The following is a 57,671-nucleotide window of genomic DNA, read 5'->3' on the forward strand; positions in this document are numbered from 1 at the left end:
AGCAGCGGCAGCGGCTCGCTGCTGGTCACCAGGTCCCGCAAGGGGTACCGGGACAGGACCGCGTCCACCTCCGGCGTCAACGCCGCCGCCAGCCGCGACGCCGCGGGACGGTTCTCGTCCCGCAGCGCGTCGACAGCGGCCAGGATCACGTCCCGCGGTCCCTCCTCCTCGGGCACACCGGCTGCGGCCCGCTCGTACAGACGCGCGCCCTCCTCCAGGACGACGTCCGTGTCCATGCCCGCCGGGATCTTGATCTGTGCGTGGTGGCGCCAGGTGCTGACCGGGTCTCCCCATGCCTCCACCGTGAACATCCACAGACCGGGTTCCCCTGCGGTGACCGTGGCACCCCACCGGTCCGTCCCGGGTTCCAGCTCCCGCATCGGCGTCCACGGGCCGGGGCGGCCCTCGGGGTCCTTCAGGACCACATTGGCGGCGACCGCGTCGTGCCCCTCCCGGAACACGGTCGCCGAGATCTCGAAGCTCTCCCCGGTGACGGCCTTGGCCGGCCGGCGTCCGTGCTGGACGACCGGGCGGACATCGAGAACGGGTATGCGCCCGACGGCGGTCGCGTCGCCCGCGGGGGGCCGTGGCGAGGCCGGCGGACCGGGGTCGGTCGAGCGCGCGGGGCGTGCTTCGCCGCCGGGCGCGCGCGCCCCGGTGGTGCGGCGGTTGGGGGGTGCTGGCGAATGGTGCTTGGCGGGCATGACCGCTCCTGTCCGCGTCAACGTGGGTGGGCGGATGACTGTGGGGAGGTGGGTCCTGCATGGTGCTCCTGAGAGGGGTACCCGCAGGAGCCTTCCCACCCTATTCGGGTGGGCAATCCGGCACTTTGTTAACTACTCACGCGTATGTCGACACACAAGACCGGCCTCGTCCGCGACGGACGAGGCCGGCCCCTCGACGTTGCTGCGCCTTCGCCCTACCCGCGCGGCACCCGCAGTAACTTGTCCGGCGAACCGGGCCCCCGGCCGGACACCTTCCCGCTCCCCGCTCCCGCGTTCAGTGCCCTGCCGACCTGCGCGGGAACAGCTTTCGGATGATCGGCCAGATAGAGCGCGGCCGCCCCGGCGGCATGCGGGGCCGCCATCGAGGTACCCGAGAAGACGGCCTTCGCGGTGTCGCTCGCCGCGGACGCGGAGGTGACGCCGACGCCCGGGGCGAACAGATCGAGCGACGGACCGTGGTTGGAGAAGGCCGGTTTCGCATCCTTGCGGTCGGTCGCGCCGACCGTGATCGCCTCCTTGATGCCCGCGGGGGAGTACAGACCGGCCGGCCTGCCGGCGTTGCCCGCGGCGACCGTGTACGTCACGCCGGAGGCGATGGAGGCGCGGACGGCGGCGTCCAGCCGGTCGTTGCGAGGACCACCCAGGCTGAGGTTGGCGACCGCGGGCTTCCTCGCGTGCCGGGTCACCCAGTCGATCCCGGCGATCACCCGGGCCGTGGTACCCCCGCCCGCGGCGTCGAGGACGCGCACGGAGACGACCCGGGCCTTCTTGGCGACGCCGTACACCCTCCCCGCGACCGTGCCGGCGACGTGTGTGCCGTGACCGTTGGCGTCCGCGGCCACCTTGTCCCCGCCGACGAAGTCCCAGCCGTGGCCGGCCCGGCCGCCGAAGTCCCGGTGGGTGGTCCGGACGCCGGTGTCGATCACGTACACCGTCACCCCCGCACCCGCCGACCCGGGCCAGGAGTAGCCGCCGTCCAGCGGCAGCTTCGGCTGGTCGACGCGGTCCAGCCCCCAGGACGGCGGGTTCCGCTGCGTACCGTCCAGCCGCACACGGGTGTCCTGGACGACCGAGGCGACCCGGGGGTCGGCGGCGAGCCGCCGTGCCTGTCCCCGGTCCGCCCGGACCGCGTAACCGTTGAGGACCGTGCCGTAGGTGTGGCTGATCTCCACCCCGTACCTCTCGGCGAGGTCCTTTCCGGCCGCCGACGGCGCCCGTGTGCCCTCCCGCAGCGTCACCAGATAACTGCCGTGCACGGAGCCGGGTTCTCCGGCGCCGAGTATCCGCCCCTCCGGTACGGCGTGCGCGGGTGGGGTGATGGCCGAAAACGCCGCGGCGCAGACCGCCGCCGCCAGGCCCCCCGCCCAGCGCAGACGCCGCTCACGCGTCCGTGCCATGGTCCGAATCCCCTCCTCGACTCGGCGTACCGCTCCCGCGCGGCGCCGCCTGCGGCGGGCACGGGCCGGTACGCCAGGGGCAGCGTCTCGTGACCTGTGAAGCACCACAAGAACGCCTGTGGGGGCGGAATCGGCCATATCCGCCGATGGTGCTGTTCAGGCCGATCGGGGGTCCGATCGCGGAGCCTCGGCGAAGGCGGCACCGGCGCCGGTACTGTCGTAGAAGACGTCGATGAAGCCCTGCGTCAAAGCCCTGCGTGACGAGGTGGAAAGTGAAGGCGATCCGTCGATTCACCGTCCGGCCCGTGCTCCCCGAACCCCTCAGGCCGCTCAGCGATCTGGCCCGCAATCTGCGCTGGTCGTGGCACGCGGAGACACGTGACCTGTTCCAGTCCGTCGACCCCGGGCGCTGGGCCGCCTCGGGCGGCGACCCGGTCCGGCTGCTGGGCAGCGTGCCGCCCGCACGCCTCGCCGAGCTCTCCGGCGACCGCCGGTTCCTGCGCCGCCTCGCCGCGGTCGCGGGCGATCTGCACGACTACACGACCGGGGACCGCTGGTACCAGGCCCAGTCCGAGGACCTGCCGGCCGCCATCGCCTACTTCTCACCCGAGTTCGGCATCACGGCCGCCCTGCCGCAGTACTCCGGCGGCCTCGGCATCCTGGCCGGCGACCATCTGAAAGCGGCCAGCGACCTCGGCGTCCCGCTGATCGGCGTCGGCCTGCTCTACCGGCACGGCTATTTCCGCCAGACCCTGTCCCGGGACGGCTGGCAGCAGGAGCACTACCCGGTCCTCGACCCGAACGAGCTGCCCGTCGCCCAGCTCGAGGAACCCGACGGCACCCCCGCCCAGGTCGCCCTCGCCCTGCCCGGCGGCAAACAGCTGCGCGCCCGGATCTGGCTGGCCCAGGTCGGCCGGGTCCCGCTGCTGATGCTGGACTCCGACGTCGAGGAGAACGACCTCGGTGAGCGCGGCGTGACCGACCGGCTCTACGGCGGCGGCAGCGAGCACCGGCTGCTCCAGGAGATGCTCCTGGGCATAGGAGGGGTCCGGGCGGTGCGGACGTACTGCCGGCTGACCGGTCACCCCGAGCCGGAGGTGTTCCACACCAACGAGGGGCACGCCGGGTTCCTCGGCCTGGAACGCATCGCCGAACTCTGCGCCGGGGGCCTGGACTTCGGCTCGGCGCTGGAGGCGGTCCGCGCCGGGACCGTCTTCACCACCCACACCCCCGTCCCGGCCGGCATCGACCGCTTCGACCGCCAACTGGTCGCCCGCCACTTCGGCCCCGACGCCGAGCTGCCCCGCATCGACGTCGAGCGAATCCTCCGGCTCGGCATGGAGAGCTACCCCGGCGGGGAGCCCAACCTGTTCAACATGGCCGTGATGGGCCTGCGCCTGGCCCAGCGCGCCAACGGCGTCTCCCTGCTGCACGGCAGCGTCAGCCGCGAGATGTTCTCCGGCCTGTGGCCCGGCTTCGACGCCGACGAGGTGCCGATCACGTCCGTGACCAACGGGGTGCACGCCCCCACCTGGGTCGCCCCCGAGGTGTTCCGGCTCGGCGCCCGGCAGATCGGCGTCCAGCGCGCCGAGGACGCGATGACCGTCGGCGGCTCGGAGCGCTGGGACTCGGTGGCCGACATCCCCGACCAGGACATCTGGGACCTGCGGCGGGTGCTGCGCGAGCAGCTCGTCGAGGAGGTCCGGGAGCGGCTGCGGGCCTCCTGGCGGCAGCGCGGCGCCGGTGCGGCCGAGCTGGGCTGGATCGACGGCGTGCTCGACCCGGGCGTCCTCACCATCGGCTTCGCCCGGCGCGTCCCGTCGTACAAGCGTCTGACGCTGATGCTGCGCGACCGCGACCGGCTGACGGACCTGCTGCTGCACCCGGAGCGGCCGATCCAGATCGTCGTCGCGGGCAAGGCGCACCCGGCGGACGACGGCGGCAAGCGGCTGGTGCAGGAACTGGTGCGGTTCACCGACGACCCGCGGGTGCGGCACCGGATCGTGTTCCTGCCGGACTACGGCATGGGCATGGCACAGAAGCTGTACCCCGGATGCGACATCTGGCTGAACAACCCGCTGCGTCCGCTGGAGGCCTGCGGCACCTCCGGCATGAAGGCGGCGCTCAACGGCTGTCTCAACCTCTCGGTGCTGGACGGCTGGTGGGACGAGTGGTTCCAGCCCGACTTCGGCTGGGCGATCCCCACGGCGGACGGGGTGGGAATGGACCCGGACCGCCGCGACGACATAGAGGCCGCCGCCCTCTACGACCTGCTGGAGCAGCGGGTGACGCCCCGCTTCTACGAGCGCGGCCGGAGCGGGCTGCCCGACCGCTGGATCGAGATGGTCCGCCGGACGCTGAGTCTGCTCGGGCCGAAGGTGCTGGCCGGACGGATGGTCCGCGAGTACGTCGAGCGGCTCTACGCGCCCGCGGCCCTCGCCCACCGCTCGATGGACCCGGACGCGGCGCGGGATCTCGCCGAGTGGAAGGCGCGGGTGCGGGCGGCGTGGCCGGGGGTCACCGTCGACCATGTGGAGACGTCCGCGTCCGCGGCGCTGGCGGAGCTCGGTACGACGCTCGGGCTGCGGGTGCGGGTCGGGCTGGGGGATCTCGGCCCTGATGACGTCGAGGTTCAGGTGGTGTCGGGGCGGGTGGACGAGGAGGACCGGATCGGTGACGCGGCGGTAGTGCCGTTGAAGCCGGTGGGGCCCCCCGACCAGGACGGACGCTGGGGGTACGAAGGGCCGTTGTCCCTGGATCGCACCGGGCCGTTCGGGTATACGGTGCGGATCCTTCCCGCGCATCGGCTGCTGGCCTCCAGCGCGGAGCTGGGGCTGGTGGCCGGGCCGTCCGAGGAGTTGGTGGAGGCCGCGGGGCTGCTGATGCGGTGAGTGCCGCCCGCGGGTGCGTGGGGCCGGTCGCGCCCGCGTGCCGAAAGCGGCACAGCGCGGCAGCTCCCGCGCACTTCAGGGGGACTTGAGACCCTGTGTCGCCAAGTTCCGCAGGACGTGGCCGCACCTGCGCGCGTACGCGTGCTGGAGGCCCCGGGTCGCCGGGCCTCCGGCGCGGGCGTACCACTTGGCTCCCCGGCTGAACGCGTTCACCGTCAGCCAGACCGTGCCGTCGCCCGTGCGGTCCACGAGGAAGGACTCCTCGCCGCACTCGGGGTGGCCGGTGAGCGTGCCGTACGCCCAGCCGGCGCGGCGGGGCTCCTCCACCGTCCACACCACACGGCAGGGAGCCTTGATCATGCCGGCCAGGGTGACGGTGACGTCGACGCCGGGGGCGGCCCGGTCCGCGCCGGCGTCGATGCCGACGCCCAGGGCCCGGTGCATCTCCCAGGTGAGGACGGCCTCCGAGGCCCGGCGGAAGACCTCCTCGCCCTCCCCGAGGCGGCTGCGCACGTTCATGGGGTGGAAGCCCGGCGGGCAGAAGCCCACGTCGCGGGTGGCGCCGACATCGGCGTAGGTGAAGTCCTGGGAAGACATGGTCACCAAGAGTAGGGCGGCACCCGGACCTGCCTTCGGTCCGGGTGCCGCCCGTGGGCCGTTCTTGGGTCAGCCGACGTTGACGGCGGACCAGGCGGCCGCGACCGCCTTGTACTCGGTGCTGGACGCGCCGTACAGCGCCGAGGCCGCGTTCAGGGTCGCCGTGCGGGCCTGCGCGTACTTGGTCGTCGACGTCATGTACGTCGTCAGCGCCTTGTACCAGATCTGGAGCGCCTTGGTGCGGCCGATGCCGGTGACCGTGGAGCCGTTGGACGTCGGCGAGTTGTACGTCACGCCGTTGATCGTCTTCGTGCCGCTGCCCTCGGACAGCAGGTAGAAGAAGTGGTTGGCGGGGCCCGAGGAGTAGTGGACGTCCAGGTTGGCGAGGCCGGTGGACCAGGCGTCGGCGGAGTCGCCGTCCTTGCTGGGCTTGTCCATGTAGCGCAGCGGCGTGCCGTCGCCGTTGATGTCGATCTTCTCGCCGATGAGGTAGTCACCGACGTCGGAGGGGTTGTTCGCGTAGAACTCCGCGCCCGCGGCGAAGATGTCGCTGGTCGCCTCGTTCAGGCCGCCGGACTCGCCGCTGTAGTTGAGGCGCGCCGTGGCCGACGTCAGGCCGTGGCTCATCTCGTGGGCGGCCACGTCGAGCGAGGTCAGCGGGCGGGTGTTGCCCGAGCCGTCGCCGTAGGTCATGCAGAAGCAGCTGTCCGACCAGAAGGCGTTGTTGAAGTTGTTGCCGTAGTGGACGCGCGAGTAGGCGGCCTTGCCGTCGTTGCGGATGCCGTTGCGGCCGAAGGTGTTCTTGTAGAAGTCCCAGGTCACCTGGGCGCCGTAGTGGGCGTCGGCGGCGGCGGTCTCCAGGTTGGAGGGGTTGCCGTTGCCCCAGACGTCGTCGGAGCCGGAGAAGAGGGTGCCGGTGCCGGAGGTGCCGCGGTTGAGGTTGTACGTCTTGTTGCCGCCGCGCGTGCCGTCCGACAGGGTGTACGACGACCCGGACTTCGTGGTGCCGAGGGTGACCTTGCCGCTGTAGGTGGTGTTGCCCGTGCCGGTCTCGATGCCCTGGTACTCGTAGAGCTTCTTGCCGGTGGCGGCGTCGGTGATGACGTGTAGTTCGTTCGGGGCGCCGTCCTCCTGGAGGCCGCCGACGACCGTCTCGTAGGCGAGGGTGGGCTTGCCGTCGGCCGCCCAGATCACCTTGCGGGGTGCGGAGTTCGCCTCGGTCTTCTCCGAGCCGGCCGCCTTGGCGAGCGTCACGGCCTGCTTCTCGGCCTTGGCGGCGGTGACGGCGGGCTTGAGCGAGGCGACCTTGAGGGCGGCCTTCGTCGCTCTGGTGACGCCCTTGGTCTCGCCGGACTTCGACTCGTGCACGACGAGGTCGCCGCCGAGGACCGGCAGGCCCGCGTAGGTGCGCTCGTAGCGGGTGTGGACGGTGCCGTCGGCGTCCTTCACGACGTCCCTGACGACCAGCTTCTCCTGTTCGCCGAGGCCTATCTCGTCGGCGGTCCCGGTGGCGTCCGCCTGCTGCTCCTTGATGAGGGCGGCGCGGGCGGGCGCGGTGAGGAGGACGGGGGCGGCGGCGAGCGTCGGCTTGCTCGCGGTGTCGGCGGCGACGCTGCTGCCGGAGGTCAGACCGGTGGTGAGCAGGGCGCCGGCCGCGACGGCGGTGGCGATGGCCAGTGTGGTGCGCTTGTGGCGCGCGTAGAGAGGGGTGGACACACAAGCTCCTAGGTGTGGGGGAAGTGCTGTGGTGCTGTGCGGCGGGTGGGGGAAGAGTGGCACCTGGGACGCGTACATGTCAGGAGCGGTACGTGATGTTGGCCGGAAAACGACGGCGACGTGTCGCACCGCAGGCGTGAAACGGGCGCCGCCCCGGGGGAGTCGAACCCACCGGGGCGGCGCCCTGCCCGGGGCGGACCGCGAACGGGCCTACGGGAAGGTGAGCTTCCAGCTGTTGATGTAGCCGGTGTCGCGGGCCGCGTTGTCCTGGACCCGCAACTGCCAGACACCGTTGGCGGCCTCGGAGGAGGCGTTCACCGTGTACGTGGTGTCGAGGTTGTCCGCGCTGCCGCCGGTGCCGTAGCCCTTCAGCGTGTACGCCGTGCCGTCGGGGGCGACCAACTGCACTTGGAGGTCCCCGATGTAGGTGTGCACGATGTTCACGGCGACCTGGAGGTTGGACGGCGCGTTGCCCGTCCGGCCGGAGACGGTGACCGGCGATGTGACCGCCGCGCCCCGGTCCGGGATCGCCACGTCGGTGGTGTTCTCGAAGGACGTACCGCCGCCTCCGCCGCCGGAGCGGGCGCCGACGTTCACGCCCGCCCACGCGTCCTGGACCGCCTTGTACTCGGCGCTGTCGGTGCCGTAGAGCTCACCGGTCGCCGCGAGGGTGCCGGTGCGGGCGCCCGCGTAGTTGGTGGTCGAGGTGAACTTGGTGGTCAGCGCGCGGAACCAGATCTTCTCCGCCTTGTCGCGGCCGATGCCGGTGACCGGGAGGCCGTCCGAGGTGGGCGAGTCGTAGGCGACACCGTTGATGGTCTTGGTGCCGCTGCCCTCGCTCAGCAGGTAGAAGAAGTGGTTCGCCGGGCCCGAGGAGTAGTGCACGTCGATCGAGCCGATGCCCGAGTACCAGGCGTCCTTGGAGGAACCGTCCTTGCTGGGCTTGTCCATGTGGCGCAGCGGCGTGCCGTCGCCGTTGATGTCGATCTCCTCGCCGATGAGGTAGTCACCGACGTCGGAGGAGTTCTTCGCGTAGAACTCGACCGTCGCGCCGAAGATGTCGGACGTGGCCTCGTTCAGACCGCCGGACTCGCCGGAGTAGTTGAGGCCCGCGGTGTTCGAGGTGAGCCCGTGGGTCATCTCGTGCGCGGCCACGTCGATCGACGTCAGCGGGTTCGCGTTGCCCGAGCCGTCGCCGTACGTCATGCAGAAGCAGCTGTCCGACCAGAACGCGTTGACGTAGTTGTTGCCGTAGTGGACCCGGGAGTACGCGGCCACGCCGTCGCCGCGGATGCCGCTGCGGCCGTGCACGTTCTTGTAGTAGTCCCACGTCAGCGCGGCGCCGTAGTGCGCGTCGGCGGCGGCCGACTCCGGGTTGGAGGGGCTGCCGTCGCCCCAGACGTCGTCGGCGCCGGAGAAGAGGGTGCCGGTGCCGGAGGTGCCGCGGTTCAGGTTGTACGTCTTGTGGTTGCCGCGGGCGCCGTCGGTGAGGTTGTACGCCGACCCGGACCGGGTGGTGGTGAGGTCGACCGTGCCGGAGTACATCGTGTTGCCGGTGCCGTTCTCGATGGCCTCCCACGCGTACAGCTTCTCGCCGGTGGTGGCGTCGGTGACGACGTGCAGTTCCTGCGGGGTGCCGTCGTGCTGGAAGCCGCCGACGACGGTCTCGTACGCCACGACCGGCTTGCCGTTCGCGGCCCAGATCACCTTCCGTGGCTCCCGGTTGACGGCCGGGCCCTTGGCGTCCTCGGCCTTCCCCGCGGCCAGGGCCTGCTGCCGGGCCTTCGCGGCGGGCACCGCGGCCTTCGTCGTGGCCGGCTCGATCGCGGCGCGGGTGGCCTTCACGACGGACGCGGTGGTGTCCGCCTTCGTGCTCTGAACGACCAGGTCGCCGCCGAGGACCGGCAGGCCGTCGTAGGTGCGCTCGTAGCGCGTGTGCAGGGTGCCGTCGCGGTCCTTGAGGACGTCGCGGACGACCAGTTTCTCCTTGGCGCCGAGGCCCAGGTCCTTCGCCGTCCCGGCCTTGTCCGCTTCCGCCTCGCGGATCAGCGCGGCGCGCTGGGCGGGGGAGAGCCGGACCGATTCCGAGCCGGGGTTCGCCTTGCTCGCGGCCGACGGTGCCATCGTAGGGGCTGCGGTGGCGGTGCCGCTCTGCACGGCGGCGGCGATCAGCGCGGCGACGCCGGCGAGGGCCACGGCCGCGGTGTGGCGGGGGATGGGGGGAGTGCGTCTGCGGGAGGTGCCTCTTCGCGGGGAACTGCTTCTCAACACTGTCTCCTTCTGCGGGACCGGGGATCGCCCGGCCTGGGGAGGTGGAGGTGTTGCCGTGGGGTCGCTGTGCAGCAGTCGCACGAAGCGTGGCAGGGGACTGCGCTTTCTGTCAGGGGCGCGTCAACAGTATGGCCGGAAACGGTTCGTTGACCGGAAGCTCATGTTCGCTATGCGGACGGTGGGGACGGCTCCCGGGTGCCGGGCAGGTCCCCGTGCCAGGAGTGCCACAGTGCCGCGTAGGCCCCGCCGGCCGCCACCAGCTCGTCGTGCGTGCCCAGTTCCGTCAGCCGGCCGTCCTCCATCACCGCCACCCGGTCGGCGTCGTGCGCGGTGTGCAGCCGGTGCGCGACGGCGATGACCGTGCGCCCCTCGAGCACGGCGGCCAGGGCGCGCTCGGTGTGCCGGGCGGTCGTCGGGTCGAGCAGCGCGGTCGCCTCGTCGAGGATCAGCGTGTGCGGATCCGCCAGCACCACGCGGGCCAGGGCGAGTTGCTGGGCCTGCGAGCCGTCGGTGCCGTGCCCGCCCTGGCCCAGCCGGGTGTCCAGGCCCTCCGGCAGCTCCCGCACCCACACGTCGGCGCCGACCACCGACAGCGCCTTCCGCAACTCCTCGTCCCCGGCTGACGGTTCGGCGATCCGCAGGTTGTCGCGGACCGTGCCCAGGAACACGTGGTGCTCCTGGGTGACCAGGACGACCTGGCGGCGCAGCCGCTCCGGTCCGAGCCCGACGACGGGCACGCCGCCGACCGTCACCGAGCCGGCGGTCGGCGCGTCGATGCCTGCCATCAGCCGGCTCAGCGTGGTCTTGCCGGCGCCCGACGGCCCGACCATGGCCAGCCGCTCCCCGGGCGTCACCGTCAAATCGACACCCCGCAGCACCTCGACGCCCCCTTCGTAGGCGTAGCGCACGCCGGTGACGTCGATACGGTCGCCGTCCGGATCGGGGCCGTCCCCCTCCCCGGCGGCGCGCGGGGCCCGGGCCAGCCCCTCCACCCGGGCGAAGGACGCGCCGCTGCTCTGGAGTTGCTCGACCCGCACCAGGATCTCGTCCAGCGGATTGCTCAACTGGTGCAGGTACAGGGCCGCCGCCACGACCGCCCCGAGACTCATCGAGCCCGAGGTGTGCAGCGCCCCGCCGATCACCAGCACCCCGGCCACCGGAAGGACGTACGACACCTCCACCGCCGGGAAGAACACCGTGCGCAGGAACAGCGTGTAGAAGCGCGTGCGGCGGGACACCTCCAGTGCCTCCCGGCTCGCGGCGGTGCGCTGCTGTCGGAGCCGGAACGCCTCCACCGTGCGCGCTCCGGCCGCGGTCGCCGCGAGGATCTCCGCGACGTCCGAGGTGGCCGCGCCCTCGGCGAGATACCCGTCCCGGGCCCGCCGCAGGTACCAGCGCAACGCCAGCCAGATCGGTGTCAGGCCGAGCACGCCGAGGGCACCGAGCAGCGGGTCGAGCAGGAACACCGCTCCGATCAGGAACAGGCACTGCACGAGGTTGATGAGCAGGATCGGACCGGCGTCGCGCAGGGTGTTGCCCACGGTCGTGACGTCCGAGGTGCCGCGGGCCGTCAGGTCGCCGGTGCCGGCGCGTTCCACGACCGAGGCGGGCAGGGCGAGGGCGCGGTCGACGAACCGCTCCCGTACGCGTGCGAGGGTGCGTTCGCCGAAGCGGTGGCCGACGTAGCGGGCCCAGCGGGCGAGGAACAACTGGGCCAGCGCGCAGAGCAGGAGGACGAGGGCGAGCCGGTCGACGGCGGCGACTCCGTGTCCGGCCCGGACCTCGTCGATCATCCGGCCCAGCAGCCAGGGCCCTGCCAGACCGGCCAGGGCGGCGAGGGCGTTGAGGCCGAGGACGGTGGTGAAGGCTCGGGTGTCGGCCCGGACGAGGTCCAGCAACGCTCCGCGGACGTCAGCCCGTTCGGCCACGGGCAGGTGTGCGCGGCTCATCGGACGGCCTCCTCGGTGTCCCTGGCCACCAGAGCGCGGTAGCCGGGGGCGGTGTCGAGCAGTTCGTGGTGGCTGCCCGAGGCCGCGACCTTGCCGTCGACCAGGTAGTGGACGGTGTCCGTGCGGTCCAGGACGAGCGGGGAGGTGGTGGTCACGACCGTGGTGCGGTCTTGCCGGGCTTTTCTGAGGCGGTCGGCGACGGTGGCCTCGGTGTGGGCGTCGAGGGCGGAGGTGGGGTCGACGGTGAGGAGGATCTCCGGGTCGGCGAGGAGGGCTCTGGCCAGGCGGATGCGCTGGCGCTGGCCGCCGGAGAGGTTGCGGGCCTGGGCGGCCATATGGGTGTTCAGGCCGTCGGGGAGGGCTTGGACGATGTCTTCGGCTGCGGCTGTGTGGAGCGCCGTCTGAAGTGCCGTGTCCTGTTGTGTGGCGGCTGCGGGTGAGTGGGGGCCGGTCGCGCCCCGCGGCGGAGCCGCAGATCGGCACTGCCCCGCGCCCCCGACAGGTCTGATCATGTCCTGGAGGGTTCCTGCGAACAGGTCCGCCTCGTGGTCGGCCAGCAGGATGCGTTGGCGGATCTGGTCCAGGGCGATCTCGTCGAGGCGCTCGTCGCCCCAGGTCGCCTCCGAGGGGGTGTAGCGGGCGAGGCGGTCCAGGACGGTTGTGGCGTCAGCGGGGTGTTCCGCGACCAGGGCCGTCAGGCGGCCGGGGAGGACGCGCACGCCGGAGGCGGGGTCGTCCAGGGCCGACGGTTCGGACGGGGCGTCCCGGGTGCCGGTGTCCGGCATCGGCTCCAGCCGCAGGAACCGTACGACGCGTCGCGCGCACACCAGGCCGCGGCTGATCTGGTAGCCGCATTCGACCCAGAAGGCCACCGGCCCCACCAGCACCGCGACATAGCCGTAGACCGACACCAGCTGGCCGACGGTGACGTCCCCCTGCGCGGCCAGGCGGGCCGCCAGCCAGGTCACCACGGCGAGGAAGAGGGTGGGCAGGCCGATGCCGAGGGCCTGCACCCAGCTGGTCACCGCGCCGACCCGGTACCCCTGCTCGCGCAGCCGCTGGGAGTCACGGCGGAAGTCGTCCGCGACCAGCGTCTTGCCGCCCAGCCCGGCGAGCACCCGCAGACCGCCCGCCAGGTCGCCGATCCGCGCGGTGAGCACGCCCTGCCGTTCGCGGTACTCCGTCTCGGAACCCTGTAACCGCCCTAGCAGCGGCCCCACGAGCAGGACGATCACCGGGATGCCGAGCAGGACGACCACGGCGATGAGCGGGGAGACCGAGACCAGCAGGACGGCGACCACCAGATAGGCCACGACCGCCCCCACGCCGGGGCCGACGACCGTCAGCGACTGGCTGATCGTCTGCACGTCGCCCACGCCGATCGTGACGACCTCCCCGGCGCCCATCTGCCGGGACAGGGAGGACCCGAGCCGCACCGCCTGGCCGACGACGACCTTCACCGTGCGGAAGTTGGCGTCCATGCGGACGCGGGTCATGGTGCGGTGGCGCATGATGCTCAGCCAGGAGTTGAACGCCCCGACCGCGAACAGCGCGCCGCTCCAGAGCGCCAGCGCGCCCATGTCGCCGGGCTCCAGACCGTCGTCGATCGCCCGGGACATCAGATACGGCGTCGCCGCCAGCAGCACCATCCACACGCTGCCGAACATCGCCCCGGCCGCACACCGCCAGGGCTGCCGGGCGACCAGCCACCACAGGTAACGGCCGCCGCTCCGGTGGTCGGGCGTGCCGGGGTCCTCGTACGCGTCGATCATCCGCCCGCCTCGCCGCCCTCTCCGCCGCCGCCCTACGCCAGGCTGTCCCGCCAGGCCCGGTGCAGATCCGCGAACCTGCCCGTGCCCGCGACGAGTTCGGCCGGTTCGCCGTCCTCGACGATCTTCCCCTGTTCCATCACCAGGACACGGTCCGCGATCTCGACGGTCGACAGCCGGTGCGCGATGACCACGGCCGTACGGCCCTTCAGCACCGTCGCCATCGCCCGCTGCACCGCACGCTCGCCCGGGACGTCCAGCGAGCTGGTCGCCTCGTCGAGGATCAGCACCGCCGGATCGGCCAGCAACGCCCGGGCGAACGCGACCAGTTGCCGCTGACCGGCCGAGATACGGCCGCCCCGCTTGCGTACGTCGGTGTCGTAGCCGTCGGGCAGGGAGCTGATGAAGTCGTGCGCGCCGATCTCCTTCGCCGCCCGCTCGATCTCCTCACGCGTGGCGTCCGGGCGGCCGATCGCGATGTTCTCCGCGACCGTGCCGGAGAACAGGAACGCCTCCTGCGTCACCATGACCACCCCGCGCCGCAGTTCGGGCACGGCGAGATCGCGCAGGTCGACGCCGTCCAGCAGCACCCGGCCCTCGGAAGGGTCGTAGAGGCGGGCCAGCAGCTTGGCCAGCGTCGACTTGCCGGCGCCCGTGGAGCCGACGACCGCGACCGTCTGCCCGGCCGGGATCGTCAGGTCGAAACGGGGCAGCACCTCGCCGCCGGTGCGGTAGCCGAAGCGGACACCGTCGAAGACGACCTCGCGGCCCGGCTGTTCACTCTCCAGCGCGGGGAGCTGCCGGGGACTGGACGGCTCGGGCACGGACGGCGTCTGTGCGAGCAGCCCGGCGATCTTCTCCAGCGAGGCAGCCGCCGACTGGTAGGAGTTGAGGAACATCCCGAGCCGGTCGATGGGGTCGTACAGCCGCCGCAGGTACAGCACGGCCGCCGCCAGCACACCGAGGGCCAGCGTGCCGTCCGCGACCCGGTAGGCGCCCCACAGCACGATCGCCGCGACCGCCGTGTTGGCGACCAGCCGGGAACCGGTGACGTACCGGGCCATCTCCAGCAGCGCGTCGCCGTTGGTCCGCTCGTGCCGCTGGTTGAGCGCGCCGAAGTCCGCGTCGTTGGCCGCCTCGCGGCGGAAGGCGCGCACCGGGCGGATGCCGTTCATGGTCTCGACGAACTTGACGATGACGGCGGCGATGGCGGTCGACCGCGCCCGGTACACCCGCCCGGCGCGCCGCTGGTACAGCCGCACCAGGGCGTAGAGCGGCACCAGGGAGGCCACCGCCACACCGCCGAGGCCCAGGTCGAGCCAGAGCAGCATCGCCGAGATGTAGACGAAGGACAGGATGACCGTCACGAGTTCCTGAAGGCCCTCGTCCAGCAGCTCGCGCAGCGACTCCACGTCCGTGGTGGAGCGGGAGATGAGCCGGCCCGAGGTGTAGCGCTCGTGGAAGTCGACGCTCAGCGCCTGTGCGTGGCGGAAGATCCGGCCGCGCAGGTCGAGCAGTACGTCCTGGTTGACGCGGGCCGCGGCGGCGACGAACGCGAACTGGAGCCCGCCCGCGGCCAGCGCGCACGCCAGGTAGCCGACGGCCACCGCGATCAGCGGCCCGTGGTCCTGCGCCCGGAACGCCGGCACGGCACGGTCGATGGCGTACGCCACGAGCAGCGGGCCCGCCTGCACGACCGCCTGCTGGATCAGCAGCAGGAGCGACGTGACCGTGACACGGGCCTTCATGGGCGCGAGCAGGGAGCGCAGCAGGGCGGCGGTGGCGCCCGGGGGTGTGGGCAGGACGTCCCGGTCGAAGGGGTCGCCGGTGGCGGGGGCCCGAGCGTCGGGTTTCCCGTCCTCGAGCGTCCCGTCCTCGGGTTTCTCGTCGTCGGGTTTTCCGTCGGCCGGTGCGGTGGTGGCCGCCGTCATCGTGCGTCCTCCTGTTCGCCGGACATCAAGTGCACGTACTCGGCGTTCGTGCGCAGCAGTTCGTGGTGGGTGCCGACCGCGGCGACGCGGCCGCCGGACAGCAGCGCGACGCGGTCGGCGAGCAGCACGGTGGACGGGCGGTGCGCCACGATCAGGGCGGTGGTGTCCGAGAGGACCTGCCGCAGGGCGGCCTCGACGGCGGCCTCGGTGTGCACGTCCAGGGCCGACAGCGGGTCGTCCAGGACGAGGAACTCCGGCTGTCCGACGACAGCCCTGGCCAGGGCCAGACGCTGCCGCTGCCCGCCGGAGAGGCTGAGGCCCTGCTCGCCGACCTGGGTGTCCGTCCCCTGCGGCAGGGCGTACACGAAGTCGGCCTGGGCGACCGCCAGGGCGCGCTCCAGCTCTGCCGTGCCCGCCGTGTCGTCGGCCCCCATGAGAACGTTGTCGCCGACCGCGGCCGAGAACAGCGTGGGTTCCTCGAAGGCGACCGCGACCTTGGCGCGCAGCGCCTCTCTGGACAGGGTCGTGATGTCGACGCCGTCGAGGGTGATGCGGCCCGAGGTCACCTCGTAGAGGCGGGGGATGAGCGCGGTGAGGGTGGTCTTGCCGCTGCCTGTAGCTCCGACCAGGGCCATGGATTCGCCGGGGCGGATATGGAGGTCGACCTTGTCCAGGACGGGTGGGGAGCCGGGCGGGGCGTCCGGGTAGCGGAAGGTGACGTCGTGGAACCGGAGACCGGCCCCGGCTGCGGGCAGCGACGCCGCGTCAGCGGGAACGCCCCGCTCCTCGACGCCCTCGTCCATCACCTCGAAGTACCGCTCCGTCGCCGTCGCCGCCTCCTGGCTCATCGCCAGCAGGAACCCGATCGACTCCACCGGCCACCGCAACGCCAGCGCCGTGGACAGGAACGCCACCAGCGTCCCCGCCGACAGCTCCCCGTCGGCCACCTGCACGACCCCCACCACCAGCGCCGCCCCGATCGCGACCTCCGGCAGCGTCACGATGACACCCCAGATCGTCGCCAGCAGCCGCGCCTTGCGCAGCTCCGTGCCGCGCAGCCTCCCCGACAGCTCCCGGAACGCCCGGGCCTGGCTGCGGTGCCGGCCGAAGCCCTTGATGATGCGGATGCCGAGCACGCTCTCCTCGACGACCGTCGTGAGGTCGCCGACCTGGTCCTGGGCACGCCGCGCCACCTCGGCGTAACGCTTCTCGAAGATCATGCAGGTGACCATGACGGGCACGGCCGGCCCGAGGATGACCAGACCGAGGGTCCAGTCCTGGAGCAGCATGATGACCACGCCGACGAGGATCGTCACCCCGTTGACCAGCAGGAACGTCAGCGGGAACGCGAGGAACATGCGCAGCAGCATCAGGTCCGTCGTCCCCCGGGACAGCAACTGCCCCGAGGCCCACCGGTCGTGGAAGGCCACCGGCAGCCGCTGGAGGTGCCGGTACAGAGCCGCCCGCATGGACGCCTCGACGTGGGAGAGCGGCCGCGCCACCAGCCACCGCCGCAGCCCGAACAGCAGAGACTCGGCGAGGCCGAGCAGCAGCAGGTACAGCGCGCCGAGCCAGACCCCGTCCGGGTCCCGGCCGGCGATGGGCCCGTCCACCATCCACTTCAGGACGAGCGGGATCACCAGGGCCACGCAGGAGGCGAGTATCGCCACGAACGCGGCGGTGAACAGCCGCCCCCGCACGGGCCGCACGTACGGCCACAGGCGCAGCAGCGAACGCACGGTGGAACGGTCCTGGGCGGGGGCGGGTGTCGTGGCCATCAGCAGCGAGCCTACGGATCGTCACTGACACTGCCCACCGAGTTTCTGCCCGACCTCCCTCAGCCGCTGGTCCTACGACCTGGGGGTACCTCCCCGCGCGAGCGAAGCCGAGAGCTTGGGAGCGAAGCCGAGAGCTTGGGGGAGCGTTCGAGGGGTCGCACGGCGGCAACCGGCCGAGTCGTAGGGCCGCATCAACCGATCGGCTGATGCCCGTTCGAGCGTGACGGCCGATGTGCCGGGCCCGGCCGTGCCGGGACCCTCGTCGTATGCCGACCGCACCTGTCATCGAAGTCACCGAGTTGCGCAAGAGCTACGCCGGACGCCCCGCCGTCGACGGTGTCTCCTTCGCCGTGGAGGAAGGGGAGATCTTCGGGATCCTCGGCCCGAACGGCGCCGGGAAGACCACCACCGTGGAGTGCGTCGAGGGCCTGCGCGTCCCCGACTCCGGCCGGGTCCAAGTCGCCGGCCTCGACCCCGTCACCGAGCACGAGGCCACCCGCCGCGTGCTCGGCGCGCAGCTCCAGCAGAGCGAGCTCCAGGCCAGACTCACCGTCCGCGAGGCGCTGGAGCTGTACAGCGCCTTCTACCCGAGCCCGCTCGACTGGCGGCCCCTCGCCGAACGCCTCGGCCTCACCGCCACGTTGACGACCCGGTTCGCCAAGCTGTCCGGCGGCCAGAAGCAGCGGCTGTTCATCGCGCTCGCGCTGGTGGGCAATCCCCGGGCCGTCGTCCTGGACGAGCTGACGACGGGCCTCGACCCGCGCGCCCGCCGGGACACCTGGGAGCTGATCGAGGACATCCGCGCGAACGGTGTGACCGTCCTGCTCGTCACCCACTTCATGGAGGAGGCGCAGCGGTTGTGCGACCGGATCGCGGTGATCGACAAGGGCCGGGTGGCCGCCCTGGACACCCCGGCCGGGCTCATCCGCCGCTCGGCGGGCGCCACCGTCATCAGCTTCACGCCGTCCACGCCCCTGGACGACCGTGAGCTGAACGCGCTGCCCGCGCTCGCGTCGGTCGAGCACAAGGACGGCCGCGTCACCTTGTCCGGCACCGACGAGACCGTCAACGCCGTCCTCACCCTCCTCGCCCGCACCCACGTCACCGCCCACCAGCTCCGGGTCACCGACACCACCCTGGACGACGCGTTCCTCGACCTCACGAAGGAGGCAGCGGCATGAGCACGGCCCTCGTCAACACCGCCGTACTGAAGAGCGAGATCCGCCTCTTCCGCCGGGAGCCCGGCAGCCTCTTCTGGGTCCTGGGGTTCCCGACCCTGCTGCTGGTGATCCTCGGCTCGATCCCGTCCTTCCGGGAGGCCGACCCGGCCTTCGGCGGGCTGCGCCCGGTCGACGGCTACGTGCCGGTGAGCGTGCTGCTCGGCCTGATCATGGCCGGGGTCCAGGCGATGCCGCAGACCCTCACCGGCTACCGCGAGCGGGGCATCCTGCGCCGGATGTCCACGACGCCGGTCCGGCCCTCGGCCCTGCTGTCCGCGCAGATGCTGCTGTACGGAGGAGCCGCCCTGGTGTCGGCGCTGCTCGCCCTCACGGCCGGGCGGCTGGCCTTCGGCGTACGACTGCCCGAGCAGGTCTTCGGATACGTCCTGGCCCTGCTCCTGGCCGTCCTGGCCGCCCTCGCGCTGGGCGCGGTGATCTCCGCGCTGTCCCGGTCGACGAAGATCGCCGGCGCCATCGGTTCGGCCGTGTTCTTCCCGGCGATGTTCAGCGCGGGCGTGTGGATGCCGGTGCAGACCATGCCGGACGTCCTCGCCCGGTCCGTCGGCCTCACGCCGTTCGGCGCGGCGGCCGAGGCCCTGAACCAGGCCGCGGCGGGGGACTGGCCGGGCTGGGGCCACCTCGGGGTGCTGGTGGCCTGGACCCTGCTGCTGACGGCCGGCGCCTCGCGCTGCTTCCGCTGGGAGTAGGCGGAGGGGCCGTGGACACTGGGCGGATGACCACGACGGACGAGCAGATCGAGCATCGTCAGAACCAGTTCCACACCTGGGGCGTCTACGGACTGCTCGCCGTCTCCGTCCTCCTCACAGTCACGGCGAGTGAGCTGATGACGAGCCCCGCCGAGTGGTACGCGGGCGGGGCGCTGGTCCTCGCCGCGGTGCTGCTCCAACTGTGGCACGGGCCCCGCCGCGGCCGCCGGACCCCGTCCCGCCGCGGGACCGTCTACTACGCCCTGCGCTGGGCGATCTCCTTCACCCTCACGTGGCTGAACCCGTTCTTCGCCTTTTACGCGTCCACCGGCTACTTCGACAGCGACGAAACGATCGCCGGAAGGCGCCGGCAGTGGCTCGGTCTCCTCGCCACCGTCGTCGTCGTGGCGGGCGGGCAGTCCGGCGGGATGCCGATCCGCAGCCTCACCCAGTGGGTGCTGTTCGCCGTGCTGCTGGTCGCGAACTACGGCCTGTTGACCGTGGTCGGCCACATCACCCAGCAGGAGGAACAGCGCTCCCGCGACCGTGCCGTCACCATCACCGAACTCGAACGCACCAACGCCGCCCTGCAGCAGGCCCTCGACGAGAACGCCGCCCTCCATGCCCAACTCCTCGTCCAGGCTCGGGAAGCGGGCGTCGCCGACGAACGCCGGCGGCTGGCCGCCGAGATCCACGACACCATCGCCCAGGGCCTGACCGGCATCATCGCCCAGCTCCAGGTGGTCGCGAACGCCCCCGACCTGGCCAGGGCCCGCACGCATCTCGAACGCGCCTCGGACCTGGCCCGGCACAGCCTGGGCGAGGCCCGCCGCTCCGTGCACAACCTCGCCCCCGTGGCGCTGGCCGACGCCGGACTGCCGGAGGCCCTGAAGAAGACGGTCGCCGAGTGGGGGGAACGGACGGGGGTGCGCGCCGAGTTCACGGTCACCGGTACCGCCGAGCAACTCCACGAGGAGGTCGCGGCCACGCTCCTGCGGATCGTCCAGGAGGCCCTGTCCAACACGTCCCGGCACGCGGCCGCCACCCGCGTCGGGGTGACCCTGTCCTTCCTCGGCGACGAGGTCATCCTCGACATCCGCGACGACGGCAGCGGCTTCGACCCCCTCGCCGTCCCGGCGCGCACCAGCACCGGCGGTTTCGGCCTCCTCGGCATGTGCGCCCGCGCCGAACGCATCGCCGGTTCCCTCACCGTCGAATCCGAACCGGGCCACGGTACGGCCGTCTCGGCTCGCGTACCGTTGGTCCGCCATGACTGACGACGCCGCGATCACCCTGCTCATCGTCGACGACCACCCCGTCGTACGGGACGGCCTGCGCGGCATGTTCGAGTCCGCCCCGGGCTTCACGGTCCTGGCCGAGGCGTCGAACGGCGTAGAGGCGGTCTCGCTCGCCGCCGGCCTCGACCCGGACGTGATCCTGATGGACCTGCGCATGCCCGGCGGCGGGGGAGTGGACGCCATCCGAGAGCTGTCCCGCACCGGCGCCCGCGCCAAGGTCCTCGTCCTCACCACCTACGACACCGACTCCGACACCCTCCCCGCGATCGAGGCGGGCGCCACCGGCTACCTGCTCAAGGACGCGCCCCGCGAGGAGCTGTTCTCGGCCGTACGGGCGGCGGCACAGGGCAGAACGGTGCTCTCCCCGGCGGTGGCCTCCCGCCTGGTCTCGGCCGTCCGCACCCCAAGGGCCCCCGGCAACGAGCCCCTTTCGGCGCGCGAGCGCGAGGTGCTGGCCCTGGTCGCCAAGGGCACCTCCAACCGCGAGATCGCCCGCGAACTGTTCATCAGCGAGGCGACCGTGAAGACCCACCTCACCCACCTCTACGCCAAGCTCGGCGTCAAGGACCGCGCGGCGGCGGTGGCGGTGGCGTACGACCGGGGGATCCTGGGCTGACGGGGTCACCCCGCCACCCGCAGCAACAGCACCGCCCGCGCCGGCACCGTGATCTCGGTCCCCGCCCGGTGCTCCACCCCCGGCGCCTCCCCCTGCTCCTCCAGGCTCGTGTCGACGACCACCGCGTACCGTTCCGCCCACGGCGGCCCCGGCAGCACGAAGGTCACCGGCCCCTCGCCCGCGTGCAGGACGGCCAGGAAACTGTCGTCGAGGATCTGGTTCCCGCGCTCGTCCCGGCCCGGTATGTCCCGGCCGGACAGGTACATGCCCAGCGTGGCGGCGGGCGCGTACCAGTCCTGCTCCGTCATCTCCGCGCCCCGGGAGGTGAACCAGGCCAGGTCGCGCAGCCCGTCCGCGGTCTGGGCCCGGCCGGAGAAGAACGCCCGGCGCCGGAGCACCGGGTGCCGGTGGCGCAGCGCGATCAGCCGGGACGTCAGCTCGAACAGGGCCTTCCAGCCCGGGTCCGCGAGCAGGCCCCAGTCCACCCAGCTGATCTCGTTGTCCTGGCAGTAGGCGTTGTTGTTGCCGCGCTGGGTGCGGCCCAGCTCGTCACCGGCGACCAGCATGGGCACCCCCGTCGACAGCAGCAGCGTGGTCAGCAGGTTCCTGAGCTGCCGGCGCCGCAGGGCCAGGACGCCGTCGTCGTCCGTCTCGCCCTCGGCGCCGCAGTTCCAGGCCCGGTTGTCGTCCGTGCCGTCCCGGTTGCCCTCGCCGTTGGCCTCGTTGTGCTTGCGCTCGTAACTCACCAGGTCGCGCAGGGTGAAACCGTCGTGCGCGGTGATGAAGTTGACGGACGCGTACGGCCTGCGCCCGCCCCAGGCGTACAGGTCGCTGGAGCCGGACAGGCGGTACCCCATCTCCCGGACGTCCGGCAGGGCGTGCCGCCAGAAGTCCCGTACGGCGTTGCGGTACCGGTCGTTCCACTCCGTCCACAGGGGCGGGAACGCCCCCACCTGGTAGCCGCCCGACCCCACGTCCCACGGCTCGGCGATCAGCTTCACCCGGCGCAGCACCGGGTCCTGGGCGATGACGGCGAGGAACGGGGAGAGCATGTCGACGTCGTGCATGGAGCGGGCCAGCGCCGCCGCCAGGTCGAAGCGGAAGCCGTCGACGCCCATCTCCGTCACCCAGTAGCGCAGCGAGTCCGTGATCAGGCGCAGCACATGCGGCTGGACCACGTGCAGGGTGTTGCCGCAGCCGGTGTAGTCGGCGTAGCGGCGGGCGTCGTCCTGGAGGCGGTAGTAGCCGCGGTTGTCGATGCCCTTCAAGGACAGCGTCGGGCCGAGTTCCCCCGCCTCGGCCGTGTGGTTGTAGACCACGTCGAGGATGACCTCGATCCCGGCCGCGTGCAGGGCGCGCACCATCCGCTTGAACTCGCCGACCTGCCGGCCCCTCGTGCCGGAGGCCGCGTAGGCCGCGTGCGGGGCGAAGTAGCCGATGGAGTTGTAGCCCCAGTAGTTCTTGAGGCTTCTGCGCAGCAGGTGGTCCTCGTGCGCGAACTGATGCACCGGCAGCAGTTCCACCGCCGTCACGCCCAGCTTCACCAGATGCTCGACCGCCGCCGGGTGCGCGAGGCCGGCGTAGGTGCCGCGCAGTTCCTCGGGGATGCCCGGGTGCAGCCGGGTGAAGCCCTTGACGTGCAGCTCGTAGATCACCGAGTCGGCCCACGGCGTCTTCGGGCGGCGGTCGTCCGCCCAGTCGTCGTCATCATGGACGACCACACCCTTCGGGACGTACGGCGCCGAGTCCCGGTCGTCGCGCACGGTGTCGGCTACATGCTGCTGCGGCCAGTCCCTGACGTGCCCGTACACTTCCGGCGGCAGGCTGAACTCGCCGTCGACCGCTCGCGCGTACGGGTCGAGGAGCAGCTTCGCCGGGTTCCAGCGGGCGCCGGTCCACGGGTCCCAGCGGCCGTGCACCCGGTAGCCGTAGCGCTGCCCGGACAGCACGCCCGGGACGAAGCCGTGCCAGATCTCGTGGGTCAGCTCCGCGAGCCGGACCCGGGACTCCTTGCCCGTCTCGTCGAAGAGGCACAGCTCCACACCCTCGGCCCCGCCCGCCCACAACGCGAAGTTGGTCCCCGCAACCCCGTCCGAGCCGACCCGGAACCGGGCGCCCAGCGGGGTCGGCGCGCCCGGCCGGGCGGGCACCGGGGGACGCGGCGCGGCCTGCCGCATGCCGTTCGCGGCGGCGGCCTGGCGCCCCTTCTCAGTGGCCTGACGACCGGCCACCGCCTCCTGCTCGGCTGCGCTGGACACCTTTCAGCCTCCCGCGGCTCGTGGGACGACGGGGGACAGAGGGGTGCGGCCCTGTGTGCGGCCGGGGTCGCGGCTCCCCTGCGCGTCGTCCTCCCCAGTGTTCTGCCCAGAGCATGGGTCGCACTCACGTTTCCCCGGGGGTGGGCATGGTCGTTTCCCGGGGACACGGACCGTCGTTGGGAACCTCGTGAGGCACGTACAAGGGCGCGCGCGGCGCGCGAGGGCCGCGCTGGCCGCCGTAGTGACATGGGCAGGGCTCCTGGCCGGGGCCACCGGCTGTACCTCGGACGACTCCGGCGGGCTCGCCGGTGTCTTCGGAGCGCCCCCGGCGCCCGAGGACGTCATCAAGGTCTCGCCCGGCGACGGCAGCAGGGGCGTGCGCCCCGGCAAGAAGCTGCGGGTGCGCGTGCCCGACGGCCGCCTGGAGTCGGTGAAGGTCGTCAGGTCCCAGGACGCGCAGGAGACCCCGGTGCCAGGGCGCGTCTCCGCCGACGGGCTGACCTGGAAACCCGACGAGGAGCGGCTGGCACTCGCCGCCAAGTACACCGTCGACGTGGTGGCCGTGGGCGGCGACGGCCGCCGTTCGGCCCGGCACACCACCTTCACGACGCAGGTCCCCGAGGAACGCTTCATCGGCTACGTCGCCCCGGAGAACCGGGCCACGGTCGGCACCGGAATGATCGTCTCCCTGGAGTTCAACCGGAAGATCGCGAACCGGGCCGTCGTCGAACGCGCGGTGCGGGTCACCGCCCGCCCGGCCGTCGAGATCCGCCCGCACTGGTTCGGCGGCACCCGCCTCGACTTCCGCCCCGAGCACTACTGGAAACCCGGCACCCGGGTCACCGTCGCCCTGCGCCTGCGGGACGTCGAGGGAGCACCCGGCGTCTACGGCCTCCAGCACAAGACGTTCTCCTTCACCGTCGGCCGCAGCCAGGTCTCCGTGGTCGACGCCGCCGCCCACTCCATGGAGGTCCGGCGTGACGGCGAGCCGCTGGCCACGGTCCCGGTCACGGCCGGCGCCCCCAGGACCACCACCTACAACGGCAAGATGGTGGTGACCGAGATGCTCGAGGTCACCCGGATGAACGGCGCCACGGTCGGCTTCAAGAAGCGCGACGGCAAGGGCGAGTACGACATCCCGGACGTCCCGCACGCCATGCGCCTGACCGACTCCGGCACCTTCCTGCACGGCAACTACTGGGCGCACCACAGCGTCTTCGGCCGCACCAACGTCAGCCACGGCTGCGTCGGACTGCGTGATGTGAAGGGCGGCGGATCCGACACCCCGGCCGGCTGGTTCTTCGACCGCAGCCTCGTCGGGGACGTGATCGAGGTCGTCAACAGCAATGACAAAAAGGTCGCTCCCGACAACGGGCTCGGAGGATGGAATATGAGCTGGAATGCATGGAAGGCGGGCAGTGCGGTGAAGTAGTCCGACAGGGGGGCGGGTTGACCCGGCGTCCGTTGGGACCGAACGGTGACAATCGCGGGCCGCCGGTGCCGTGCGACCTGTGGTTACTATTCGCCGGTGCGCGGGGGACACGCGCAGGGGTGCGGGCTGACCAGGCCCGGGGAGGGGAGAACGACTTGAACGGGCGACCGATATCGGGGGCGTCGGTTAGAGGTGGGAACGGAGTGCTCGCGCTGATACTCGGCGTGCTGCTCCTCGCCGTCACGGCGTGCGGAGGCGGGGGGACCGGCTCCGGGACCGACGGGGGCGGCGGCAAGGGCAAGGACTCGGACGCCGCGCGGAGCAAGCAGTCCGAGGCCGTCGTCAACATCACGCCCGAGGACGGGGCGAAGTCCGTCGACACCAGCGGCGCGCTGAAGGTGACCGCCGCTCAGGGGAAGTTGACCGAGGTCGCGGTCAAGGACTCCAAGGGCAAGAAGATCGACGGGAGGATATCCGGCGACGGCACCACCTGGACGCCGTCCACCCACCTGGCCGGTGCCACCAAGTACACGGTCCACGCGGTCGCCAAGGACTCCGAGGGCCGCACGGCCGCGGAGGACGCCGACTTCACCACGCTGACCCCGGAGAACACCTTCACCGGCACCTTCACACCGGAGGACGGCTCCAAGGTCGGCGTCGGCATGCCGTTCTCCATCCGCTTCTCGCGGGGCATCACCAACCCGGACGACGTCGAGAGGGCCATCCGCATCACGACGGAACCGGCCGTCGACGTCGAGGGCCACTGGTTCGGCAACGACCGTCTCGACTTCCGCCCCGAGAAGTACTGGAAGCCCGGCACCAAGGTGACCGTCGACCTCGGCCTCGACGGCGTCGAGGGCCGCCCCGGCGTCTACGGCGAGCAGGACAAGAAGGTCGAGTTCACCATCGGCCGCAACCAGGTCTCCGTCGTCGACGCCAAGAAGCTCACCATGAAGGTCATGCGCGACGGCAAGGTCATCAAGACCATCCCGGTCACCACCGGCAAGCCCGGCATGGAGACCTGGAACGGCCAGATGGTCATCAGCGAGATGCTCACGGTGACCCGGATGAACGGCGAGACCGTCGGCTACGGCGGCGAGTACGACATCAAGGACGTCCCGCACGCCATCCGCCTCACCACCTCCGGCACGTTCCTGCACGGCAACTACTGGGCGAGCGGCGCCTTCGGCAACTACAACGCCAGCCACGGCTGCATCGGTCTGCGCGACGTGCGCGGCGGCTGGGACAAGAAGGTGCCGGCCGCGTGGTTCTTCAACCACTCGATGGTCGGCGATGTGGTGGTCGTCAAGAACTCCGAGGACAGGATCGTCGAGCCGGACAACGGGCTCAACGGCTGGAACATGTCGTGGGAGAAGTGGAAGAAGTAGCTCCCCACTGACGCACTGACCGAAGGCCCCGTGTGACGACCGCACCGGGGTCTTCGGCATTTCAGCCCCGTGCTGCGCCTGCCTGGGGGGCACCCCGAGGACCCCCGGCCGGATGTGACCGACAGCACCGACGCGACACTCGTTAGCCCCCGTTAACCTGCTGCCTATGACCGTCTCTCTCGAAGTCGCCGCAGGCGTCGGCACGCTCCGTCTCGACCGCCCGCCCATGAACGCGCTGGACATCGCCACGCAGGACCGGCTGAAGGAACTCGCCGAGGAGGCCACGCGCCGCGAGGACGTGCGGGCCGTGGTGCTCTACGGCGGCGAGAAGGTGTTCGCGGCCGGCGCGGACATCAAGGAGATGCAGGCGATGGACCACACCGCGATGGTCCTGCGCGCCCGTGCCCTGCAGGACTCGTTCACGGCGGTGGCCCGTATCCCCAAGCCGGTCGTCGCGGCCGTGACGGGCTACGCGCTGGGCGGCGGCTGCGAACTCGCGCTGTGCGCGGACTACCGCATCGCCGGGGAGAACGCCAAGCTCGGCCAGCCGGAGATCCTGCTCGGCCTGATCCCCGGCGCGGGCGGCACCCAGCGCCTGGCCCGCCTGGTCGGCCCCTCCAAGGCCAAGGACCTCATTTTCACCGGCCGGATGGTCAAGGCCGACGAGGCGAAGGAGATCGGCCTGGTGGACCGGGTCGTGCCCGCCGACGAGGTGTACACACAGGCGCACGCCTGGGCCGCGAAGCTCGCGCAGGGCCCGGCCCTCGCGCTGCGAGCCGCCAAGGAGTCGATCGACACGGGCCTGGAGACGGACATCGACACGGGCCTCGCGATCGAACGGAACTGGTTCGCCGGCCTGTTCGCCACCGAGGACCGCGAGCGCGGGATGCGCAGCTTCGTGGAGGAGGGGCCGGGCAAGGCGAAGTTCCTCTGAACATCCCCCCGAGGACTCGCAATTGACGCGGCGTCTGACCCGTGTCCCTCGAAGGGGCGGTTCATGGCGGCTTGAGGCAGCCTTGAGCGCGGCTGGTCGATGGAGTCCGTCGATTGCCCGGGAGCGGACTGTTCCAGCAGGTCGGAGGTGCTTACGGCGACACCGAGATGCCGCTGGCACATGACGGAGGATCCTCGTTCCCGGGCCGCACCCACGGGCGTATTCCCCGGGAACGGCCCCCTCGGGTGCGCCGGGCGGCCATGATGGGGGCATGGCGGGGCTGGAGGGTACGGAACAGCCGCGGGGACACGCTCATGCGGCCGCGGTGCGCTGGTCGCCGACCGTCGAGGACGAACACGCGCTGAAGGCGCTGGAGTTGTACGGCGACCCGGCGGAGGCAGAGGTAGCCCTGCCGTCCCGCCCCGAGTCCGCGGCCACCGCCCGACGCCTCACCCAGGTCGTGGTCCTGCGCCACTGGGGGCTCACCCCCAAGACAACGGAGGACGCCGTCCTCCTCGTCTCCGAACTGGTCGGCAACGCCGTACGCCACACCGGCGCCCGCGTCTTCGGGCTCCGTCTGCACCGGCGCCGCGGCTGGATCCGCGTCGAGGTACGCGACCCCTCCCGGGGGCTGCCCTGCCTGATGCCGGTCCAGGACATGGACATCAGCGGCCGTGGTCTGTTCCTCGTGGACAAGTTGGCCGACCGCTGGGGGGTCGACCTGCTGCCCAGGGGCAAGACGACCTGGTTCGAGATGCGGGTCGCCGACCGCTGAGAGCGTGCGCTGTCTCACCCGGCCGCCGGACGGTCGAATCCCGGGTTTCCGTGCAAAACGCCCTTAAATGGTGCGATGCACCGCCATCTCGTCAAGAGCGCCCTCGTCGCGGGTGCCGCCGTCGCCGTCCTCGCCGCCTGCGGCGCCCCCAGCGGGGAACGGACCTCCGAGGCTCGCGGCACCAAGGCCGCCGTGCCCGCCCCGCCCGAGAAGAAGCCCGTCCAGGGGCTGCCCGGCATGCCGCCCGTCCTCGACCCCGAGGACGTGTACGCGGCCGACCGCCCCGGCAAGCTGTCGCCGGTGGTCAAGGACTTCCCGTCCCGGGTCTACGTCCCCAACACCGAGTCCGACACGGTCTCCGTCATCGACCCGAAGACGTACGAGATCATCGAGACGATCCCCGTCGGCCGGCAGCCCCAGCACGTCGTGCCCTCATGGGACCTGAAGACGCTCTGGGTCAACAACAACCGCGGCCACACCCTCACCCCGATCGACCCGAAGACCGGCAAGGCGGGCAAGGAGGTGGAGGTCCACGACCCGTACAACCTCTACTTCACGCCCAACGGCAGGTACGCCGTCGTCATGGCCTCCCTCGACCGCGAGCTGGTCTTCCGCGACCCGCACACCATGGAGATCAAGAAGACCGTCCCGGTCTCCTGCTACGGCGTCAACCACGCCGACTTCTCCCTCGACGGCCGCTACTTCATCGTCTCCTGCGAGTTCAGCGGCGAACTGCTGAAGGTCGACACCGAGAAGATGAAGGTCGTCGGGCAGCAGCGGCTGCCGTTCGAGGGCGCCATGCCGCAGGACGTGAAGATCTCGCCCGACGGCGAGAAGTTCTACATCGCCGACATGATGGCGCACGGCATGTGGGTCCTGGACGGCGACAAGTTCACCGAGCCCACCCTGATGCCCACCGGCAAGGGCTGCCACGGCCTGTACGTCAGCCGCGACTCGCGCGAGATGTACGTGTCCAACCGCGGCGAGGGCACGATCTCCGTCTTCGACTTCACGCAGGACAAGCTGACCAAGAAGTGGCAGCTGCCCGACGGCGGCAGCCCCGACATGGGCGGGGTCTCCGCCGACGGCAAGGTGCTGTGGCTCTCCGGCCGCTACGACGCCGAGGTGTATGCCATCGACACCCGCAACGGCACCCAGCTCGCCCGCATCCCGGTCGGCAGCGGCCCGCACGGCCTCGCGGTCTACCCGCAACCCGGCCGGTACTCGCTCGGCCACACGGGCATCTTCCGGTGACAACCATGTGCCGTCCGCCGGGCGGTAGTTGACACGCCCTGATCGGGTGAGGATCCCCGGCACGGGCCGACCGGACCGCCATCGTGCTCCTCATGATCACTCTGCATGTGCGGCGGCGCATCGTCGCCGCCGCCCTGTCCCTGGCGGCCGTCCTCACCACGACGGCCGCCGCGCCCACCGGGACCACCGCCGCGCCCACCGGGACCATCGCCGCACCCGCCGCACCCGCCGCGCCCGCCGCGGCTCCCGCCCTCGCGCCGGCTGCCTGCCCCGTCCAGTTCGACGACCGGATCAAGGCCGCCGCCGACCGTCGGGTCGACGTCGGCCGCATCGCCCCCGACCCGTCCTGGCGCACCACCTGCGGCACCCTCTACCGCGCCGACGGCCGCGGCCCGTCCGTCGTCTTCGAGCAGGGCTTCCAGCCCAAGGACGTGGTGAACGGCCAGTACGACCTGGAGAAGTACGTCCTGGTCAACCAGCCCTCCCCGTACGTGTCCACGACCTACGACCACGACCTCTTCAGGAACTGGAAGTCCGCCTTCAACTACTACGTCGACGCCCCCTGGGGGCATCGACGTCAACAAGACCATCGGCGACACCCACAAGTGGGCCGACCAGCAGGAGGTCGCCTTCCCCGGCGGCATCGCCCGCGAGTACATCGTCGGCGTCTGCCCGGTCGACAAGCAGACAAAGACCGAGATCATGAGCGAGTGTGAGAGCAACCCGCACTACGAGCCCTGGCACTGAGCAGCACCTCCGAGCCCCATGATCCGTGAACGGATGCGGAACCCGCCGCCGACCTGTCCGAGGAACCGACGCCCGAGCAGGTGGACGCCTGGCCGGAGCCGGCCGAGATGCTCCAGGTCCCCGGCGTCGGGCCGAGATGCGCAAGGGCGTCTTTGCGGCCGACCGCGGTCACGACGCACCCGCCGGGGCGTCCCCGTGGTTCTCCCGGCGGCTTCAAGTGCACCGAACCCGAGGCGGCGTACCGCGGGAGTTCACCCGGGTGGTCGCCGCGCTGGAGGCGCGCACGGCCGGTTAATCTGACCTGCGTCAGTACGACGTACAGCACGAGATGAGGGGCGGATCGGTGGCGGACATCGAGGAAGCACGCAAGCAGTTCGAGCGGATCGATACGGACGGTGACGGATACATCACCGCTGCCGAGTTCAAGGCCGCCCTGGCCGGGTCGGGCGACTGGAACGTCACCGAGTCGGTCGCCGAGGTCGTCATCAAGTCCCGCGACCTCGACGGCGACAAGAAGCTGAGCTTCGACGAGTTCTGGGCCTACCTGAACAAGTGATCCGGGCCTGTCCCGGTGTGGGGCCCGGTCCGTCCGCCGACGGACCGGGCCCCTCGTCATGTCCGGCGCGCCAGGCTCAGGCCGTGCCCGGCGTGCGGTGCGGACGCCGGCGCCGGCCCGGGCGGTGGCGGAGGGGGCGGCGGAGGTCCTGCGCCGGGAACTTGAGGACCCCTTCGCGCCGGACACGGCCTCGGAACAGCCCAGCGGACCCGGAGGTCGACCCTGGCCGCGAAAGTCGCCGGTCGTCTCCCGGTCGACGGCGAGGATGTCGCCCGCCCGGTCCGGTGCCTCGGCGACGAAGTGCTCGGCCTGGGCGGTGAGGTCGCCGGGCCACAGGAAGTGGGAGAAGCCGACGACCAGCCCGGCGTCCCGTGCCCGTGTCGTCTGGCCGGCCGGCCGAGCGGCAGGCCGAGCGCGGTGCGGTAGCACGATGTCCGGCCGCGGCCGCACCAGGACAGCCGTCGCAGCCGTCGTCAGCACTCGATGATGTTCACCGCCAGCCCGCCCCGGGCCGTCTCCTTGTATTTCACCGACATGTCCGCGCCCGTGTCCTTCATCGTCTTGATGACCTTGTCCAGGGACACCTTGTGGGAGCCGTCGCCGCGCATCGCCATGCGGGCGGCGGTGACGGCCTTGACCGCTGCCATGCCGTTGCGTTCGATGCACGGGATCTGGACCAGACCGCCGACCGGGTCGCAGGTGAGGCCGAGGTTGTGCTCCATGCCGATCTCCGCGGCGTTCTCGACCTGCTCGGGCGAGCCGCCGAGGACCTCGGCGAGGGCGCCCGCGGCCATCGAGCAGGCGGAGCCGACCTCACCCTGGCAGCCGACCTCGGCGCCGGAGATGGAGGCGTTCTCCTTGAAGAGCATGCCGATCGCGCCCGCGGCGAGCAGGAAGCGGACCACGCCCTCCTCGTCGGCGCCCGGCACGAAGTTGACGTAGTAGTGCAGGACCGCCGGGATGATGCCGGCCGCGCCGTTCGTCGGGGCGGTGACGACCCGGCCCCCGGCCGCGTTCTCCTCGTTCACGGCCATCGCGTAGAGGGTGATCCACTCCATGGAGAGCGCCAGCGGGTCGCCCTCCGAGCGGAGCTTGCGCGCGGTGTTGGCGGCCCGGCGGCGCACCTTCAGGCCGCCCGGCAGGATCCCCTCACGGGACATGCCGCGCGCCACGCACGCCTCCATGACCCGCCAGATCTCCAGCAGGCCCTCGCGGATCTCCGCCTCGGTGCGCCAGGCCCGCTCGTTCTCCAGCATCAGCGCGGAGATCGACAGGCCCGTCTCCTCGGTGAGGCGCAGCAACTCGTCACCGGTGCGGAAGGGGTACTTCAGCACGGTGTCGTCGAGTTTGATGCGGTCCGCGCCGACCGCGTCCTCGTCGACGACGAAGCCGCCGCCGACCGAGTAGTACGTCTTGGTCAGCAGCTCCGCGCCCGAGGCGTCGTACGCCCACAGGGTCATGCCGTTCGCGTGGTAAGGAAGGGCCTTGCGGCGGTGCAGGACCATGTCGTCGTCGAAGGAGAACGCGATCTCGTGTTCGTCGAGCAGGTTCAGCCGGCCGCCGGCCTTGATCGCCTCCACCCGCTCGTCGGCCGTCTCCACGTCCACCGTGCGCGGCGAGTCGCCCTCCAGGCCGAGCAGCACCGCCTTGGGCGTGCCGTGGCCGTGGCCGGTGGCGCCGAGCGAGCCGTACAGCTCGGCCCGCACCGAAGCAACGCTCTCCAGCAGCTCCTCGTTGCGCAGCCGCAGGCCGAACATCCGGGCCGCCCGCATCGGGCCGACGGTGTGGGAGCTGGACGGGCCGATGCCGATCGAGAACAGGTCGAAGACCGAGATGGCCACGGGTGACTCCTGACTACGGGGGTGGTGCAGAGGGGGTGGGCGCCGCGCCGCTCGTGGCGGCACGGCGCCCGAAGGGTTTCTTCGGCGTGTTGCTTGTTACTTGTTCAGACCCGCGTACAGCGGGTGCTTGTCGGCCAGGGCCTTGACCCGGGCCTTGAGGGCCTGCGCGTCGTAGGACGGCTTCAGCGCCTCGGCGATGACGTCCGCGACCTCCGCGAAGTCCTCGGCCTGGAACCCGCGGGTGGCCAGGGCCGGCGTGCCGATCCGCAGACCCGAGGTCACCATCGGCGGACGCGGGTCGTTCGGGATGGCGTTGCGGTTGACCGTGATGCCCACCTCGTGGAGGCGGTCCTCGGCCTGCCGGCCGTCCAGCTCCGAGTGGCGCAGGTCGACCAGGACCAGGTGCACGTCCGTGCCGCCGGACAGGACGTCCACGCCCACGGCCCTCACGTCGTCCTTCACCAGACGCTCGGCCAGGATGCGGGCGCCCTCCAGCGTACGGCGCTGGCGCTCCTTGAAGTCCTGCGAGGCCGCGACCTTGAAGGCGACCGCCTTGGCGGCGATCACATGCTCCAGCGGACCACCCTGCTGACCGGGGAAGACAGCGGAGTTGATCTTCTTGGCGAGTTCGGCCGTGGAGAGGATCACACCACCGCGCGGGCCGCCCAGCGTCTTGTGCGTGGTCGTGGTCACCACGTGCGCGTGCGGCACCGGGTTCGGGTGCAGCCCGGCCGCGACGAGACCGGCGAAGTGCGCCATGTCGACCATCAGGTACGCGCCGACCTCGTCCGCGATCCGGCGGAACGCGGCGAAGTCCAGTTGCCGCGGGTAGGCCGACCAGCCCGCGACGATCAGCTTCGGCTTCGACTCCTTGGCGAGCCGCTCGACCTCGGCCATGTCGACCCGGCCGTCCTCGCCCACGTGGTAGGCGACGACGTCGTAGAGCTTGCCGGAGAAGTTGATCTTCATGCCGTGGGTCAGGTGCCCGCCGTGGGCGAGGTTCAGCCCCATGATGGTGTCGCCCGGCTTGAGCAGCGCGAACATCGCGGCCGCGTTGGCCTGGGCGCCGGAGTGCGGCTGCACGTTGGCGTGCTCGGCGCCGAACAGCTCCTTGACGCGGTCGATCGCGATCTGCTCGACCACGTCGACGTGCTCGCAGCCGCCGTAGTAGCGGCGGCCCGGGTAGCCCTCGGCGTACTTGTTGGTGAGGACCGAGCCCTGCGCCTCCATGACCGCGACCGGCGCGAAGTTCTCCGAGGCGATCATCTCGAGCGTGGACTGCTGGCGCTGCAGCTCGGCGTCGACCGCGGCGGCGACGGCCGGGTCGAGCTCGTGCAGGGGTGTGTTCAGGACGGACATTCGGCTACGACTCCTCAGCCGGCGGAGAACGCGGTGTACTCGTCGGCGGAGAGCAGGTCGCCCGGCTCGTCCGCGACCCGCACCTTGAACAGCCAGCCGCCCTCGAAGGGGGCCGAGTTCACCAGCGACGGGTCGTTCACGACGTCCTCGTTGACCTCGGTGACCTCACCGGAGACCGGGGAGTACAGGTCGGACACCGACTTGGTCGACTCCAGCTCGCCGCAGGTCTCGCCGGCGGACACCGTGTCACCGACCTCGGGGAGCTGGACGAACACGACATCGCCGAGCGCGTTCGCCGCGTGCTCCGTGATACCGACCGTCGACACGCCGTCCTCGGCGGCCGACAGCCACTCGTGCTCCTTGCTGTAGCGCAGCTGCTGGGGGTTGCTCATGGCCTGAATTCTCCTGTACGCGCGGGAGTGCTCTGAAGGGGGACTGCTGGTGAGCCGGGACGACGGGCGACGGGGTCGCTTGCCGCGACCCCTCGCCAGTGTCTACTTCTGCCGCTTGTAGAACGGCAGCGCCACGACCTCGTACGGCTCGTGACTGCCCCGGATGTCCACGCCCACGCCGGGCGTGCCGGGCGCGGCGTGCGAGGCGTCGACGTAGGCCATGGCGATCGGCCTGCCCAGGGTGGGGGAGGGGGCGCCGGAGGTGACCTCGCCGATCACCTCGCCGGCGGAGACGACCGCGTACCCGGCGCGGGGGACCCGGCGGCCCTCGGCGACGAGCCCGACCAGGACGCGCGGCGGGTTCTGCTCGGCCCGGGCGGCTGCCTCGCGCAGGGCCTCGCGCCCCACGAAGTCGCCCTCCTTCTCGAACTTCACCACCCGGCCGAGACCGGCGTCGAAGGGCGTGAGCGAGGTGCTCAGCTCGTGCCCGTACAGCGGCATGCCCGCCTCGAGGCGCAGCGTGTCGCGGCAGGACAGCCCGCACGCGACCAGGCCGGCGCCCTCGCCCGCCTTGGTCAGGGCCTGCCACAGCTCGACGGCGTGCTCCGGCTTCACGAACAGCTCGAAGCCGTCCTCACCGGTGTAGCCCGTACGGGCGATCAGGGCCGGGACCCCGCCGACCGTGCCGGGCAGACCGGCGTAGTACTTCAACCCGTCGAGGTCGGCGTCGGTGAGGGACTTCAGGATCCCGGGGGACTCCGGGCCCTGTACGGCGATCAGCGCGTAGGCGTCCCGGTCGTCACGCACCTCGGCGTCGAAGCCGGCCACGCGCTCCGCCAGCGCGTCCAGGACCACCTGGGCGTTGGAGGCGTTGGCGACCACCATGTACTCGGCCTCGCCCAGCCGGTAGACGATCAGGTCGTCGAGGATGCCGCCGTCGGCCCGGCAGATCATGGTGTAGCGGGCGCGGCCCGGCTTGACGCCGCCGATGTTGCCCACCAGGGCGAAGTCGAGCAGGGCGGCGGCCTGCGGGCCGGTGACGGTGATCTCGCCCATGTGGGAGAGGTCGAAGAGCCCGGCCTTCGTGCGTACGGCGGTGTGCTCGTCGCGCTCGGAGCCGTAGCGCAGGGGCATGTCCCAGCCGGCGAAGTCGGTCATCGTCGCGCCGAGCGAACGATGCAGGGCATCGAGCGCGGTGCGGCGGAGTTCTCCTGTACTGCTCACGGTCGGTCGTCTCCAAGGGCAATGGCGGCACCTCCCACGCGAGTTCATTCGAGCGTGGGGGAGGGCGAGGGCGTTCCTCCCCATCTGTCATCGGAACCTGAGAGGTTCGCCATGACCGCGCAGGTCGATGGCTTGCACCTTGGGTGGGGCCACGCCCGTCGTCTCGACGACGGGAGGTGGCCCGCTTTTCAGATGTGCCTCGCCCGCGCGGTAACGGGGCCTGAGAGATTCAAGGGAGGGACTTGCTCCTTCGGCGCCCCAGCGTCAGCGGTGCTGGGAACTCTCCCGCGCGGATTCAAACGGCCGGTATGCAGTTGGCGCGCACATCATTGCACGCATCCTTCCGGCGCGGCAGGGGGACCTTTCACAGCAAGTGCGGAGTCCCGCGCGCCGGACACGGCGACCTGTAGCAGCCCTGTTGCAGGACAAGAACGGAAATGAGGGGCCTGCGCCGTTACCTTCTCTTTACACTCGGCGGGGATGGGACTCCGTACCTGGCCCCAGGGGAGGACGATCACGGTGAACAGGACCAGGGCGTACGCCACGACCACGGGCATGGCGCTGCCCGAGCAGCCGGCCGTTCCGGCCCGGGCGGTCTGCGGCCCGGTGCCGGCGCCGGTCGTCCGCGATCTGCGCGAGCGCGCCGGCCGCAGCCCGCACGCGCTGCTGTTCGCCCCCCACGACCTCGTCGTGGTCACCGGCCTGCCCGGCAGCGGCAAGTCCACGCTGATGCGGCGCACGGTGCCGGGCCGGCGCATCGACTCCCAGGACACCCGCGACCGCTGGGCGCGCCGCATGCCGCGCTTCCTGCCCTACGCGCTGTACCGACCGCTCGTGCGCCTCGCCCACTACGCCGGGCTGCGCCGCGCCCTGCGCACCGGCGAGGGACTCGTGGTGCACGACTGCGGCACCCAGGCCTGGGTCCGCCGCTGGCTCGCCCGCGAGGCGCGCCGCAGGGGCGGCACCTTGCACCTGCTCCTCCTCGACGCCACCCCCGAGCAGGCCCTGGCCGGCCAGCGCGACCGAGGCCGCGGCGTCTCCCGCTACGCCTTCCTCCGCCACCGCGCGGCAACCACCCGCCTGCTGCGCTCGGTGGAACGCGGCGAACTCCCCACGGGCTGCGGCTCAGCCGTCCTCGCCGACCGCGACGCGGCGAACACCTTGCACCGCATCGCCTTCACGGAGTGACGCCCGGGACGGGGTACCCGGTTCGTGGGTCGGCCGTCCCCGGCCCGGCCGCCCCCGGCTCCCGAACCGCTAGCCTTCTGAGCCACAGCAGTGGCATGAGGCAGGCGGTAGGCAGATGGACTTCCCGGCGGAATTCTCCGCGGACTTTCCGGCGCAGACGCAGACCCATCCGCACGGCGGATGGCCCGGCAACGAGCTGGAGGAGGTGCTCTCGGCCTCCCTCGGTGCCGGGCCGTCCGCCGGCGGGCGGATCGTCGAGGTGCTGGGCCGGAGCTTCGTGTGGGTCCCGCTGCCCAGCGGCGGCGGCCCGCAGAGCGGCCCCCTCGATCTGCCCGGCATCGAGATCGAGGGCCAGGCGTACGTGCCGGTGTTCAGCTCCGAGGAGCAGTTCCACCAGGTCGTCGGCTCCCACATGTCGTACACCATCGCGCCCGCCGTGGAGTTCGCCCGCGGCCTGCCCCCGCACGCGGGGATAGCCGTCAACCCGGGCGGCGTCGTCGGCATCCCGCTCCCGCCGCCCGCCGTGGCCGAGCTGTGCCGGGCCGGGCGGACCCCGCTGGACGGCCCCGTGAGCGGCGGCCGGGTCCGCCTCTTCGAGCCCGACTGGAAGGACGACCCGGTGGACTTCCTCGCCGCCGCCTCCGCTGAGTTCGAGGCGACCGGTGTCGTCGTCACCGCGCGCCGCTGCCTCGCCCACATCGAGACCGCCGATCCGGTGATGTTCGTGGGCGTCGAACTCTCCCAGTGCGAAGGCGACCTGCGGGCCCTTCCCCTGGAAGCCCTCACCCGGGCCGTCACCACCAGTCCGGCCCCCTGGCCCGTCAACCTCGTCCTCCTGGACGTGGCGGAGGACCCGGTGGGCGACTGGATGCGCAACCGGGTCCGGCCCTTCTATCAGCGGTAGACGAGCAGACCCCAGGGCGCGGGGCTGTGACATCATGCGGCTTCGCCGCGGGGGGCGCGGCAAGCCACGAACGACCCGCACCCGGGAGCCGACACCAGGCTCCGAGTCCCCTCGCGGGCTTAAGCTAGGTCACGGTCGAGGCGTTGTACGAAGGGGCGGTAAAGGTGAGCGCGAGCGGCACGGCCGCGGCCGGACAGGTCGAGCACATGCTGCGCCAGGTCACGCCCGGGCGTTACGACGCCTACGAGGCTCTCCTGCGCGCGCTCGCGACCCCGCGCACCGGCCAGATCTGGATGCTCCTGTGGCACGGCCAGGCCGGCTCCCCGGACGCCCAGTACGGAAACATGGAGGTCGGCGGCTGCGGTTACGCCCCCTGCGTGACCTCCGCCCAGGAGCTGTCGGCCAGCGGCTGGAACCGCTCGTACGAGGTGGTCGACGGGGTCGACGTGGCCCGCGCCCTCTACCCCGACCACTACGGCCTCTGGCTCAACCCGCACGCCCCCGGCGGCGGCGTCGGCGTCCCCTGGCTGGACCTGCGCCGGATCGCCACGGGCCTGGACCGCCAGCCGGCGGGGCCGCTGCGGCTGTCCGAACCGGCCATCGAGATTCCGCAGTTCTACGCCCTGCTCGCGCAGAACGCCCACCGCACCCCGGCCGTCCGCTCGCTGCGCCGCGCCTGGGTGCAGCCCGCGCTCGGGGCGCCGTACCTCGCCATCGGACTGGATGTGTACGACACTTCGCCGCCGGCCGTGGATTCGGTGCGCGCGATGATGCAGCAGTCCCTCGGTGCCGTACCGGACGGGCTCCCCGTCTCGACCGTCGCCATGTCGGACGAACACGACCCGGTCGCCATGTGGCTGCGCGCGAGCGCCCGCCCCTTCTACGACCGCGAGGCCCACGCCACGGCGCCCGTCCAGGCCCCGGCATCGGGCTACGGATACCCGCCGGCGCAGGGCCGGTACTGACCCCACTTCCGGCTCCCCGGTGGCCCCGTAGCACATCTCGGAAACGCGACAACCATTCCACTCTTCGCGCGTAGATCAGGGTGGAATGGTCATGTCTGTCCTAAAATGCCCCTGACGAGGGGCGTCCGGCTCCCGTTACCCGCTGTCCGGATAACGGAACTCCCCAGACAGCATCACGTTTACGCATCCTTTCACCGTCAAGTCTGGCAACAGATCGCCAAAGCGTTGAAGACTCCCCGCAAGACACGGGCCGGTCGGTCTCGTGTACGAGACAAACAAAACCGCTACAGCGGCAGCCAGGGGCTCGGCGATCGCCGGCCCGAGAGGGGTCAATCGCACCGTGACCGCACCGATCGAGACCACCGGGGCGGAAGCCGGAGCACAGCCCGAGGCCGTGCTCTCCGGGGTCAAGAAGAGCCAGATCGAAGGGCGCTCGCTCACCCAGATCGCCTGGATGCGCTTCAAGCGGGACAAGGTGGCGATGGCGGGAGGCGTCGTCGTCATCCTGCTCGTCACGATGGCGGTGTTCTCCAAGCCGATCCAGTGGATCTTCGACCTCGATCCCAACAAGTTCAACCAGGACCTCATCGACCCCGCACTGCTCGCCCCCAAGGGCGGCTGGGGTGGCATGAGTTGGGACCACCCGCTCGGCGTGGACCCGCAGTACGGCCGGGACATGCTCGCCCGCATCATCGACGGATCGTGGGTCTCCCTGCTGGTCGCGGGCGGCGCCACGCTGCTGTCCGTGTGCATCGGCACCGTGCTCGGCGTCATCGCCGGCTACTACGGCGGCTGGGTCGACAGCGTCATCAGCAGGCTGATGGACACCTTCCTGGCGTTCCCGCTGCTGCTGTTCGCCATCTCGATCTCGGCCTCGGTGCAGGACGGGTTCTTCGGTCTCGAGGGCCTGTCCCTGCGCATCTGCGTGCTGATCTTCGTGATCGGCTTCTTCAGCTGGCCGTACATCGGCCGCATCGTGCGCGCCCAGACCATGACCCTGCGCAAGCGGGAGTTCATCGAGGCCGCCACGAGCCTCGGCGCGCGCGGCCCTTACGTCCTGTTCCGGGAGCTCCTCCCGAACCTCGTCGCGCCGATCCTCGTCTACTCGACGCTGATCATCCCGACGAACATCCTTTTCGAGGCCGCACTGAGCTTCCTCGGTGTCGGTATCGCTCCGCCGCAGGCCTCCTGGGGCGGCATGCTCAGCAACGCTGTGGATCTCTACACGGCTGATCCGCAGTACATGTTCGTGCCCGGACTGGCGATCTTCATCACCGTCCTGGCCTTCAACCTGCTGGGTGACGGGCTGCGTGACGCCCTCGACCCTCGCAGCAAGTGATCCATCGAATGAGGGGGCTTCCTCAGGTGAAGACGAGAAGGGTGACCGCCGGCGTTGCGTCGGTCCTGGCACTGTCGCTGGGTGCTGCCGCGTGCGGCGGCGGAGGTGACGACAACGACGGGGGAGGCAACGGCAAGAAGGACGCCGCGCTGAACTCGATCGTCAACGCGTCGGACAAGAAGGGAGGGACCGTCACGTACGAGCACTCGGACGTGCCGGACTCCCTCGACCCGGGCAACACGTACTACGGCTGGGTGCAGAACTTCTCCCGCCTCTACGGCAGAACGCTCACCACGTTCAAACCGGCGGCGGGCAAGGAAGGCCTGGAGGTCGTGCCGGACCTCGCCGAGTCCCTCGGCAAGTCCAGCCCGGACGCCAAGACCTGGACGTACAAGCTGCGTGCGGGTGTGAAGTTCCAGGACGGCACCCCGGTGACGTCCAAGGACGTGAAGTACGCCATCGAGCGCTCCAACTTCGCGCCCGAGGCGCTGTCCAACGGCCCGACATACTTCAAGGCGTACCTGGAGGGCGGCGACAAGTACAAGGGCCCGTACAAGGACAAGTCCGCCGAGGGCATCAAGTCCATCGAGACGCCGGACGACCGGACGATCGTCTTCAAGCTGAAGCAGCCGTTCGCCGACTTCGACTACCTGGCGACGTTCTCGCAGACGGCGCCGGTGCCGAAGGCGAAGGACACCGGTGCGAAGTACGTGCAGGCCATCCAGTCCTCCGGCCCGTACCAGTTCCAGTCCTACGAGGAGGGCCGCGGCGCGACCCTCGTGCGCAACAAGCAGTGGGACGCCAAGACGGACCCGATCCGCAAGGCCCTGCCGGACAAGATCACGATCAAGTTCAAGGTCAACCCGGTCACGGTCGACAACAACCTGATCTCCGACAAGATCACGGCTGACGCGGCGGGCACCGGTGTGCAGCCGCAGACCCAGCCGAAGGTGCTGCGCGGCAAGCTCGCCAACCAGACGGACAGCTCCTACGCGGGCGCCACGCAGTACATCGCGCTCAACGTCAACGTGAAGCCGTTCGACAACGAGCACTGCCGCAAGGCCGTCCAGTGGGGTCTGGACAAGCAGTCCGTCCTGGACGCAATGGGCGGCTCGCCGAAGGGCGACGTGGCGACCACGCTGCTGCCGCCGTCGGTCAACGGCTACACCAAGTTCGACACCTACCCGAGCGAGGGTCACAAGGGTGACGTTGCCAAGGCCAAGGCGGAGCTGAAGGCCTGCGGCCAGCCGAACGGCTTCAACACGATCCTCACGGCCCGGTCGGACCGGCCCGCCGAGGTCGCGGCCGCCACGGCCGTCCAGGCGTCGCTGAAGAAGATCGGCATCAACATCGAGATCAAGCAGTTCCCCTCCGGCAAGTACTTCTCCAACTTCGCCGGTGTCCCGTCCTACGTCCACGAGAACAAGCTCGGCATGCTCTCGATGGCGTGGGGGGCCGACTGGCCGACCGGCTACGGCTTCCTCGATCAGATCGTCAACGGTGCCGCCATCAAGCCCTCGGGCGGCAACAACTTGATGGAGCTGGACGACCCGAAGATCAACAAGGCCCTGACGGACGCGATCGCCAACACCGACGACGCCGCCCGCACGAAGGCCTGGGGTGACATCGACAAGATGGTCCTCGACAACGCCTCGGTCGTCCCGCTGATCTACCGCAAGAACCTGCTGCTCAGGCCGACGTCCGCGAGCAACGTCACGGTCACGCAGGCCTACCTCGGCATGTACGACTACCTGCTGATGAGCTCCGCGAAGTAACCAGCAGGCCGGAACCTTTCGAAAGGCAGGTGAAGGCACCGGGTGGCCGCGGCGGACGATCCCGCCGCGGCCACCCGGGGCCGTACAGCTGTGGCTGCGTACATCCTCCGACGCGTCATGGGCGCGGTGCTGTTGCTGCTGGTGGTCAGCGCAGTCACCTTCGCCATCTTCTTCCTGGTGCCCCGCCTCGGGGGCCAGACGGCCGACCAGTTGGCCACCCAGTACGTCGGCAAGGACGCGAACCCCGAGTCCGTCGCCGCGATCAAGCAGAACCTGGGCCTGGACCAACCCGTCTACGAGCAGTACTGGAACTTCGTCAAGGGCCTCGTGGCGGGCGCCGACTACCGGTTCGGACCCGACGCGACGCACTGCAGCGCACCCTGCTTCGGGTATTCCTTCAAGAATCACGTCGAGGTGTGGCCCCAGCTTCTGGAGCGGATCCCCGTCTCCTTCTCGCTCGCCGTCGGTGCCGCGGTGATCTGGGTGGTCTTCGGTGTCACGACGGGTGTCGTCTCGGCGCTCCGCAAGGGCAAGCCGGTCGACCGCGGCGCCATGTTCGTCGCCCTCGCCGGCGTCTCGCTCCCGATCTTCTTCACCGGCCAGATCCTGCTCGCGCTGTTCGTCTACGAGATCCCCGTCTGGGACAGCGTCGACTATGTCCCGTTCACCGAGAACCCGGCCGAGTGGGCCTGGCACCTGGTGCTGCCCTGGGTGAGCCTCGCCTTCCTGTTCTCCGCGCTGTACGCCCGGCTCACCCGGGCGGGCATGCTGGAGACGATGAACGAGGACTACATCCGCACGGCCCGGGCCAAGGGCCTGAAGGAGAGCACGGTCGTCGTCAAGCACGGCCTGCGCTCCGCGCTCACCCCGATCGTCACCATCTTCGGCATGGACTTCGGCACCCTGGTCGGCACCGCGGTCCTCACCGAGACGGTCTTCTCGCTGCAGGGCATCGGCGCCTACGCGGTCCAGTCCATCCAGACGAACGACCTGCCCATCATCATGGGCGTGACCCTGGTCGCCGCGTTCTTCATCGTCTTCTGCAACTTGATCGTCGACCTGGTGTACGCCGCCATCGACCCCCGGGTGAGGTACTCGTGAGCAAGCTCGACAAAGCCGCGCTCGGCGAGCCGGACACCACCGCCCCGTCCGCTCCGGACGATGTGTTCCTGTCCGTCCGCGATCTGCGCATCCACTTCGACACCGACGACGGTCTGGTCAAGTCCGTCGACGGAGTCAGCTTCGACGTGCGCAAGGGCAAGACCCTGGGCATCGTGGGCGAGTCCGGCTCCGGCAAGTCCGTCACCTCGCTCGGCGTGATGGGCCTGCACCGCTCGGCGCGCGCCCACGTGTCCGGTGAGGTCTGGCTGGACGGCCAGGAGCTGATCGCGGCCGACCCGGACGAGGTACGGCGGCTGCGCGGCCGGAAGATGGCCATGATCTTCCAGGACCCGCTGTCGGCGATGCACCCCTACTACACGGTCGGGCAGCAGATCGTCGAGGCGTACCGCGTCCATCACGACGTCAGCAAGAAGGCCGCCAAGCAGCGGGCGATCGAGATGCTCGACCGGGTCGGCATCCCCGAGCCCGCCAAGCGCGTCGACGGCTACCCGCACGAGTTCTCCGGCGGTATGCGCCAGCGCGCCATGATCGCCATGGCGCTGGTGAACAACCCCGAGCTGCTCATCGCCGACGAGCCGACCACCGCCCTGGACGTCACCGTGCAGGCGCAGATCCTCGACCTGATCCATGATCTGCAGAAGGAGTTCGGCTCCGCGGTCATCATGATCACCCACGACCTGGGTGTGGTCGCCGAGATGGCCGACGATCTGCTGGTCATGTACGGCGGCCGGTGCGTGGAGCGCGGTCCCGCCGAGGACGTGTTCTCCGAGCCGCGGCACCCCTACACCTGGGGCCTGCTCGGCTCGATGCCGCGTCTGGACCGGGAGGAGACCGACCGGCTCATCCCGATCAAGGGCGCGCCGCCCTCCCTCATCAACCTCCCGTCCGGCTGCGCCTTCCACCCGCGCTGCCCGTACGCGGACATCCCGAAGGACAACGTCACCCGCACGGTCCGCCCCGAGCTGACCGAGGTCGGCGGCTCGCACTGGGCCGCCTGCCACATGACCCAGGAGCAGCGGGAGCGTATCTGGACCGAAGAGATTGCGCCGAAGCTGTGAGCGACGACAAAACGGTGAGCGAACCGGACACCAGCGCACCCACCCTCACCAAGGACACCGCCGCCGACGGCGAGATCCTGCTGAAGGTGACCGGCCTGCAGAAGCACTTCCCGATCCGCAAGGGCCTGCTCCAGCGGCAGACCGGGGCGGTCCGCGCGGTCGACGGCATCGATTTCGAGGTGCGCAGGGGCGAGACGCTCGGCGTCGTCGGCGAATCGGGCTGCGGCAAGTCCACCATGGGCCGGCTGATCACGCGGCTGCTCGAACCGACCGGCGGGACGGTCGAGTTCGAGGGCAAGGACATCACGCACCTGAAGACCGGCGAGCTGCGCCCCATGCGCCGCGACGTGCAGATGATCTTCCAGGACCCGTACTCCTCGCTGAACCCCCGGCACACGATCGGCACGATCGTGGGCGCCCCCTTCCGGCTGCAGGGCGTCGACCCCGAGGGCGGGGTGAAGAAGGAGGTCCAGCGGCTGCTGTCGGTGGTCGGCCTCAACCCCGAGCACTACAACCGCTATCCGCACGAGTTCTCCGGCGGCCAGCGCCAGCGCATCGGCATCGCCCGCGCGCTCGCGCTGAACCCCAAGCTGGTCGTGGCGGACGAGCCGGTCTCCGCGCTGGACGTGTCGATCCAGGCGCAGGTGGTGAACCTGCTGGACGACCTGCAGGAGGAGCTCGGCCTGACCTACGTGATCATCGCGCACGACCTGTCGGTCGTCCGGCACGTCTCGGACCGGATCGCGGTGATGTACCTCGGCAAGATCGTCGAGCTGGCCGAGCGCGACCAGCTGTACAAGTCGCCGATGCACCCGTACTCCAGGGCCCTGCTGTCGGCCGTGCCGATACCGGATCCGAAGCGCCGGGGCGTCAAGAGCGAGCGCATCCTGCTCAAGGGCGACGTGCCCTCGCCGATCGCCCCGCCGAGCGGCTGCCGCTTCCACACCCGGTGCTGGAAGGCGACGCAGATGTGCAAGACGACCGAGCCGCCGCTGGTGGAGCTGCGGGCCGGACAGCGCGTCGCCTGCCACCACCCGGAGAACTTCGAGGACCAGCAGCCGCAGGACACCAAGCTGCTGAACTCGGCCGATGAGGTGGCCGCGGAGAGCAACGCCTCCCTGTGAAGAAGTGACTCCGCCCGAGCCCTCGCCCTCGCACATCAGGGCGGGGGCTCACCCGTGGGGGAAAATGCTCGGGTGCTCCAGCAACTCTTCAGTCCGTCCGTCCAGCACACGCTCGACCTGATCGGCATCTTCGTCTTCGCCATCTCCGGCGCCCTGCTGGCCGTGCGCAAGAACTTCGACGTGTTCGGCATCGCCGTCCTCGCCGAGGTCACCGCGCTGGGCGGCGGGCTGTTCCGTGACCTGGTCATCGGGGCCGTGCCGCCCGCCGCGTTCACCGACCTGGGGTACTTCCTCACCCCGCTGCTCGCCACCCTCCTCGTCTTCTTCCTGCATCCCCAGGTGGAGCGCATCCAGGTCGCCGTGAACGTCTTCGACGCGGCCGGCCTCGGTCTGTTCTGCGTCGCCGGCACGATCAAGGCGTACGAGTACGGGCTCGGCCTGACCGCCTCCGCCGGCCTGGGACTGACCACCGCGGTGGGCGGCGGGGTGTTGCGGGACGTCCTCGCCAACGAGGTGCCCTCCCTGCTGCGCTGGGACCGCGACCTCTACGCGGTCCCGGCGATCGTCGGCGCCACCCTGGTCGCCCTGTGCCTGCGCTACGACGCCCTCAACCCGTTCACCAGCGCCGTCGCGGTGATCACCGCCTTCGTACTGCGCCTGCTCGCGATGCGGTTCCACTGGCGAGCTCCGCGGGCCTGGCACCGGCGGTCGACAGTGAGCGAGGAGGAGCAGCCCCTGCTGCGGTGACGGGCCGGAAGCCCATTTCCTGCGTCAGCCACTCGAACGCGGGAACCACCTGCGGCCGCCACAGCGCCATGGTGTGCCCGCCCGCGCTCTTCGGGATGTACACCACGTGCACGGTCGTCGGAGCCTTCGCGATCTGCTCCAGCTCCACCGCCGCCTCGAAGCCGTCGCGCGGCTGGCCCGAGAGGTAGAGCGCGATCCTCGGCGGGACGGGCGCCCGGCGCAGCAGCAGGTAGGGGTTGTTCTCGGCGCGCAGGGTGGGGTTCTGGGCGGCGAGCGAATCGCGTTCGCCTATCGGGTCGTTGTAGCCGGACAGGCTGACGGCGGCCCGGTAGCGGTCGGGGTGGGCGACGGCGAGTTTCGCGGCGCAGTGCGCCCCGGCCGAGTAGCCGGCGACGGCCCACCCCTGGGGGGCGGACTGGGCGCGGAAGTTGTCCATGACCATCTTCGGCACGTCGACGCTCAGCCAGGTGTCGGCGTCGACCGTGCCGGGGATGTTGGCGCAGCCGGTGTCCACCCCGGCCAGCAGGTTGGTGCGGGGCGCGACCAGGATGAACGGGGCGACCCGGCCGTCCCGCATCAGCGGCTCGAGCTGTTCGTGCGCGTGCAGTGAGCCGAACCAGGCCTTCGCCGAGCCGGGGTAGCCCGGCAGCAGCTCGACGACCGGGAACTCGCGGTGCCGGTAGGCCGGTTCGTCGTACTGCGGGGGCAGCCAGACGTAGACCTCGGCGTTGACGCCCGAGACGCGGCCCTCGAGCTGGGTGACCCGCACCCCGCCTGCCGCGCTCATCCTCGGTCCGCCGGCCGGCTGGAAGGTCTGCCGCACCTTGGGCAGCCGCTTCAGCGCGATGCCGCCGGTGCCGTCCGCGCCCAGATTGGCGGCCTGCTGCACATGGTCGCCGGTGCCGAGGAGGTCGGCCCAGTTGTCGTACAGGCTGTTGGCGTTGTTGACCAGCGTGAAGACCAGGGCCACGGCCGTTCCCTGCGCGAACAGCAGCATCAGCGTCCGGGCCGCGGCACGCAGGGCGCGGGGGCCGCGGATGCGCGACCAGAGGACGAGCGGCAGGACGAGGGCGACGACGGACAGCACGACCAACGTGCAGAGGAACGGGGTCCCGGTGAGGCTCATGCCCTTGGAGAGGAGGAAAGTGGCCGCGGGGTTTACGGACAGGTCGGACACTTACCGGGATATTGCCCGCGTCTCACCAGGGTGGGACCGCGGCGGGGCCCCTGGACGACGCAGCAAAGCTACCGCTTAGTAGTCGATTCTTGTACTGTTCGGCCATGCCTGAAGCAGCCTCCGCCCCGGCCGTCCGGGCCACGATCGGCGACAGCGAGTTCGACCGTGACACCGCGCTCACCCGCCGCGCGCCCGGCGTCTACGACATCGACCTCTCCGCCGGCTGGACGATCATCAGCGCCGTCAACGGCGGCTACCTGCTGGCCGTCCTGGGCCGCGCCCTCGCGGACGCCCTGCCGCACGCCGACCCCTTCACCGTCTCGGCGCACTACCTGACCGCGACCCGGCCCGGCCCCGCGGTCGTCCGCACGGACGTCGTCCGCGCCGGCCGCACCCTGTCGACCGGCCAGGCCTCCCTCTTCCAGTACGACGACGAGGGCCGCGAGGTCGAACGCATCCGCGTCCTCGCCTCCTACGGCGACCTCGACGCCCTGCCCGACGACGTCCGTACGACGGCCCGGCCGCCCGCCATCCCGCAGATGGAACACTGCTTCGGCCCGGAGGACGGGCCCGCCCCGGTCGACGGCAGCTCGGCGATCGCCGACCGGCTGATGCTCAAGCTCGACCCGTCGACGCTGGGCTGGGCCCTCGGGCAGCCCTCCGGCAAGGGCGAGATGCGGGCCTGGTTCGGCCTCAAGGACGGCCGCGACCCCGACCCGCTCTCCCTGCTGCTGGCCGTGGACGCCCTGCCCCCGACCGCCTTCGAGCTCGGACTGAAGGGCTGGGTGCCGACCGTCGAGCTGACCGTGCACGTCCGGTGCCGCCCGGCGCCGGGCCCGCTGCGGGTGTCGATCACCACGCGCAACCTCGCCGGCGGCTTCCTGGAGGAGGACGCCGAGGTGTGGGACAGCGCGGACCGGCTGGTGGCGCAGTCCCGGCAGCTCGCGCGGGTCCGCCTCGGCTGAGCGGGCTTGCGCCTTGACCTGCGCTTTGCCTGGCTGACAGCACGGTCACAGGGCGAGCCCAGGAGGGTCCTGAGCGGAGTTGGTTGAGTACCGCCTCGGAACTCCCTCATCCTCCTGGAGTCGTCTCTCATGAACCGTGTGCGCCTCGTTCCCGCCGTCGCCCTGCTGGCACTGTCGCCCCTGGCCCTGGTGGCCTGCGGGTCGGGTGACTCCTCGTCGTCCTCGAACAGCGGCGGCGGGTCCGGGCAACAGCAGCAGGCTTGCCAGGCACCGTCAGGTGCGCCGTCGGGGGCCCCGTCCGGTGTTCCTTCCGGTGGTGCGTCGGGGGCTCCGTCGGGGGCCGCTTCCGGTGCCGCCAGGCCGTCGGGCGCGCCGTCCGGGACTCCTTCGGGCATGCCCAGTGGGGCGCAGGGTGGCGGGCAGGGTGGTCCCGGTGATGGCCAGGGCGGCGGCTGTGGCGCCCCGGCCGGTGGTGGCCAGGCCTCAGGGGGGCAGGGCCAGGCGAAGTAGGCGGAAGGGGCCCCGGTGCGTCCGGGGCACGGCAGGGGTGGTGCGCTCGGTGAACGGGCGCGCCACCCCTGGGCGTTGGTGGGCGCGTCAATCCAGCCAATGCCGGCGGCCGAGGCCGATCAGCCGCATCTGACGGGTCGCCACCTGGGTGACCTGCCGTGTCCGCTCCTCACGTTCCTGCTCCGGTCCCTCCAGTGCCTCCAGGAACTGCGACGCGGTGATCAGCATCTGGTCGACGTAGAGGTGCGCGAGCATTAGCAGGTCGTCCTCGGTCCAGCCCTCGGACACCGGGTCCTTGGCCAGTTCGTCCTTGACCTCCTGGGCGAACCGGGTCAGCTGGTCCCGTATGGCCGCCCGTACCGGCTGGACTCCGCCATGCCGCTCACGGGCGATGAACCGGACGTGCGCGGGGTATCCGTCGACATGGCGGGCGATCAGCTCGATGGTGCGCGTGATGCGTTCCTCGTGGTCGCCCGTCGTGGACACCGTCGTCCGGATCATCGGGTGCAGGCTCCCCAGCGCCTCCTCGACCAGGGCCACGCCCAGATCCGACGTGGAGCGGAAGTGGCGGTAGAAGGCGGTCGGGGCGACTCCGACGGCGCGGGTGACCTCCCGCAGTCCCAGGCTGCTCAGGCTCTGCTCCTCCAGCAGCCCCAGGGCCGCGTCCAGGAGGGCCTGCCGGGTCTTCTGTTTCTGGGCCTGCCGGATGCCGAGAGTGTGACTCATACCATGCAGTTAACAACTGTTCTCCGGAATTGAAAAGTCGTGAGGGACGCTAGACTGGGCTTCAGTGAACAACTGTAACCACAACCGTTCACCGAAACCCTGGGGGCTGTTTCCCATGCTGTTCATCGTCGCCGCGCTTCTGCTGCTGGGTGTCCTCCTGGGCACCGTGGCCCACGCGCCGCTCACCTTCTCCGTCGGCGTCGGCGTGGTCATCGCCGTCTGGCTCGGCATCTTCGCGCTCCGCGAGCGCGGCCGCCGCCGCCACACGCAGGCCCACTGACCACCGCGCCGACCACCTCACCGCTCCGACGACTTCGGGAGTCGATCACCATGCAGCTCACCGCCCCGGCCTCGCGCCGCACCGGTATCCGCGACACCGACGGCATGGCCGTCGCGTCGTTCGTCCTCGGCCTGCTCGGCCTGCTCGTGCTCAACATCTTCCTCGGCCCGATCGCCATCGTGCTGGCGAGCGTGGCCCTGTGGCGCGGCACCGAGCGCCGCGGCCGCGCACTCCTGGGCCTGGGCCTGGGCGTCGCCGACCTGCTGGTCCTGGCGGCGTTCATGGAATTCGACAGCACGATCTCGTGGAGCTTCTGAGCCGTCGTCGCACAGCAGTCCGCCGGTACGCCGCGGCCGGGCCCGGGGACGACGGGCCGTCGCCGCGCGGGAAAGCGGTTCACGTTCGGCCAGCCTTGATCTGAGGCCTGCGGAAGGGGAGCCGTAGAATCGGGCTCACCATGGCTTACCTCGACCACGCCGCGACCACCCCGATGCTCCCGGAGGCGGTTGAGGCGCTCACCGCCCAGCTGGGTGCCACCGGCAACGCGTCGTCCCTCCACGCATCCGGCAGGCAGGCCCGCCGCACCGTCGAGGAGGCCCGCGAGACCCTCGCCGAGGCCCTCGGCGCACGCCCCAGCGAGGTCGTCTTCACCTCGGGCGGCACGGAGGCCGACAACCTCGCCGTCAAGGGCCTTTACTGGTCACGCCGCGACGCGGACCCGGCCCGCACCCGCGTCCTCGCCAGCCCCGTCGAGCACCACGCCGTCCTCGACGCCGTGCACTGGCTCGGCGAACACGAGGGCGCCACCGTCGAGTACCTGCCGGTCGACTCCCACGGCCGCGTCCACCCTGACGCCCTGCGCGAGGCGATCGCCCGCGACCCCGGCGACGTGGCACTCGCCACCGTCATGTGGGCGAACAACGAGATCGGGACCATCCAGCCGATCCGCGAACTCGCCGACGTGGCCGCCGAGTTCCAGATCCCCCTGCACTCGGACGCCGTCCAGGCCTTCGGCCAGATCCCGGTCGACTTCGCCGCCTGTGGCCTCGCCGCGATGACGGTGTCCGGCCACAAGATCGGCGGCCCGTACGGCATCGGCGCGCTGATCCTCGGCCGTGACCACGCCCCCGTCCCCGTCCTGCACGGCGGCGGCCAGGAGCGGCATGTGCGCTCCGGCACCCTCGACGTGCCCGCCGTCGCCTCCTTCGCGGTCGCCGGGCGGCTGGCCGCCGAGCAGCGCGAGTGGTTCGCCCGCGAGATCGGCGCCCTGCGCGACGCCCTCGTCACCGCGGTCCGCTCGGCCGTCCCGGACGCGATCCTCGGCGGTGACCCCGACCCGGAGGGCCGCCTCCCGGCCAACGCGCACTTCACCTTCCCGGGCTGCGAGGGCGACTCCCTGCTGCTCCTGCTCGACGCCCAGGGCATCGAGTGCTCCACCGGCTCCGCCTGCACCGCCGGGGTCGCCCAGCCCAGCCACGTCCTCCTCGCCACCGGCACCGATCCCGACCTGGCCCGCGGCACTCTCCGCTTCTCCCTCGGCCACACCTCCACGGAGGCTGACATCGAGGCCCTGGCCAAGGCCATCGGGCCGGCGGTGGAACGGGCGCGGGCGGCGGGGCTGACGTAGCGCCACCGGGGCCTGACGGCGAGCCCCCGGACCCTCCGGCTACGCCGGCGCCGTACGCGCCCGCCGCACCAGCCGCATGTACCTGTCCCAGTCCCAGTGCGGCCCCGGGTCCGTGTGGTCCGTGCCCGGGACCTCGACGTGGCCGATGATGTGGTCGCGGTCGACGGGGATGTCGTAGCGCGCGCATATCCGGGCGGTGAGGCGGGCCGAGGCCTCGTACATCTTGTCCGTGAGGTCCTGCGGGCGGTCCACGAAGCCCTCGTGCTCGATGCCGACGCTCCGCTCGTTGTAGTCGCGGTTGCCCGCGTGGTACGCCACGTCCAGCTCACGGATCATCTGCGTGACGTGCCCGTCCTGGCGGACGATGTAGTGCGTGGCCGCCTTGTGCCCCGGGTCCAGGAAGGCCTTCACCGCGCTGTCGAAGCTGCCCTGCGTGACGTGGACGATCACCATGTCTATGCCGAAGTCGTCGGGGCGGTCCGCGCGGCGCCAGTTCGCGTCCGATGCCGCCACCCAGCGCGCGCCCGCGTAGTCGACCTCGCCCTCCTTGCGCGGCTTCTCGACGCCGGGCGTGCGCCACCACAGCCGCGCCAGCTCGTCCCGGGCCAGCACGGCCGAGCCCGCCGCGGCCACCGTGCCGCCGATCAGCAGCGCGCGGCGGCCGACCTTCCGGTCGCCGTCCTTCGAAGCCTTCCGCTCTCCCATGTGATCGTCAACGGATACCCGGCGACCCTGGTTCCCGTGCCCCGTACCCTGGAAGGGTTATGACTGAGACCTCGCAGCGCCCCCGCCCCCTCCGCGTCCTGGCCGCCATGTCCGGCGGAGTCGACTCCGCCGTCGCCGCCGCCCGCGCGGCCGAAGCGGGCCACGACGTGACCGGCGTCCACCTCGCGCTCTCCGCCAACCCCCAGTCGTTCCGGACGGGCGCGAGGGGCTGCTGCACCATCGAGGACTCGCGCGACGCCCGCCGCGCCGCCGACGTCATCGGCATCCCGTTCTACGTGTGGGACCTCGCCGACCGCTTCCGCGAGGACGTCGTCGAGGACTTCGTCGCCGAGTACGAGGCCGGCCGCACCCCCAACCCCTGCCTGCGCTGCAACGAGAAGATCAAGTTCGCCGCCCTCCTCGACAAGGCGCTCGCCCTGGGCTTCGACGCGGTCTGCACGGGCCACTACGCCAAGGTGATCGTCCGGGAGGACGGCACCCGCGAGCTGCACCGCGCCTCCGACATGGCCAAGGACCAGTCGTACGTCCTCGGCGTGCTCGACGACCGGCAGCTCGCCCACGCGATGTTCCCCCTGGGCGACACCGTCACCACCAAGGACGAGATCCGCGCCGAGGCCGAGCGCAGGGGCCTGGCGGTGGCCAAGAAGCCCGACTCGCACGACATCTGCTTCATCGCCGACGGCGACACCCAGGGCTTCCTCGCGGACCGGCTCGGTCGCTTCGAGGGCGACATCGTCGACGAGTCCGGCGCGAAGCTCGGCACCCACGAGGGCGCGTACGGCTTCACCATCGGCCAGCGCAAGGGCCTGCGCATCGGCACCCCGGCCCCCGACGGCAAGCCCCGCTACGTCCTCGACATCTCCCCGGTCACCAACACGGTCACGGTCGGGCCGGCCGACGCGCTGGACGTCAGCGCGCTGACCGCGATCAAGCCCCGCTGGTGCGGCGTCGCCCCCAGCGGCCCCGGCACCTACACGGCCCAGCTGCGCGCCCACGGCGGCGAGACCGAGGTCACCGCCGAACTCGTCGACGGCTCCCTGGAGGTCACCTTCGCCGACCCGGTACGGGGCGTCGCCCCCGGCCAGGCGATCGTCCTGTACGACGGCACGCGCGTGGTGGGCTCGGCGACGATCGCGTCGACCAGGAGGGCGACGGCGGGCGTGGCCTGACCCTGCGGACAGCCGGAAGGCCGGGCGGCGCGTCCCGCGGGTCCTCGCCCGTCGGAGGCAGGCTCCACGCACGCGTGCCCCCGGTCAGCCCCGTCCGAAGAAGTCCGTCAGCACCGGCGCCATCACATTCGGCTCGACCATGTGCGTCTGCCCCTGGAGCGTGCGGTACGTCCCCTCGGGGACGGAGTCCGCGATCGCCCGGGCCGCCTCGCGGAGCCACCCGGGGCTCGCGTCGCCCGCGACCGCCAGGACGGGGACGCCGACCGACCCGAGCCGGTCACGGGGGACCCGGCCGTCGCGCATGACGGCGTCGTCGTAGGCGAGGCTCGAGGCCATCGCCTCCATTCCGGCCCACATGGGGGACTGGCGGGCGCCCTGGATCACGCTCTCGGCCAGGCCGGTCAGCCGCAGGAACAGCTCGACCGCGTCCCCGCGCCGCCCCTCGCCCAGCGACTCCGTCAGCCGCCGGGTGTACTCAGCGCGCTCCTCGGCACCCTCCTCGGACATCGCGAACGGCGTTTCGTACACCGCCACACGCCGCACCGGCAGGCCGCTCGCCGCCGCCTCCAGGGCCAGCGCCCCGCCTGACGAGATGCCGTACAGGAACGCCTCGCCGCCCACCGCCTCGATCACCGCCGCCAGGTCCTCCACCTCACGCTCCACGGCGTACGGCGCGGTGTCACCGCTGGCGCCGCGCCCGCGGCGGTCGTACACGACGGCCTGGAAACGCTCCGAGAGCGACACTGCCAGCGGCGCCAGGGTGCCGCCCGTCGACATCGCGCCACTCACCAGGACGACCGCGGGGCCGCGTCCGGTGCTCTCGTAGGCGATGCGGGTGCCGTCACGCGAAAGGGTCTTCTTGTCCATGCCCACGCAGACTGCCGCACGGCACGGTGTTCGTGGGTGAGGCGGGCCGTGCGTCAGCCGATCACAGCATTTCCACCTCGTGGAAGCACAGGTGGTCCCTGATCTCGGCGACGTCCGGCTCGGGGCCCGGACAGGCCCGGACGAGGTCCGCCGCGTCCGGCAGCGACCAGTAGGACGCGGTGCCCTTGAACGGGCAGTACGTCTGCGTGCCGGACGGTGTCAGCAGGTCCAGGCGTACGTCCTCGGCCGGGAGGTAGTAACGCTAGGGACAGCCCGTCTCGCGCAGGACCAGCGGCCGGTCGCTCTCCGCCAGCGCCTGCCCGGCGTGCACCACGCGCACCGGCCGGTCACTCTTCTTGATGGTGATGCGATGCCCGGTGGCCACGATCGCCCTCCTTCGGGTAGCCGACCCCTAGGCTCAGCGCACGTTGAAGCGGAGTTCTTCCCTCACCGCAGGAGGCCACCCATGCCAGCCACGGAATCGGCCAGAAACCGCAGTGCCCTGGCCCACCAGATCCGGTACGCCCTGCGCCACCCGGGGCGCGTGCCCGCGCACGCCCGGCGCGCGGTGCGGGACGCCTGGCTGCGGCTGCGGTACCGCGACCACATCGCGTACTACCGCGCCGTGATGGCCTCCGACGCGGCGCGCAGTGCAGAGGCGGCGGTGGGGCACAACCCCTCGCGCGAGGCGTGGCTGCGGATCGGGCGCATGCAGTTCGACTACCTCGTGGGCCACGGCCTCCAGCCGCACCACCGCATGCTGGAGATCGGCTGCGGCAACCTGCGCGCCGGGCGGCTGTTCATCGACTACCTCGACGCCGGGCACTACTACGGCATCGACATCTCGCCGCACATCCTGCTCGCCGCCCAGGACACCCTCGTGGCCGAGAAGCTCCAGCCCAAGCTGCCCTATCTGGCGCTCGCCGACGACCTCACCTTCGCCTTCCTGCCCGATGCGCACTTCGACGTCGTACACGCGCACAGCGTCTTCTCGCACTCGCCGCTGCACGTCATCGAGGAGTGTTTCGCCCACGTCGGCCGGATCCTCGCGCCCGGCGGGTTCTTCGACTTCACGTTCGACCGCACCGAGGGCGAGGAGCACCAGGTGCTGCACGAGGACTTCTACTACCGGACGGCGACGCTGACCGAACTCGCCGCCAAGTACGGCCTGGAGGCCCGGTTCATGGACGACTGGGAACAACTCCCGCACAGGCAGTCCAAAATCCGGGTCGTCACGACGGCGGACCGGGCCCGTACGGTGGGTTCATGAACATCTGTGTCTTCCTGTCCGCCGCCGACCTCGACGAGCGCTACACCCGTCCCGCGCGGGAGTTCGCCAAGCTGCTGGGCAAGGGCGGCCACACCCTCGTGTGGGGCGGCTCCGACGTCGGCCTCATGAAGGTGGTCGCCGACGGAGTGCAGGAGGCGGGCGGCCGGCTGGTCGGTGTCTCCGTGCAGTTCCTCTCGGCCAAGGCCCGCCCCGGCGTCGACGAGATGGTCGTCGCCCGTGACCTCGCCGAGCGCAAGAGGCTGCTCCTGGAGAAGGCCGACGCCGTGGTGATCATGGTCGGCGGCACCGGCACGCTCGACGAGGCCACCGAGATCCTGGAACTGAAGAAGCACGGGCACACCGACAAGCCGGTCGTCCTGCTCAACACCGCCGGCTTCTACGACGGCCTGAAGGAGCAGTTCCGCCGCATGGAGGACGAGGGCTTCCTGCCCCGCCCGCTCACCGACCTGGTGTTCTTCGCGGAGGAGCCGGTGGGGGCGCTCGCCTACCTGGAGGAGAGCCGGGGCATCGAGTGACCGCCCCCTGATGCGAGCATGGCGGGCATGGCTACTCATGTGATCACCGGAGCCGGTTCCGGCATCGGCGCGGCCGTGGCCCGCCGTCTGCACGCGCGCGGGGACGACCTCGTGCTGCACGCGCGCGACGCGGGCCGCGCGAAGGAGCTGGCGGCCCAGTTCCCCGGGGCGAAGACCCTGGTCGGCGACCTGGCCGACCCCGACAAGCTCTCCTGGGCCTTCTCCCACCAGTCCCTGCCCGACCGCGTGGACTCGCTGCTGCACATCGCCGGGGTCGTCGACCTCGGCCCGGTCGGCGAACTCACCCCGAAGACCTGGCGCCACCAGCTCAACGTCAACCTCGTCGCCCCGGCCGAGCTGACCCGCCACTTCCTGCCCCAGCTGCGCGCCGCCCGGGGCCACGTGGTCTTCGTCAACTCCGGCGCCGGCCTGAACGCCCACGCCGGCTGGTCCGCGTACGCCGCCTCCAAGCACGGTCTGAAGGCCCTCGCCGATTCCCTGCGCCACGAGGAGCACGCGGGCGGCGTCCGCGTCACCTCCGTCTACCCCGGCCGCACGGCCAGCCCCATGCAGGCCAAGGTCCACCAGCAGGAGGGCAAGGAGTACGTCGCGTCGAAGTGGATCGACCCCGAGTCGGTCGCGACGACGATCCTGATGGCTCTGGACCTGCCGAGGGACGCCGAGGTCAACGACCTGACGGTACGACCGGGGAAGTGACCGGCCGGGCCGCTGCGTAGGCTGCTCCGGTGAGCGAAAACAGCCAGTTCAGGTTCGGTGCCGCCACGGGTGTCGGCTCCATGCCCGGAGGCGACGCCCGGGAAGCCGCCAGAACCGTCACCGGAACCTTCGAGGACTTCCCCTTCCTGCCCGAACTGCCCGCCCGCGGGCCCGGCGCGGACATGATCGGGCGGACCGCCGGCATGCTCGTCGAGCTGTACGCGCGCGTGGAGCCCAGCGGCTGGCGGCTCGGCGACCGCCCGGGACGGGACACCAAACGGGCCCGCTCCTGCCTCGGCCAGGACCTCGACGCGCTGGAGGAATTCACGCAGGAGTACCAGGGGCCGCTGAAGGTCCAGGCCGTCGGGCCCTGGACGCTCGCCGCCCACCTGGAGCTGCGCAATGGCGAGGCCGCCCTCTCCGACCCCGGAGCCTGCCGCGACCTCGCCGCCTCCCTCGCCGAGGGGCTCCGTCTGCACCTCGCCGAGGTCCAGCGGCGGGTCCCCGGCGCGCAGCTCGTCCTCCAGCTCGACGAGCCGTCCCTCGCCGCCGTCCTGCGCGGCCAGGTGAAGAGCGCCAGCGGCTACCGCACCCACCGGGCCGTCGACCGGCAGATCGTCGAGGGCGCACTGCGCGACGTCGCCGGCGTGCACGGCGGCGGCCCGGTCGTCGTGCACTCCTGCGCACCGGACGTCCCGTTCGCCCTGCTCCGCCGGGCCGGCGTCGCGGGCGTCTCCTTCGACTTCTCCCTGCTCACCGAGCGTGACGACGACGCGATCGGGGAGGCCGTGGAGGGGGGCACCCGGCTCTTCACCGGTGTCGTCCCGTCCGCGGAGGGCCCATTGTCAGACCCTGCCGGTAGCGTCATGGGTGTCAGGACGCTGTGGCGCAGGCTGGGGCTGTCACCGGGGCTTCTCGCGGAGGCGGTCACAGTCACCCCGGCGTGCGGACTCGCGGGGGCCTCCCCGAGTTACGCGCGCACGGCTCTCGCCCACTGCGCCCGGGCGGCGAGATCCCTCGCGGACAACCCAGAGTAACGGGAGGACGACACGGTGGCCGGCGACAAGCAAGCGGAGACGACGACGGTGCCCGCCGAGGCACGGGAGAAGCACGCGCGCCTCGCGGAGCAGATCGAGGAGCACCGCTTCCGCTACTACGTGAAGGACGCTCCCGTCGTCAGCGACGCGGAGTTCGACCAGCTGCTGCGTGCCCTGGAGGCGCTGGAGGAGGCGCACCCTGAGCTGCGCACCCCGGACTCGCCGACCCAGAAGGTCGCCGGTTCGTACGAGACGGAGTTCACGGCGGTCGAGCACCGCCAGCGCATGCTCTCCCTCGACAACACCTTCAACGACGAGGAGCTCGCCGCCTGGTCGGAGCGCATCGCGAGGGAACTGGGCGAACAGGACTACCACTTCCTGTGCGAGCTGAAGGTCGACGGCCTCGCCGTGAACCTCACCTACGAGCACGGCCGTCTCACCCGCGCGGCGACCCGCGGCGACGGCCGCACCGGCGAGGACATCACTCCGAACGTCCGGACGATCGCGGAGATCCCGGAGCGCCTCAAGGGCGACTCCGTGCCCGACCTCGTGGAGATCCGCGGCGAGGTCTACTTCCCGATGGAGAAGTTCCAGGAGCTCAACGCCCGTCTGGTCGAGGCCGGCGACAAGCCCTTCGCCAACCCGCGCAACGCGGCGGCCGGTTCCCTGCGCCAGAAGGACCCGCGCGTCACCGCCACCCGCCCTCTGCACATGGTCGTCCACGGCATCGGCGCCCTGGAGGGCTTCAGCGGCCTGACCCGCCTGTCCCAGGCGTACGACCTGCTGAAGACCTGGGGCCTGCCCACCTCCTTGCACA

General features: G+C 71.2%; 48 protein-coding genes, 3 pseudogenes and 2 riboswitches (1 of these 53 running past the window's edge). Of the genes and pseudogenes, 31 read left to right on the plus strand and 20 right to left on the minus strand.

The features are described from left to right. Both ACWD1U_RS14675 and ACWD1U_RS14680 read right to left on the minus strand, forming a co-directional pair. On the minus strand, positions 1–704 hold a 704-nt coding region (locus tag ACWD1U_RS14675; protein WP_451107546.1), incomplete at its 3' end, for a maltotransferase domain-containing protein. 215 nt (positions 705–919) lie between these two features. Beyond that, positions 920–2,122: a S8 family peptidase gene (locus ACWD1U_RS14680; RefSeq protein ID WP_451107548.1), complete on the minus strand. Its 1,203-nt coding sequence runs from the start codon at positions 2,120–2,122 to the stop codon at positions 920–922. Between the two features lie 272 nt (positions 2,123–2,394). Here ACWD1U_RS14680 and ACWD1U_RS14685 point away from each other — a divergent pair, with 272 nt between their 5' ends. Further along, entirely contained in the window at positions 2,395–5,013 is a 2,619-nt protein-coding gene (locus ACWD1U_RS14685) for a glycosyltransferase family 1 protein (RefSeq protein ID WP_451107550.1), read from the plus strand. 75 nt (positions 5,014–5,088) lie between these two features. Here ACWD1U_RS14685 and ACWD1U_RS14690 read toward each other — a convergent pair whose 3' ends face one another. From ACWD1U_RS14690 to ACWD1U_RS14720, 7 genes are all read right to left on the minus strand, one after another. Beyond that, complete coding sequence (locus tag ACWD1U_RS14690) at positions 5,089–5,610, minus strand: DUF1990 domain-containing protein (RefSeq protein WP_451107552.1); 522 nt, start codon at positions 5,608–5,610, stop codon at positions 5,089–5,091. A 69-nt stretch (positions 5,611–5,679) separates the two neighbouring features. Continuing rightward, positions 5,680–7,326 (minus strand): M4 family metallopeptidase, encoded by a 1,647-nt coding sequence (locus ACWD1U_RS14695; RefSeq protein ID WP_451107554.1) that lies wholly within the window; start codon positions 7,324–7,326, stop codon positions 5,680–5,682. Positions 7,327–7,536: 210 nt separating this feature from the next. Further along, positions 7,537–9,594, minus strand: a complete 2,058-nt coding sequence (locus ACWD1U_RS14700) for a M4 family metallopeptidase (protein ID WP_451107555.1) — start codon at positions 9,592–9,594, stop codon at positions 7,537–7,539. A 170-nt stretch (positions 9,595–9,764) separates the two neighbouring features. After that, positions 9,765–11,546 carry an ABC transporter ATP-binding protein gene (locus ACWD1U_RS14705; protein ID WP_451107557.1) on the minus strand — a complete coding sequence of 594 codons (1,782 nt, stop codon included), beginning with the start codon at positions 11,544–11,546 and terminating at the stop codon, positions 9,765–9,767. Continuing rightward, positions 11,543–13,318 carry an ABC transporter transmembrane domain-containing protein gene (locus ACWD1U_RS14710; RefSeq protein ID WP_451107558.1) on the minus strand — a complete coding sequence of 592 codons (1,776 nt, stop codon included), beginning with the start codon at positions 13,316–13,318 and terminating at the stop codon, positions 11,543–11,545. Before ACWD1U_RS14710 ends, ACWD1U_RS14705 begins: the two co-directional genes overlap by 4 nt. Positions 13,319–13,350: 32 nt before the next feature. Then, a complete protein-coding gene (locus ACWD1U_RS14715) occupies positions 13,351–15,246 on the minus strand; it encodes an ABC transporter ATP-binding protein (RefSeq protein ID WP_451107560.1) in 1,896 nt (631 codons plus the stop codon). Then, positions 15,243–17,024, minus strand: a complete 1,782-nt coding sequence (locus tag ACWD1U_RS14720; protein WP_451107562.1) for an ABC transporter ATP-binding protein — start codon at positions 17,022–17,024, stop codon at positions 15,243–15,245. Before ACWD1U_RS14720 ends, ACWD1U_RS14715 begins: the two co-directional genes overlap by 4 nt. Before the next feature lie 266 nt (positions 17,025–17,290). On the opposite strand from ACWD1U_RS14720, the gene ACWD1U_RS14725 reads away from it, so the two are divergent. The 4 genes from ACWD1U_RS14725 to ACWD1U_RS14740 are packed head-to-tail and all read left to right on the plus strand — an operon-like array spanning position 17,291 to position 20,865. Beyond that, positions 17,291–18,205, plus strand: coding sequence for an ABC transporter ATP-binding protein (locus tag ACWD1U_RS14725; RefSeq protein WP_451107563.1), 915 nt, complete (start codon positions 17,291–17,293; stop codon positions 18,203–18,205). Continuing rightward, complete coding sequence (locus tag ACWD1U_RS14730) at positions 18,202–18,951, plus strand: ABC transporter permease (protein WP_451107565.1); 750 nt, start codon at positions 18,202–18,204, stop codon at positions 18,949–18,951. The genes ACWD1U_RS14725 and ACWD1U_RS14730 overlap by 4 nt, the downstream gene beginning before the upstream one ends. Positions 18,952–18,977: 26 nt before the next feature. After that, positions 18,978–20,228: a sensor histidine kinase gene (locus ACWD1U_RS14735; RefSeq protein WP_451107567.1), complete on the plus strand. Its 1,251-nt coding sequence runs from the start codon at positions 18,978–18,980 to the stop codon at positions 20,226–20,228. After that, positions 20,221–20,865, plus strand: coding sequence for a response regulator (locus ACWD1U_RS14740; protein ID WP_451107569.1), 645 nt, complete (start codon positions 20,221–20,223; stop codon positions 20,863–20,865). The genes ACWD1U_RS14735 and ACWD1U_RS14740 overlap by 8 nt, the downstream gene beginning before the upstream one ends. Before the next feature lie 5 nt (positions 20,866–20,870). Here ACWD1U_RS14740 and glgX read toward each other — a convergent pair whose 3' ends face one another. Beyond that, positions 20,871–23,123: a glycogen debranching protein GlgX gene (gene glgX / locus ACWD1U_RS14745; protein ID WP_451107571.1), complete on the minus strand. Its 2,253-nt coding sequence runs from the start codon at positions 23,121–23,123 to the stop codon at positions 20,871–20,873. Positions 23,124–23,310: 187 nt separating this feature from the next. Here glgX and ACWD1U_RS14750 point away from each other — a divergent pair, with 187 nt between their 5' ends. From ACWD1U_RS14750 to ACWD1U_RS14780, 7 genes and pseudogenes are all read left to right on the plus strand, one after another. Continuing rightward, complete coding sequence (locus ACWD1U_RS14750) at positions 23,311–24,555, plus strand: Ig-like domain-containing protein (protein ID WP_451107572.1); 1,245 nt, start codon at positions 23,311–23,313, stop codon at positions 24,553–24,555. A gap of 155 nt (positions 24,556–24,710) precedes the next feature. Further along, positions 24,711–25,943 carry a L,D-transpeptidase gene (locus tag ACWD1U_RS14755; protein ID WP_451107574.1) on the plus strand — a complete coding sequence of 411 codons (1,233 nt, stop codon included), beginning with the start codon at positions 24,711–24,713 and terminating at the stop codon, positions 25,941–25,943. A 166-nt stretch (positions 25,944–26,109) separates the two neighbouring features. Continuing rightward, positions 26,110–26,877 carry an enoyl-CoA hydratase/isomerase family protein gene (locus tag ACWD1U_RS14760; protein WP_451107576.1) on the plus strand — a complete coding sequence of 256 codons (768 nt, stop codon included), beginning with the start codon at positions 26,110–26,112 and terminating at the stop codon, positions 26,875–26,877. Between the two features lie 271 nt (positions 26,878–27,148). Further along, on the plus strand, positions 27,149–27,652 hold the full coding sequence (locus ACWD1U_RS14765; protein WP_451107578.1) for an ATP-binding protein: 504 nt from the start codon (positions 27,149–27,151) through the stop codon (positions 27,650–27,652). Between the two features lie 75 nt (positions 27,653–27,727). Next, entirely contained in the window at positions 27,728–28,906 is a 1,179-nt protein-coding gene (locus ACWD1U_RS14770; protein ID WP_451107580.1) for a YncE family protein, read from the plus strand. Positions 28,907–28,998: 92 nt separating this feature from the next. After that, positions 28,999–29,653, plus strand: a pseudogene (locus tag ACWD1U_RS14775) (ADP-ribosyltransferase). A gap of 343 nt (positions 29,654–29,996) precedes the next feature. Next, complete coding sequence (locus ACWD1U_RS14780) at positions 29,997–30,209, plus strand: EF-hand domain-containing protein (RefSeq protein WP_451107581.1); 213 nt, start codon at positions 29,997–29,999, stop codon at positions 30,207–30,209. A gap of 234 nt (positions 30,210–30,443) precedes the next feature. Here ACWD1U_RS14780 and ACWD1U_RS14785 read toward each other — a convergent pair. From ACWD1U_RS14785 to gcvT, 5 genes and pseudogenes are all read right to left on the minus strand, one after another. Next, positions 30,444–30,602 (minus strand): annotated as a pseudogene (locus ACWD1U_RS14785) (muramidase); the annotation flags it as partial. Positions 30,603–30,682: 80 nt separating this feature from the next. Beyond that, positions 30,683–32,050, minus strand: coding sequence for an L-serine ammonia-lyase (locus tag ACWD1U_RS14790; protein ID WP_451107583.1), 1,368 nt, complete (start codon positions 32,048–32,050; stop codon positions 30,683–30,685). Between the two features lie 96 nt (positions 32,051–32,146). Then, positions 32,147–33,409, minus strand: a complete 1,263-nt coding sequence (glyA, locus tag ACWD1U_RS14795) for a serine hydroxymethyltransferase (RefSeq protein ID WP_451107584.1) — start codon at positions 33,407–33,409, stop codon at positions 32,147–32,149. Positions 33,410–33,423: 14 nt separating this feature from the next. After that, entirely contained in the window at positions 33,424–33,801 is a 378-nt protein-coding gene (gene gcvH, locus ACWD1U_RS14800) for a glycine cleavage system protein GcvH (protein WP_451107586.1), read from the minus strand. A gap of 102 nt (positions 33,802–33,903) precedes the next feature. Further along, positions 33,904–35,025 (minus strand): glycine cleavage system aminomethyltransferase GcvT, encoded by a 1,122-nt coding sequence (gcvT, locus tag ACWD1U_RS14805; RefSeq protein ID WP_451107588.1) that lies wholly within the window; start codon positions 35,023–35,025, stop codon positions 33,904–33,906. A gap of 74 nt (positions 35,026–35,099) precedes the next feature. Further along, positions 35,100–35,223, minus strand: a riboswitch (glycine riboswitch). Then, a riboswitch (glycine riboswitch) is annotated at positions 35,224–35,323 on the minus strand. It abuts the riboswitch before it with no gap. Between the two features lie 221 nt (positions 35,324–35,544). Between gcvT and ACWD1U_RS14810 the strand changes: the two genes are divergently transcribed. The 9 genes from ACWD1U_RS14810 to ACWD1U_RS14850 all read left to right on the plus strand — a co-directional run bounded on the left by ACWD1U_RS14810 (position 35,545) and on the right by ACWD1U_RS14850 (position 45,247). Beyond that, complete coding sequence (locus tag ACWD1U_RS14810) at positions 35,545–36,213, plus strand: AAA family ATPase (protein ID WP_451107589.1); 669 nt, start codon at positions 35,545–35,547, stop codon at positions 36,211–36,213. 115 nt (positions 36,214–36,328) lie between these two features. Next, a complete protein-coding gene (locus ACWD1U_RS14815) occupies positions 36,329–37,117 on the plus strand; it encodes an enhanced serine sensitivity protein SseB (RefSeq protein ID WP_451107591.1) in 789 nt (262 codons plus the stop codon). A gap of 164 nt (positions 37,118–37,281) precedes the next feature. Then, on the plus strand, positions 37,282–38,082 hold the full coding sequence (locus tag ACWD1U_RS14820) for an enhanced serine sensitivity protein SseB C-terminal domain-containing protein (protein ID WP_451107592.1): 801 nt from the start codon (positions 37,282–37,284) through the stop codon (positions 38,080–38,082). Positions 38,083–38,422: 340 nt separating this feature from the next. Next, positions 38,423–39,421, plus strand: coding sequence for an ABC transporter permease (locus ACWD1U_RS14825; RefSeq protein WP_451107594.1), 999 nt, complete (start codon positions 38,423–38,425; stop codon positions 39,419–39,421). Between the two features lie 8 nt (positions 39,422–39,429). Then, on the plus strand, positions 39,430–41,196 hold the full coding sequence (locus ACWD1U_RS14830) for an ABC transporter substrate-binding protein (RefSeq protein WP_451107595.1): 1,767 nt from the start codon (positions 39,430–39,432) through the stop codon (positions 41,194–41,196). 90 nt (positions 41,197–41,286) lie between these two features. Beyond that, the gene (locus ACWD1U_RS14835) at positions 41,287–42,297 is read left to right on the plus strand and encodes an ABC transporter permease (protein ID WP_451107597.1); all 1,011 of its coding nucleotides are present in this window, start codon (positions 41,287–41,289) and stop codon (positions 42,295–42,297) included. Continuing rightward, positions 42,294–43,376, plus strand: coding sequence for an ABC transporter ATP-binding protein (locus ACWD1U_RS14840; protein WP_451107599.1), 1,083 nt, complete (start codon positions 42,294–42,296; stop codon positions 43,374–43,376). The genes ACWD1U_RS14835 and ACWD1U_RS14840 overlap by 4 nt, the downstream gene beginning before the upstream one ends. Then, a complete protein-coding gene (locus tag ACWD1U_RS14845; protein WP_451107600.1) occupies positions 43,373–44,500 on the plus strand; it encodes an ABC transporter ATP-binding protein in 1,128 nt (375 codons plus the stop codon). Before ACWD1U_RS14840 ends, ACWD1U_RS14845 begins: the two co-directional genes overlap by 4 nt. Positions 44,501–44,572: 72 nt before the next feature. Then, positions 44,573–45,247 (plus strand): trimeric intracellular cation channel family protein, encoded by a 675-nt coding sequence (locus tag ACWD1U_RS14850; RefSeq protein WP_451107602.1) that lies wholly within the window; start codon positions 44,573–44,575, stop codon positions 45,245–45,247. Here ACWD1U_RS14850 and ACWD1U_RS14855 read toward each other — a convergent pair. Then, positions 45,138–46,373: an alpha/beta hydrolase gene (locus ACWD1U_RS14855; protein ID WP_451107967.1), complete on the minus strand. Its 1,236-nt coding sequence runs from the start codon at positions 46,371–46,373 to the stop codon at positions 45,138–45,140. The two genes, ACWD1U_RS14850 and ACWD1U_RS14855, sit on opposite strands and share 110 nt — an antisense overlap. A 155-nt stretch (positions 46,374–46,528) precedes the next feature. On the opposite strand from ACWD1U_RS14855, the gene ACWD1U_RS14860 reads away from it, so the two are divergent. Then, positions 46,529–47,389, plus strand: coding sequence for a thioesterase family protein (locus ACWD1U_RS14860; RefSeq protein WP_451107604.1), 861 nt, complete (start codon positions 46,529–46,531; stop codon positions 47,387–47,389). A 597-nt stretch (positions 47,390–47,986) separates the two neighbouring features. On the opposite strand, the gene ACWD1U_RS14865 is transcribed toward ACWD1U_RS14860, so the two are convergent. After that, positions 47,987–48,625: a TetR family transcriptional regulator gene (locus tag ACWD1U_RS14865; RefSeq protein WP_451107606.1), complete on the minus strand. Its 639-nt coding sequence runs from the start codon at positions 48,623–48,625 to the stop codon at positions 47,987–47,989. Positions 48,626–48,740: 115 nt separating this feature from the next. Here ACWD1U_RS14865 and ACWD1U_RS14870 point away from each other — a divergent pair, with 115 nt between their 5' ends. The 3 genes from ACWD1U_RS14870 (at position 48,741) to ACWD1U_RS14880 (ending at position 50,532) form a co-directional block, all read left to right on the plus strand. Beyond that, positions 48,741–48,905, plus strand: coding sequence for a hypothetical protein (locus tag ACWD1U_RS14870; RefSeq protein WP_451107608.1), 165 nt, complete (start codon positions 48,741–48,743; stop codon positions 48,903–48,905). A gap of 50 nt (positions 48,906–48,955) precedes the next feature. Further along, a complete protein-coding gene (locus tag ACWD1U_RS14875) occupies positions 48,956–49,222 on the plus strand; it encodes a DUF4190 domain-containing protein (protein ID WP_451107609.1) in 267 nt (88 codons plus the stop codon). A gap of 140 nt (positions 49,223–49,362) precedes the next feature. Continuing rightward, positions 49,363–50,532: a cysteine desulfurase family protein gene (locus ACWD1U_RS14880; protein ID WP_451107610.1), complete on the plus strand. Its 1,170-nt coding sequence runs from the start codon at positions 49,363–49,365 to the stop codon at positions 50,530–50,532. A 39-nt stretch (positions 50,533–50,571) separates the two neighbouring features. Here the strand turns inward: ACWD1U_RS14880 and ACWD1U_RS14885 are convergent, their stop codons facing one another. Next, positions 50,572–51,237, minus strand: coding sequence for an N-acetylmuramoyl-L-alanine amidase (locus tag ACWD1U_RS14885; protein ID WP_451107611.1), 666 nt, complete (start codon positions 51,235–51,237; stop codon positions 50,572–50,574). A gap of 59 nt (positions 51,238–51,296) precedes the next feature. Between ACWD1U_RS14885 and mnmA the strand changes: the two genes are divergently transcribed. Continuing rightward, positions 51,297–52,427: a tRNA 2-thiouridine(34) synthase MnmA gene (gene mnmA / locus ACWD1U_RS14890; RefSeq protein WP_451107612.1), complete on the plus strand. Its 1,131-nt coding sequence runs from the start codon at positions 51,297–51,299 to the stop codon at positions 52,425–52,427. Between the two features lie 84 nt (positions 52,428–52,511). Here the strand turns inward: mnmA and ACWD1U_RS14895 are convergent, their stop codons facing one another. Continuing rightward, positions 52,512–53,294 (minus strand): alpha/beta fold hydrolase, encoded by a 783-nt coding sequence (locus ACWD1U_RS14895; protein ID WP_451107614.1) that lies wholly within the window; start codon positions 53,292–53,294, stop codon positions 52,512–52,514. 61 nt (positions 53,295–53,355) lie between these two features. Further along, positions 53,356–53,679 (minus strand): annotated as a pseudogene (locus ACWD1U_RS14900) (DUF427 domain-containing protein). A gap of 81 nt (positions 53,680–53,760) precedes the next feature. Here ACWD1U_RS14900 and ACWD1U_RS14905 point away from each other — a divergent pair. The 5 genes in view from ACWD1U_RS14905 to ligA are tightly spaced (at most 29 nt apart) and all read left to right on the plus strand, a layout consistent with a single transcriptional unit that may run on beyond the window. Next, a complete protein-coding gene (locus tag ACWD1U_RS14905; protein WP_451107615.1) occupies positions 53,761–54,564 on the plus strand; it encodes a class I SAM-dependent methyltransferase in 804 nt (267 codons plus the stop codon). Further along, a complete protein-coding gene (locus ACWD1U_RS14910; RefSeq protein ID WP_451107617.1) occupies positions 54,561–55,100 on the plus strand; it encodes an LOG family protein in 540 nt (179 codons plus the stop codon). The genes ACWD1U_RS14905 and ACWD1U_RS14910 overlap by 4 nt, the downstream gene beginning before the upstream one ends. 27 nt (positions 55,101–55,127) lie before the next feature. Next, positions 55,128–55,817 carry an SDR family oxidoreductase gene (locus tag ACWD1U_RS14915; RefSeq protein WP_451107619.1) on the plus strand — a complete coding sequence of 230 codons (690 nt, stop codon included), beginning with the start codon at positions 55,128–55,130 and terminating at the stop codon, positions 55,815–55,817. A gap of 29 nt (positions 55,818–55,846) precedes the next feature. Further along, positions 55,847–56,854, plus strand: a complete 1,008-nt coding sequence (locus ACWD1U_RS14920) for a methionine synthase (protein ID WP_451107620.1) — start codon at positions 55,847–55,849, stop codon at positions 56,852–56,854. A gap of 15 nt (positions 56,855–56,869) precedes the next feature. Beyond that, positions 56,870–57,671 carry the start of an NAD-dependent DNA ligase LigA gene (gene ligA, locus ACWD1U_RS14925; RefSeq protein WP_451107622.1) on the plus strand. 1,394 nt of this gene lie beyond the right edge of the window, so the window shows 802 of its 2,196 coding nt (coding positions 1–802); it begins with the start codon at positions 56,870–56,872; its stop codon lies beyond the right edge, outside the window.

The sequence above is a fragment of the Streptomyces sp. NPDC002788 genome (genome assembly GCF_053592115.1).

Bases quoted from the DNA above. Each gene is read 5' to 3' on its own strand.
- ACWD1U_RS14680 (WP_451107548.1), bottom strand. From the start codon at position 2,122: ATGGCACGGACGCGTGAGCGGCGTCTGCGCTGGGCGGGGGGCCTGGCG.
- ACWD1U_RS14690 (WP_451107552.1), bottom strand. From the start codon at position 5,610: ATGTCTTCCCAGGACTTCACCTACGCCGATGTCGGCGCCACCCGCGAC.
- ACWD1U_RS14705 (WP_451107557.1), bottom strand. From the start codon at position 11,546: ATGAGCCGCGCACACCTGCCCGTGGCCGAACGGGCTGACGTCCGCGGA.
- ACWD1U_RS14710 (WP_451107558.1), bottom strand. From the start codon at position 13,318: ATGATCGACGCGTACGAGGACCCCGGCACGCCCGACCACCGGAGCGGC.
- ACWD1U_RS14715 (WP_451107560.1), bottom strand. From the start codon at position 15,246: ATGACGGCGGCCACCACCGCACCGGCCGACGGAAAACCCGACGACGAG.
- ACWD1U_RS14720 (WP_451107562.1), bottom strand. From the start codon at position 17,024: ATGGCCACGACACCCGCCCCCGCCCAGGACCGTTCCACCGTGCGTTCG.
- ACWD1U_RS14725 (WP_451107563.1), top strand. From the start codon at position 17,291: ATGCCGACCGCACCTGTCATCGAAGTCACCGAGTTGCGCAAGAGCTAC.
- ACWD1U_RS14730 (WP_451107565.1), top strand. From the start codon at position 18,202: ATGAGCACGGCCCTCGTCAACACCGCCGTACTGAAGAGCGAGATCCGC.
- ACWD1U_RS14735 (WP_451107567.1), top strand. From the start codon at position 18,978: ATGACCACGACGGACGAGCAGATCGAGCATCGTCAGAACCAGTTCCAC.
- ACWD1U_RS14740 (WP_451107569.1), top strand. From the start codon at position 20,221: ATGACTGACGACGCCGCGATCACCCTGCTCATCGTCGACGACCACCCC.
- ACWD1U_RS14760 (WP_451107576.1), top strand. From the start codon at position 26,110: ATGACCGTCTCTCTCGAAGTCGCCGCAGGCGTCGGCACGCTCCGTCTC.
- ACWD1U_RS14765 (WP_451107578.1), top strand. From the start codon at position 27,149: ATGGCGGGGCTGGAGGGTACGGAACAGCCGCGGGGACACGCTCATGCG.
- ACWD1U_RS14770 (WP_451107580.1), top strand. From the start codon at position 27,728: ATGCACCGCCATCTCGTCAAGAGCGCCCTCGTCGCGGGTGCCGCCGTC.
- glyA (WP_451107584.1), bottom strand. From the start codon at position 33,409: ATGTCCGTCCTGAACACACCCCTGCACGAGCTCGACCCGGCCGTCGCC.
- gcvH (WP_451107586.1), bottom strand. From the start codon at position 33,801: ATGAGCAACCCCCAGCAGCTGCGCTACAGCAAGGAGCACGAGTGGCTG.
- ACWD1U_RS14815 (WP_451107591.1), top strand. From the start codon at position 36,329: ATGGACTTCCCGGCGGAATTCTCCGCGGACTTTCCGGCGCAGACGCAG.
- ACWD1U_RS14830 (WP_451107595.1), top strand. From the start codon at position 39,430: ATGAGGGGGCTTCCTCAGGTGAAGACGAGAAGGGTGACCGCCGGCGTT.
- ACWD1U_RS14855 (WP_451107967.1), bottom strand. From the start codon at position 46,373: ATGAGCCTCACCGGGACCCCGTTCCTCTGCACGTTGGTCGTGCTGTCC.
- ACWD1U_RS14860 (WP_451107604.1), top strand. From the start codon at position 46,529: ATGCCTGAAGCAGCCTCCGCCCCGGCCGTCCGGGCCACGATCGGCGAC.
- ACWD1U_RS14865 (WP_451107606.1), bottom strand. From the start codon at position 48,625: ATGAGTCACACTCTCGGCATCCGGCAGGCCCAGAAACAGAAGACCCGG.
- ACWD1U_RS14870 (WP_451107608.1), top strand. From the start codon at position 48,741: ATGCTGTTCATCGTCGCCGCGCTTCTGCTGCTGGGTGTCCTCCTGGGC.
- ACWD1U_RS14875 (WP_451107609.1), top strand. From the start codon at position 48,956: ATGCAGCTCACCGCCCCGGCCTCGCGCCGCACCGGTATCCGCGACACC.
- ACWD1U_RS14880 (WP_451107610.1), top strand. From the start codon at position 49,363: ATGGCTTACCTCGACCACGCCGCGACCACCCCGATGCTCCCGGAGGCG.
- ACWD1U_RS14885 (WP_451107611.1), bottom strand. From the start codon at position 51,237: ATGGGAGAGCGGAAGGCTTCGAAGGACGGCGACCGGAAGGTCGGCCGC.
- mnmA (WP_451107612.1), top strand. From the start codon at position 51,297: ATGACTGAGACCTCGCAGCGCCCCCGCCCCCTCCGCGTCCTGGCCGCC.
- ACWD1U_RS14895 (WP_451107614.1), bottom strand. From the start codon at position 53,294: ATGGACAAGAAGACCCTTTCGCGTGACGGCACCCGCATCGCCTACGAG.
- ACWD1U_RS14905 (WP_451107615.1), top strand. From the start codon at position 53,761: ATGCCAGCCACGGAATCGGCCAGAAACCGCAGTGCCCTGGCCCACCAG.
- ACWD1U_RS14910 (WP_451107617.1), top strand. From the start codon at position 54,561: ATGAACATCTGTGTCTTCCTGTCCGCCGCCGACCTCGACGAGCGCTAC.
- ACWD1U_RS14915 (WP_451107619.1), top strand. From the start codon at position 55,128: ATGGCTACTCATGTGATCACCGGAGCCGGTTCCGGCATCGGCGCGGCC.